This is a genomic window from Maribacter sp. 4U21, assembly GCF_002742365.1.
Taxonomy (GTDB): domain Bacteria; phylum Bacteroidota; class Bacteroidia; order Flavobacteriales; family Flavobacteriaceae; genus Maribacter.
In genome coordinates this window covers 1-57,671 of sequence record NZ_MDGN01000055.1, presented here as the reverse complement: position 1 = coordinate 57,671, position 57,671 = coordinate 1, and the positions used below count along the sequence as shown (strand labels likewise).

The window sequence follows — 57,671 nt, the reverse complement described above, 5'->3', positions numbered from 1 at the left end:
TACCATCGTGCTTATCAAAATAGCTTTCGTAGGTATCGTCTACCTTAAAAAACCAGCTGGCAACGCCGGTAGTTTCGCCATGACCCACAACATGATACACCGGTATGGAATCTATTTTGGCGTTCTTCACCTGTAATGTCGCGTAACTGGCATTCAAGAATCCATAATGCATTCTAAATTTTAGCCATTCACCGGAATCAAAAGCCGACTGTGTGTTCTGAGCGCTTAAACCATAAAAAGCTACCAAACAAATTATTAGAAAAGTTCTTTTCATAACAAGGGGTTTACAGGTTAAAATTACAAATTGAAATAGTACCTATACTATACTTAACAGTATCTAAAACAAATTTTATTCCAAAGTATTGTACAAAAAAACCCAGTTTTAAAACTGGGCTTTTCCTAAATAACCAACCAAACTTTAAATTATGAAAAACCAATACTTAAAGTTGTAAGGGAACCACCCCTTACGAGAGTAAAATTAATACAACAAACCGGTAGCCACGTAGGTTTTAACGTACTTTAACGCTTACCTTAACAGTAATTCACACTTGGCAGGTTTTATTGGGAAATTGTTAAGATGTTTTTGAGGGCATCTGCAGCTCTTAACTCTAGAACCAATATCCAAGACTGAAGAAGATATTGGAATTATCCCCTTCTGGCGACCAAGAATAAATGATCTGAACCGGGCCTAGGAAAGATTCCCAACCATAACCAACACCATAGCCCGAAAAGTCCGGGCTAGTAAACCATTCTCCTGTTCTGAATATATCATCTTCTACGTTCGCAAAATTTGCAGCGAACAAAAAATGATTTTTCTTGGCAAATTCATAGTCTAACCTTGCATACGCCTTTACAAAACTATTTCCTGGCAGACTTAAAAAGTCGTACCCATAAAAAGGAATAAAATTGTTGATTAGATTAGTGCCAAAACCACCAAGGACAAAATCGAACGAAGTAACACCAGAAGTCCCCAGCTTAAAGCCACCTTCTGTTTCTACATTAAGGGACAGGTTTTTAGCCAAGGGAAAAGCCATTCCCATTCTTGCCTTTGAAACAGAAAAATCTTTAAAATTTTCATTAAAATCCGACGATAACAGATAATAATGAAAGTCCCCGTCAAAAAACAATCCCTTTGTAGGGAAGTATTTATCGTCATAGGTGTCTAATCTCAAATTACCGTAGGTGCTGAAATAGTTGCTTTTTTCAAACATGGCCCGCTCCGAAGAACCTAGTGTAAGTGCGTTCTCTGCAGGTGCGTTAGAGAAGTCCGCTAAAGTTCTAGAACTGTATTTTAAAAATTTATGCTCAATCCCCAATTCAAAAGCAAACTCTTCTTTTAGCACGGTTTGTACATATATCTGATTGGTAAAATCCGTGACATCCAGATTTATAGTGTTAACATTGGTACCTATGGGAACATCAAAATTATTCCTTATGATATTGAAGTCTATTTCTTCTTCAAAATCATTGAATCTAGAATTTATCCCAAAACTCCAATAGCTCCCTTTGTCTATATAATATTCAAAATTATACCTCACATTGTCCCCCAAAATTAAATCAAATGAGACCACATCGTTTTTAAAGGCCAAATCTTTCTTGGTAAAATTAAGAATGGCAGCACTTTTGTATAAATCATCATAATGCGCGCCGATTCTCAGAAAAGTTTTGTTAGGAGATTCTTCAAGTCTTAAAATTAAATCTTCCCCAAGACCATTTGAAACCAATTTGTATCGGTTAGTGCTAAAATTACCTGTGGCGGAAAGATTGCTTATTCCTTGCTGTAATTTCTTAAATGTTACCTTCTCACCTAATTTAAACCTAAGTTTTCCCTTAACATATCCTCTGGTATGATTATCATCTCCGGTAATCATCAATCTATTTATCATGATAGAATCATTTAATCCTATAGCAGTGAACGGTTCTTTATCCTTTATCGAGTTTGAAGCGATTTTCTGCAATTGACTAAACTTTTGAACCGCAGCTGCCTCTCCGCTCTTTATTATTTCATTCGCCTTATTGAACTCTATGACCGAATAATTTTCAATTTGAGGTTTGATGTAAATATCCGTTTTGGCCTTTTTCTCGACCATATCCTCCACAGTTCTGTAATTATTGATCTGTAATAGGATTTCCGTGGCCGAAAGTAGCTCCTCTCTATTGGACAGTCCGTGCTGAACGTCAATACCGATAATTACATCAGCGCCCATTTCTATTACTTTGTCTATAGGATAGTTATTGACAACACCGCCATCTATTAAAACCTTATCGTCTATGGTAGAGGGCTCAAAAAGAGAAGGTAGTGTTCCGCTAGCCATGATTGCCTCTGGCAAATAACCCGAATTCAGAAGCACTTCTTTGCCCGTTTCAATATCAGTTGCCACACACGTAAACGGAATAGGTAACTGCGAAAAATCGTCTGTATCCTTAACATGGTACAGAAGACGTATAAGCTCGTTATAAATATTTTGACCCCCAGAATAAGCGGGAGGTACTGCAACTTTAAAACCATCAAAGGGCAATGTTAATGCGTAACGTTCGGAGTCTTCCTTCTCATAGAACGTTTTCGCATTTCTAGGTAGGTTATCCTGTATAAGACCATAGAAATCGGTATTTCTAAATAAGGAATCTAGTTCTGATGCAGAATATCCCGAGGCATATAAAGCCCCTACTATGGCACCCATGCTAGTACCTCCTATATAATCTATCTGCACGCCAGCTTCTTCAATTACCTTTAAAGCACCAATATGCGCTAGTCCCTTGGCCCCACCTCCACTTAAAACTAAACCAACCTTAATATCTTTTGAGTCATTGGATACCTGGGCGCTTAATGTTGAACCTAAGCAGAACATGGCCAACAGATAGACCATCCTTATCTCTATGACGCCAGTGACTATTTCCTTAATGAAAGGTCTCATAAACAATTTTGGCTTTGGCCGCTCCAATGACTTCCGTTATACTTGGCAATGATGCTTCTTTTATCCTTTTCACGGACTTAAAACTCTTCAGTAACTCTTTTGCCGTTTTTTCTCCTATTCCCTTAATGCCCTCAAGTTCGGAATTTATTGCGGCTTTACTTCTTTTATTTCTGTGAAAAGTAATCCCGAATCTGTGTGCCTCGTTACGCAATTGTTGAATTATTTTTAGGCTTTCAGATTTCTTATCCAAATAAAGCGGTATTGGGTCTTCAGGAAAGTAAATTTCTTCAAGCCTTTTGGCTATTCCAATTATCGCGATTTTACCCCTTAACCCTAAAACATCCAAGCTTTTCAAAGCCGAGGACAACTGCCCCTTTCCACCATCGATAACAATGAGCTGTGGCAAAGGCACTTCTTCCTCTAGTAGTCTTTTATACCTTCTGTAAACCACCTCTTCCATTGAAGCAAAATCATCCGGTCCTGTTACGGTTTTTATATTATAATGTCTATATTCTTTTTTAGATGGTTTCCCATTTCTAAATACCACGCAGGCCGCTACAGGATTACTCCCCTGTATATTACTATTATCAAAACATTCTATATGCCTAGGTTCCGAAGATAACCTTAAGTCTTTCTGCATTTGAGCCATAATTCTATTGGCATGCCGGTCCGGGTCGATAATCTTTATTTGATTAAATCGCTCTTGCCTAAAAAACTTCGCGTTTCGCTCGGAAAGCTCCAATATCCTTTTCTTATCACCCAACTTTGGAAGCGTAATTTTCAAATCCGTATCTAGTGTTACCTTAAAAGGAAGGTAAAGCTCCTTGGACTTGGAATTAAAACGCTGTCTAATCTCAACAATGGCCAATTGTAAAAGTTCTTCGTCTTTCTCGTCCAATTTTTTCTTTATTTCCATCGTATGTGATCGTACGATGGACCCGTGCGAAAGTTGAAGGAAATTCACATAGGCAAACGCATTGTCCGAAATAATGGAGAATACATCCACATTACTGATTTTAGGATTTACAATGGTAGATTTTACCTGATAATTTTCTAAGATATCTATCTTTTCCTTTATCTGCTGGGCCTCCTCAAAATGCATATCCGCAGCCAAAGTTTTCATTTGACCCTTGAAATATTGCAAGGAAGATTTAAAGTTCCCCTTTACAATCTCCCTGATATCGGCAATTTGCCTGTTATACTCCTCCTCTGTCTGAAGGTCTTCGCACGGGCCCTTACAATTTCCTAAATGGTATTCTAGACATACTTTGTACTTCCCCGCCTCTATTTTTTCACGGGAAAGATCATACTTACAGGTTCGTAAGGGATAGACACTCTTTATAAGATCTAATAGTGTGCGAACGGTTTTCATGCTTGTATATGGGCCAAAATATTCAGAACCGTCCTTTATCAATTTCCGGGTCGGAAACAGCCTCGGAAATCTTTCGTTCTTTAAACAGATCCAGGGATAGGACTTGTCATCCTTAAGCAGTACATTATAGCGTGGTCTATACTTCTTTATAAGATTATTTTCCAATAATAACGCATCCGATTCTGTAGGAACTACGATATGTTTAATGGTCTCTATTTTCTTGACCAATACCCTAGTCTTCCCATATTCATGATTTTTGGTAAAATAGGACGATACTCTTTTTTTTAAATTCTTAGCCTTGCCTACGTACAATATGGTACCCTCCAAATCATAAAATTGGTATACTCCCGGACTTGTAGGAAGTGAAGTTAATTGAACATCAATAGGGATTTTAGACATAAATAAAGAGGTAGAATCTAACTGTAGTGAATTTTAGTTCAAATTACTCAGTTTTGGCAAACTGGAAACAAATTTTCTGGCTTTTAACGAAATGTTCAATATCGTTTGTAATCAAGATCAATAGTTTAAATAGACTGTAAACATCCTTTTTTTATTAATTCATAATTTATTCGACTTCTATTGCTAATTATACTTTTTAACCCATATAAAATTACGTTTCACATAAAAAATTGTAAATCAATGTCTTATATTGATAATTTCTCTCGTTAGTTGATTCCTAAGTTAATTTTTTCAAAAAAACTGCTTTTAATCGATAAAAACATGCACTTCAAGGAAAATTCACAATTATTTTACCTACATTTAACGCAGAACAAAACCCCGGTTATATGGAAAGTTATATTATCACTTTAGGAACTTATTTGATTTTAATGTTGTTCTTCAAAGTGTTTTTTGCTGTTGCAGGAAAAGAATAAATAAATAGAGCATGAACATAATCATTTTTCAACCATGTTGAAGAAAGATTTAAGCATAAAATATTCTGAGCTTAGAAAATCGCTTACTCCTGCGCAATTAGCTTCTCAAAGCTTAAGAATTTCCAATAACGCACTTCAACTTCCTATTTGGTCATTTGACTACTACCATATCTTTCTCCCCATACAAGAGAAAATGGAAATCGATACGGTGAACATTATATCCATCTTACAAGGCAAGGACAAGAACATCGTCGTACCTAAAATTAGAGCTAAAACTTACTTAGAACATTATTTATTAACCGACAGTACGCTCTTTGTAACGAATAGTTGGGGAGTGCCCGAACCAGTGGACGGTATCCTTATAGACCCAAAAAAAATAGATGTCGTCTTCTTACCCTTACTTGCTTTTGACGAAATGGGCAACAGATTAGGTTACGGCAAGGGGTTTTACGATCAGTTTTTAAAAGAATGCAGGCCCGACGTACTTAAAATTGGGCTTTCCGTTTTTGAGGCAGAAATTAGTATTGACGATGTGAATAATGATGACGTTCCTTTAAATTTTTGTATTACACCAGAAAAGAATTATACTTTTAAAGCATCCTGAGCATCGCTTGTTTCGGAAGACTCCAAAACAGTCTCATTTTCTTCATCTTCTTTCTTAAAAGCCCTCTTATTAAAAACGAGCAGTATTCCAACACCTGTACTTATGGCCGTATCCGCTATATTAAAAACAGGCTCGAAGAATCTAAAATTCTCTCCCCCAAAGAACGGCACCCATTCAGGCCAAGTAGCATCGACCATTGGGAAATATAACATATCTACCACCTTGCCATAAAAGAGTTGTCCATAGGGTTCACTGGAAAATAAACTGGCCACCTCATTGTAACTATCATTAAAAACGACGCCGTAGAAAACCGAATCCAGAATGTTGCCCAAAGCACCGGCAAAAATCAAGGAAACCGCCACAATCAAGGTTCTAGAAGACTCCTTTTTAATAACATCGTAAAGCCAATAACCTATTCCGAAAATAGCGAACAACCTAAAAATAGTGAGAATCAATTTTCCTATACTATCCGATATGGGAAGTATATCACTCAACTTAGCGCCCCATGCGGCACCCTCGTTTTCAATAAAGAGTATCTTGAACCAATTAAATACATCTACCGATTCCCCTAGAACAAAATGTGTTTTGATATAGATTTTACTCCATTGGTCTATGATAAGAATCAATACTATTAGTAAAACCGATTTTTTAATGTTCATGGCGCATTTTTCAAAGGGCAAAAATAGAAATATTATTCGGTTTTATGTAGTTTGATATTTCCCGTAACCGTATTCAACTCATATTGGTGTGGACCAAAAGGAATAGGGTTATCGCTCACCTTACCATATTTACTTTCCGCCTTTATCCTTGCCGCTCTTTCATGGATTACAATATTACCACTGTGTGTTTTAACCTTAGTATGCTCGCCAATATTCCTAAGTTCACAAGATCCGTCTGAAAGTGTTATGACCAACTCTTTATAATTTCCATCAGCGATTACTCTTGCATGGGTTCCAAAAAGCCTTACGTCTTTAAATTCAGGTATAGAAATATCCAATGATATTGAGACTACTTTATGAGCACTAAGTTTATCGTTGGGATTCTTAAAGCCTGGTGGGAAACCGGCATTTACTGTTAAGGTATTGCCCTTCTCCACTAGTGTTAATTCTAAATCCTTGCTATACTCCCCATCCATTTGGGCTTCAACACTAATTTCCTTAGAAGCTACGGTGCTTAGACTAACTTTAAAACAAGCGTTGGCCGCTATCTGTATATGAGAAATAGTAGTATCTAGTATACTCTTTTCCACGCGCTTTTGAGCAAAACCTGAAAAACAATATGTAACTAAAAAAAATAATTGGAGAACTTTCAAAAGGAATTCAATTAAAAACGCCCTTTAAAAAGGGCGCTCCGTTTATTTTTGCATGTTCTTGGCTTCGATGCTCAGCGTAGCATGCGGAACCAATTTTAGGCGTTCTTTATTAATTAGTTTTCCGGTTACCCTACATATGCCGTAAGTCTTATTCTCTATGCGTAGGATTGCATTCTTTAAATCCCTTATAAACTTCTCCTGCCTTATCGCTAATTGGGTATTTGCCTCCTTACTCATCGTCTCGGAGCCCTCTTCAAAAGCTTTAAATGTAGGCGATGTATCGTCCGTGCCATTATTACCGTCGTTCATATAGGCGCTTTTTAGGAGCTCTAAATGACTTTTCGCTTTCTCTATCTTTTCTTCAATAAGCGATTTGAATTCCGCTAAATCCTTATCCGAGTATCTTACTTTTAAATCTTGTGCCATTTTTTAATGTTTTTCTATAAACAATTTAGTGTTCACCTCATCAAAGGCAATTTCAGTGCCCACCTCTAATTTTTCCTCTAAATCGAGTTCTGCCGTCAGCGTTTCTGTTTTAATGTATTCCATATTGCTGGAAACCGCCTGTTCTACAAAACCGTCCTTTAAAATCTTCACCGCTATTTTATCGGTAACTTCAAAACCAGATTCCTTCCTCAAGTTTTGAATTCTGTTCACTAATTCCCTAGCGATACCTTCTTTTCTAAGATTATCGGTAATGGTAATGTCCAGAGCAACTGTAATTTTACCTGAATTTGCCACTAACCAACCTTCAATATCCTGAGAGCTGATCTCTACATCCTGTAACTGTAAAATACTATTTTTATTTTCTAGTTGAATGGTTAATTCGCCCTGCTGTTCAATTTTTTGGATATCCTCCTGTGTAAAGTTGCTTACCAACTGGGCAACTTGCTTCATGTCCTTCCCGTATTTTGGACCTAAGGTCTTAAAATTAGGTTTAATACGCTTGACCAAAATCCCCGAAGCATCGTCCAAAAGTTCTATTTCCTTAACGTTCACTTCTGATTTTATCAAATCTGAAACGGCAAGAATATCTTTTTTATCGTTTTCATCAAGGACAGGAATCATTATTTTTTGTAACGGCTGTCTTACCTTTATTTTTTCCTTTTGACGTATAGATAGTACAAGGGACGAAATAGTCTGGGCCTTGCTCATCTTGGTTTCCAATCCTTTATCGATTAAACGGCTATCCGCCATCGGAAAATCTGCTAAATGAACGCTCTCCGCATTTTCAGAATTGGTTGCGCCCACTAAATCCCTATACAATTGGTCCATAAAAAATGGAGCCACAGGGGCAGATAGCTTAGAAATCGTCACCAAACAGGTGTAGAGCGTCTGATAAGCGGCAATTTTGTCTTTCTGGTAGTCCCCTTTCCAAAAACGTCTTCTACAGAGGCGAACATACCAATTACTTAGATGCTCTTGAACGAAATCCGATATGGCCCTTGTTGCCTTGGTAGGCTCATAATCGGAATAGGAGGCATCCACTAACTGTATCAACGAGTTCAGTTCCGATAAAATCCAACGGTCTATTTCAGGTCTTTCCGAAACCGGCATGTGCTCCTCGTCATAAGAAAATGCGTCTATATTCGCATACAATGCAAAGAAGGAATACGTATTGTATAAAGTTCCAAAGAACTTACGCTTTACCTCAACGATACCATCCGAATCGAATTTTAAATTATCCCATGGGTTGGCATTACTGATCATATACCAACGGGTGGCGTCCGCACCATGTTCGTCCATAGTCTCAAAAGGATCTACGGCATTACCTAGACGCTTGGACATCTTTTTGCCCTCTTTATCCAATACCAAACCATTGGAAACTACATTTTTATAGGCGACCGAATCAAAAACCATGGTGCCGATAGCGTGAAGCGTATAAAACCAGCCACGAGTTTGGTCTACTCCTTCTGCAATGAAATCTGCCGGAAAGGTTTCACCTTTATCAATCAAATCCTTATTCTCGAAAGGGTAGTGCCATTGCGCATAGGGCATGGAGCCACTATCGAACCACACATCTATCAAATCACTCTCTCGTCGCATGGGTTTTCCCGTGGCCGAGACCAATGTAATCTGATCTACAATATTCTTATGTAAATCTATTTTCTCATAGTTGTCCTCGGACATATCACCAATGATAAAATCCTCAAAAATATCTTTTTCCAATACTCCTGCAGAAATGGCTTTCTCCATTTCAGCCTTTAACTCTGCCACAGAGCCTATCATTAACTGCTCAGAACCATCTTCCGTACGCCATATCGGTAAAGGAATTCCCCAATAACGGGAGCGCGACAGGTTCCAGTCATTTGCATTGGCCAGCCAGTTTCCAAATCTGCCCTCTCCGGTGGCTTTTGGCTTCCAATTTATAGTCTGATTAAGAGCGAACATACGGTTTTTTATATCCGTCACCTTTATAAACCAAGAATCTAAAGGATAGTATAGAATCGGTTTATCGGTTCTCCAACAATTAGGATAACTGTGCACGTATTTTTCTACCTTAAAGGCTTTGTTCTCTTCCTTTAGTTTGATGGCAATTTCAACATCAATAGAACGCTCCGGTGCCTCACCATCCTCGTAGTATTCGTTTTTAACGTACTTGCCGCCAAATTCCTTTAATTCTGGTCTAAACTTACCTCGCAAATCCACTAAGGGTACCGTGTTCCCATTCTCATCCAATACCAATAAAGGTGGAATTTCAGGGACCGCTTGTTTCGCAACTAAAGCATCATCTGCACCAAAGGTAGGGGCCGTATGTACAATACCGGTACCATCCTCAGTGGTTACGAAATCCCCGGCGATGACACGAAAAGCGTTTTCGGCATTCTCATAAGGCAATACATAATCTATAAGTTGCTCATATCTGATTTCCAATAAATCTTTTCCTGTAAATTCCTTGACTATATAAAACGGAATTTTTTTGTCTCCTGACTTGTATTCCAAGAGTTGCGGCTTTTCTTTAACCTCGTAGAACTTACCCGAAAACTGCTTGTTCACCAAATTTTTTGCCAGTATCACATTTATAGGCTCAAAAGTATACTGATTGTACGTTTCAACTAAAACGTAATCAATCTTTGCTCCTACGGTCAAGGCCGTATTAGAGGGAAGCGTCCACGGTGTCGTAGTCCATGCTAAGAAATAAATATCCCCTTCGTTCTGTAAAAAATCCGGCAGCGTCTCCTCAACGGCTTTGAACTGGGCTGTTACCGTAGTATCAGTTACATCTTGATACGTGCCTGGCTGATTGAGCTCATGAGAACTAAGCCCGGTACCAGCCTTTGGCGAATAGGGTTGTATGGTATACCCTTTATATATTAGACCTTTATCGTAAATCTGTTTTAGCAACCACCATACCGATTCCATGTATTTGGACTTGTAGGTAATATAAGGGTCTTCCATATCTACCCAATAACCTACTTTTTCGGTCATGCTATTCCAAACATCGGTATAGCGCATCACGGCTTTTTTACAGGCAGCATTGTATTCTTCTACGGATATTTTAGTGCCTATATCTTCTTTGGTAATGCCCAATTCCTTTTCAACACCCAACTCAATGGGCAATCCATGGGTATCCCAGCCAGCCTTCCGCTTTACCTGAAATCCTTTCATGGTCTTATATCTAGGAAAGATATCTTTGATCGTACGTGCCATGACATGGTGTATTCCGGGCATTCCGTTAGCAGAAGGTGGTCCTTCAAAAAAAACATAGCGTTCTTTTCCTTCTCTAGAGGAAATACTTTTTTCAAAAATATCCTTCTCTTTCCAGTAGCTTAGAACTTCTTCTGCAACCTTTGGTAAATTTAATCCCTTATATTCTTCGAACTTCATACGAAATACTTATGGTACTGGGTTTTAAGGCTGCAAAATTATAAAATTTTGATTTAATGAGGCCCCTATTATCCCAATGAAATCGGCCACATCATGACGATAGCAGAAATAAAAAACATTAAAACGTCCAGAAAGCGATTTTAACCGTATATGTTTGCATAAATAAACACTAAAAATTAACACAATGAAAAAAGCAATTTTAGGTTCAGTATTAATGTTGGCTTTAAGTATCTCTTTCGTTTCTTGTAGAGAAACTGCGGATAAAGCCAAAGAGGCTGCCGAGCAGGCAGGTGAAGCTGTTGAAGAAGCAGGTGAAGATTTAAAAGAGGTCGGTGAAGATGCTATGGATGCTGCTGGTGAAGCAGTAGATAATGCAGTTGATGCAACTGGCGAAGCTTTAGATGGCGCTACAGAAGCTGCTGGTGAAGCTATGGACTCTGCAAAAGAGGCAGGTTCAGAAGCAATGGACAAGGCTAAGGAAGTTGGCAATGACGCCATGGACAAAGCCAAAGAAGTTGGAACAGACGTTGAGAACGCCGCCAAAGATGCTGCGGATAAAACTGCTGCAAAGGCTAAAGAAGTTAAAGACGCGGTTAAAAACTAACTAGCGTTTTAAATAATCAAAAAAAGGCCTGATAGTATCGGGCCTTTTTTCGTTTAGAAATGATACCCTATCCCAAGAATTAAGTTAGTTCCGGGTGCTGCAATCCCCGAAGAGTAGGTTCTATACCTTTGGTTCGTAATATTTTCCAAGTTCAGTGACGCTTTAAATCGACCGCTAAAGTCATATTGCGACCTAAAATTTAATGTGTACCATGATGGGGAATACGGGTTACCATCTTCATCAAGCTTGTAAATAAACTCCTTGGAACGTTCGGACACCGCTAAATCGTCAAAGGGAATTTCCCCATTGTAGTTCAGGAAAAAATCGGCCTTCAACTTTTGATTTTTCCAGATAACATGAAAATCTCCAAATGTGGGTGCTGCATGTCTCGCCGGACTATCCGTGCCGTCCGCTTCCTCTTCAATGCCTTCTGTGATGGTAAGATTTGAAGACAAAGACCATTGTTCCGTTAAGAAGGCATCTAACCCAAACTCAAATCCATATACATACGCTTTAGCCGCGTTCTGTATGGCCTGTACATTGCTTAGCTCTCCCGCATATTGTATTTCAGATAGCCCGTTAAAACTAAAATCCCTCCGGACTAAAGCATCTACCAGATAGGTGTAAAAGGTAGCCCCTTTGAAAACAATCTTATCCTTAAAGTTCTTTCGGATTCCCAGCTCCACATTATAGGCATATTCCGGTTCCAATTCTGGATTGGGGACCACCACGGAACCCGGTTCGGAGTCAAAAATTTTACCTACATCATCTATATTAGGAGCCCTAAAACCCGTAGACCCATTAAATGTCACCTGCAAATCCGCCTTTGGAAACCAGCTAAACCCTAAGCTACCCGTTAAGGCCCCTGTGCTTAGATTGGCGTCCTCAAAAGGAAATTGATAAAAGGTCTGGTCAAAAGCTGCATTTATCCATACGTGACTATATCGCAATCCGGATAGTAAGGTGAAATTGGGCTTTGTTTTATACTCTCCATTCGCGTAGCCCGCCAAACTTTTCCAAGTAGCACCATTTGGATATCTTGAGGGTGCGTTACTGGTTTCACTGGTTTCTATATTTACATCCGTGCCGTTGGAATAGACTTTGTTGAAAATAAATTCGCTGCCATAATACAGGCGAAAATTTCCCATTTTTCGATTTTCAAAATCAATGTTCATGTTAAGGGCATCTACTTTTTCCCTAGTCTTGTTTAAAATGATATCTTGAAAATTTCTGTTGTTCCGGCTTTCTTCAAAATGCTGGTAGGCCGTAGTTATTTTAAGTCCGTCGTAAAACTTACCGTTCCCTTTTCTGTTGATTTGAAGATTACCCATAAACCATTTTTGAGGACCGTAGAACCACTCCGCCGAGCGCAACCCATCTCCATCACTAGAAGGACGTAGTAAGCGATCATACCTGGAATAGCTCGAAGTTTCAGAAAAATACGCCCCTAAATTCAAATCCCAATTCGCATTGGGCTTAAACAAAATCTTCTGCATCAGATTTATTTGATCGTACCCTGTAGAGACTTGTTTTCTAGGATTTGGATTATCTACCAAAGTATCTTCCCCGTTTACCGTTCTTACAAATTGATTTCTTAGATAGGAATCCGGACCGTGAGTCCCCATGACCAAATCCTGAAAGTTGTTATAGGTAATGCTCGTAAGGGCCGCCCATTTTTTCTTTCCCAAACTCACATCGGCATGCATCGTATTTTCATTACTCGCCGATGCAAATCGATAGTTAACGTTCCCAGTGACGAGTAAACTTTCCTTTTGGTGCAACAAGGGCTTTTTGGTATAAAAATTCATAACCCCTCCTATGGCATCACTACCATAAATTACAGAGCCAGGTCCAAAAATAATCTCCGTATTTTTCACCGAAAAAGGATCTATGGATATGACGTTCTGCAGGTTTCCTCCCCTGAAGATGGCATTGTTCATCCGAACCCCATCCACAGAAAGTACAAGTCTATTAGTAGAAAAACCTCTGATCATTGGGCTGCCTCCACCCAACTGACTCTTTTGAACAAATACTTTTCCGCTATTTTGCAGGAGATCGGCAGCCGTTTGAGGGGCCCCAAAAGCAATGGACCTAGCATCTATTGAAACAATTTTATTGGGGATATCCTTTTTTTGTTGTTCCCATTTGGATACGGAAAGTACAACTTCATCTAGCTGCTCCGGTTTCATGATAAGAAAAACCTTGTTTCCCTGATTTTTTATGAGGGATTTTGAAGTTTTACGGAGTTCATAGCTCATATGTTTTAAGCTAATACGGTCTCTTACAGAAAATAATGAAAGGTCAAAATAACCATCAAAACCGGTCAAAGCTATTTTAGATTTATCGGAGTTAAAGACCGCTACGTTAGAAATTGGTTCCTTGGTATCCGCATCTAAAACAATAACCTGTTGGGCCCGTAATGAACATACAAAAAGCAGCAGACCAACGAGAACTATTCTATGCATACTAATTGAAGACTTCATTTAATATCGCAAGAGATTTAGGCTTTCTAAAACCTTGCAAATGTAATTCAAAATAGAGGACAAGGGATTTTAGCAATTCTTGCCGATTTGCCTTTCTCATCTTAACCGAATGTATTGCATCAAAATTTATGCCTAAGAACTCCTTGAAGTAGATTAAATTTTCCCCTTGAATTAATGGATTCAAAGACGGACTGACCATAAACTCCCCTTCTAGTAAATCAAAATAGGACGCCTCTATATTGTTCGTGTCGGGGTAGAATCCTAAATACTTCGTTAATACGATTAAAAAGTACAGATGAAAGTTGGCGATTTCTTCATGTATATCCAACCATTGTAGCGATGCCTCTAAAAAATGGAAAAGCGGGGTGTTTTGTTCTTCCTCATGTATGCTGTTACTCAACATTTCGGCCAGAAATAAGGTCAATGCATTTTTAGCGATATGGGTATGTAGTGTTTGGTAATGGTAGCTTACCTTGGCTTCCCGTATACTTTCCAAGGTGCCCTTGTTGCGGTGGTTAGCTACTAATTCCAATTGCGTCAATGGCTGAAATAGCGCTGCTCGCATTTTTCCTTTTTTAGCCGATAAAATTCCCTTTAGCAGATATGTCTTTAAACCATCGGAAAGGGTAAAGGCCTTTATGATAAGGCTTGTATCCCCATATTTCAAGGAAGTAAGTATTACGGCCTTGGTGGTCACTTGCATCTGCGCTGGTTGGTTTATACAAAGATAACTTGAAAAACTGCGAAATACGAGTCTATCAATAACCAGTTTACCCATAAAAAAACTGTAAGTACCATGTGGCACTTACAGTTCTTTATGCTTCTAATTATAAGTCTTTTATATCACTCCCTGCGCCAACATGGCATCCGCCACTTTAACAAAACCGGCAATGTTAGCTCCTTTTACGTAATTACAGTAGCCATCATCGTCTTTTCCATATTTTACGCAAGAATCGTGAATATCTTCCATAATATCCTTCAACCTTTGGTCTACTTCCTCTCTAGACCAACTGATACGAAGTGAGTTTTGAGACATTTCTAATCCCGAAGTGGCCACACCACCAGCATTGGAAGCCTTACCTGGTGCAAATAGAATTTTACCTTCATGAAATTCGTGAATAGCCTCAGGAGTAGAAGGCATATTCGCACCTTCCGCTACACAAACACAGCCATTCTTCACCAATGCTTTCGCGTCTTCGCCATCCAATTCATTTTGGGTGGCACATGGTAAAGCAATATCACATTTTACGGTCCAAGGGGTTTCTCCCTTATAAAATGTTGCAGCGCTATACTTGTCCGCATATTCAGAGATACGTCCTCTTTTGTTGTTCTTTAAATCCATCACATAGGCCAACTTCTCCTCATCTATACCATCCGTATCATGAATATACCCTTGGGAATCTGATAGGGTCAATATCTTCGCTCCTAAATGCAATGCTTTTTCCGCGGCATACTGCGCCACGTTACCAGAACCGGAAATCACAACATCTTTTCCTTTAAGGTCCATTCCGTTGGTCTGCATCATACTCTGTGCAAAATAGACCGTTCCGTAACCGGTAGCTTCCGGCCGTATTAAGGAACCACCCCATGAGCGACCTTTACCGGTAAGGACACCGGTAAATTCATTACGTATTTTCTTATACATTCCAAAAAGGAACCCTATTTCCCTTGCACCCACTCCAATGTCACCCGCAGGAACATCGGTGTTAGGTCCTATGTGTCTGTTGAGCTCTAACATAAAGGCATGGCAAAAACGCATCACCTCATCATCGGATTTTCCTTTTGGGTCAAAATCAGAGCCTCCCTTGCCACCTCCCATGGGAAGCGTAGTTAAACTATTCTTGAAAACCTGTTCAAAAGCCAAAAACTTCAGTATACTGGCATTTACTGTTGGATGAAAACGAAGACCTCCTTTATAAGGGCCTATAGCGGAGTTCATCTGAATCCGGTACCCTCGGTTTACATGAATCTCACCATCATCATCTACCCAGGCTACCCTGAAAGAAACTAACCTTTCTGGCTCTACCATCCGCAGTAAGATATTCTTACCGTTGTATATTTTGTGTTTTGCGATGTAAGGAATTACCGTTTCCGCTACCTCCTGTACCGCTTGGATAAACTCGGGCTCATGACCATTTCTGGTCTTTACCTCATCCATAAAGGCTTTTATTTTTGCTTCCATAGAATTAAATGATATCAGTTTATATTAGTGAATTCTAAATATATCGACAAAATTATGCTATTATTATAATTTGAAGTCCTAATTTTTTACAATTCACTAAAAATTATTGTTTTAATGGCATTAATTTAATTTCTCTACATAAAAGCTAAACTTTCCATAGGATTGGTGCGGAAAGTGCTTTATTATCCTATTGCCTGTTCTAAATCTGCAATTAGATCATCTACGTCCTCAATCCCTACACTTAAACGTATCAACGCATCTACGACACCACTTTTTTCTCGCTCCTCCTTCGGTATACTGGCATGGGTCATACTCGCAGGGTGACCTGCTAAACTTTCCACACCGCCCAAGGATTCCGCCAATGTAAATACTTTAAGTCTCTCTACGATTTTTACGGCGTCTTCGTAACTACTCCCCTTGGGTACAAAAGAAATCATACCCCCAAAATCGGTCATTTGGCTTTTTGCCACATCATGGTTGGGATGGTCCTCAAATCCGGGCCAATATACTTTTTCAATCTTAGGATTGTTGGTCAAGTATTCCGCAATGGCTTTCCCGTTTTCGCAATGCCTTTGCATGCGAACATGCAATGTCTTTATACCACGTAATACTAAAAAGCTATCCATAGGGCCGCATACGGCACCACTCGCATTCTGTATGAAATAAAGTTTGTCTGCGAGGTTCTTGTCTTTTACGACCAAAGCTCCTACCACCACATCACTGTGTCCTCCTAGGTATTTGGTAGCGGAATGCATCACAATATCCGCACCCAAATCCAACGGGGTCTGTAAGTAGGGTGTGGCAAAGGTATTGTCAACCGCCAAAAGAAGGTCGTACTTTTTTGCCAACTGCGCTGCGGCCTTAATATCTATAACGTTCATCATGGGATTCGTAGGTGTTTCTACCCATATCAACCTCGTTTTATCGTTAATAGAACCCTCTATTTTCTCGGCGTCTTGCATCCCAATGAAATGGAACCTAATGCCAAATTTTTCAAAAATCTGTTTAAACAATCGGTAACTACCACCATATATATCATTAATAGACACCACCTCGTCCCCGGGACTCAATAATTTAATGACGGCATCGATGGCCGCCAGACCGCTTCCGAACGCTAGGCCATAATTTCCATTTTCTATACTGGCCAAGGAATTCTCCAATGCCGTGCGTGTTGGGTTGGCACTTCTAGAATATGCATAACCCCTATGACCTCCTGGAGTGGATTGGGCGTAGGTAGAAGTTTGATAGATAGGCGGCATCACCGATCCATAGGCTTTATCGGGCTGTTGCCCACCATGAACGGTTTTACTGTTGAATTTTAATCTTTTTTCACCCATCGTCCTATATTATCCTTACAAATGTATCGTTATCTTTTGGAGAATACAATGAAGCTGTACTTTTGTCCTAAATGAGCTATGCCCCATGAAAACCCGAATCATTTGCCTTTCTGTACTATTACTTACCTTTGGTTGTAAAAAAGACCAAAGACTTACGTTAGAACCTACTTCCATTACAGGGAAGGAATGCTCGGATTGTCCCGTAATCCAGGTTTCCATTCCTACAGCTTTGGGCAAAACCAAAATTGATAATAGTGTTAATACCGCTTTGCGGGAAGAAGTGATCGCTATCTTAAATTTTGACGAGGAGACCGCGGCCTCAACCATAGAAAGTGCCATAAGCTCCTTTAGTGCTGCGTATTATGATTTGAAAGAAAAATATACCGATGAATCTACCACTTGGGAGGCCAAAATAGAAGGAAGCCTTACCTATGAAGGCGAAAATATCCTGACCATTAAGTTAGATTCCTATTTATTTACGGGTGGCGCCCATGGCTATAGCACAAGTCGCTTTTTGAATTTTGATAAAAAGAGGGGTCGAGAATTGGAACGGTCCGAACTCTTCAAAGACATGGATGCATTTCAAGATTTCGCCGAAGAAAAATTTAGATTACAGGAACAAATTCCAGAAACAGACCCCATAAACAGCACTGGATTCATGTTTGAAGGGGATTCCTTTTATTTACCTCAGAACATCGGGTATACCCAAAACGGATTACAACTCTTTTATGAACAGTATGAGGTGGCCTCCTATGCGGACGGGCCCATAACCCTTACCGTTCCCTATATCGAAATAGAAAAATTTATGCAGGTACCGGTAAAACAAGTGCGTTAAGCTTAGAGCATTTTTCTGATTGCGAAAATAGAACCAAGGTGAATACCTTCATGGAATAAATTAAAGTCGGCCGCATCCTGCACATTGCGTAACGTTACTTTTGCACTGGTAGTGTATTCATTGAAATTTTTGAAAAGTCCCGCTTCGTAATCTTCTTTGGTCCAGGTTATCGTTGAAAGTAAGAAATCTGCCACCATCTTCATTTCGGCATCGGTTGCGGTACCATCTGGCACAGTACCTTTTTTAAATTTGTCTACCAAAGCTTCTGGCACCCGCATCTGCAGTCCGCTTAACTTATACACTAAAATTTGCTGGGTCACCACCACGTGGGCTATGTTCCACCAGATATTATTACGAAATCCCTGGGGTATTTTCAGAAGGTCTTCATTAGGGGTCTGTTCTAAAATGGCGTGTAAATTTTTACGGTTTTGCAGGGTGATTTCCAATTGATTCTTCAAAGGGTTTGTTTTTTTAATGAGCCCTAAAAGTAGCACAAATCCTATTATTTGAGTTTCTTTGCAAGGTGAATTTTAAGCATCTCCCATGAAAAAAATATACCACTTAAGTTCTTGCAACACCTGCCAGCGCATTATAAAAGAGCTACAACCCCTGGACGGATTTACGCTTCAGGATATGAAAGCAGAACCTATAACAACGGCGCAGCTTGAAGAAATGCGTGCATTAACGGATAGTTATGAATCTCTTTTTAGCAGACGAGCGGTACTCTATAGGGAAAGAGGTCTGGGCAATAAAAATTTAAGTGAAGACGATTACAAAAATCTCATTTTGGAACAGTACACCTTGTTAAAGCGACCCGTACTAATCAATGGTGGGGAAATTTTTATAGGAAATAGTAAAAAAGTCGTTTCTGGGGCCAAAGAAGCCATTCACTCTTGAGTAAAAGGACACTAGCTTTTTTAGCAGCAATAGGAGCTACTACCATCTACGGCATTAACCATACTTTGGCCAAAGGCGTAATGCCCAATTATGTGACGCCTTTTGGTTTTATATTCCTCCGAGTGGTGGGGGCGGCCGTATTGTTTTGGGGCATCTCATTTTTTGCCCCTAAACAAAAAATATACAAAAAAGACTGGGGCAGAATATTGCTTGCGGCCGTACTTGGGATGGCCATAAACATGTTATCCTTTTTTAAGGGCCTACAACTCTCCACTCCTATAAATAGTGCTGTTTTAGTTACCATTAGTCCTATCGCCGTAGTGGTGCTATCCGCATTTTTACTCAAAGAACGCATTACCATAAACAAAGGTTTGGGTATTTTCCTAGGCTTTGTAGGAGCCGTTTCCCTTATCCTTTTTGGAGCAGAAATACGGCAAGATGCACCCAATATACCGCTGGGCAATATGCTGTTCATCTTAAATGCCGTAGCGTACGGCGCGTATCTGGTGGTTGCCAAAAAATTGGTCGCCAAATACCACCCCTTTACACTCATGAAATGGCTGTTCACGATTGCGGTTATCATTAATTTTCCCATCACTTTTGCGGATTTCTTAAAAATAGATTGGGTTACCATGCCCCTTTGGGCCTACGGTGTGGTCGCCTTTGTTATCATCGGTACAACATTTTGCACCTATCTATTCAACATCTTTGCAATGACGGAGCTAAAATCCAGTACCATCGGAGCTTTTATTTATGTGCAACCTATTGTGGGTATCATCTTTGCCTTGGTTACCGGAAAAGACTCGCTCACCCTTATCAAAGTTGGGGCTGCCGCCTTGGTCCTAATAGGGGTCTATTTGGCCAGCAAAAGAGTGAAACCCTAGTGCATTTCCCAAAATTCTTTTTCCTTAGATTACCGTTCATCGTGTTCACACACTAAATCGGCTGTATTCACCGTTTACCATTCAAAGAAATACTTTATCGGTGTAATAGTCTGATGAAGTTTCTAAAAATTAGCCCACTCTAATTTAACCTACGCCCTGATGTTATATTATTTTAGGATTACACTCCTAGTTGCCATTTCCCTATTTATGCTTACCAATGCAGCCGCCCAAAATCAAGATCCTATTTTAGTGAACAACGACGTATCGTCCTTGTTATCCTCATTAAAGAATTTGGCTACGTCCAAGAGCTTAGAAGACGCACCCGTCTTTAAACTATCGGATAAGAAAACATTTGTCTTAAATCTCAATGTGGAGAAGGTCGTCCAAAAGGAGCGTATTTTTATCGGTACCATAGGAACAACAAAAAACTCCTCCTTTACCCTATCTTTTGACGGTAAGGTCTTAAAGGGACATATCCTGGAGAAGAACGCTAATCGTGCTTATAACGTTTTCTCACTACCCAATAAGAAAGTCTATCTAGAGGAAACGAACATCAATACCATTCTATGTGTGGATTATGTTAAGAGTACCTCTACAACGCAAAATCGCCAAGTAGCCTAGTTGCTAAAATGGCGCCAACAACATTAGAAAGTAGACCAGGCGCCACTGCCGTCGTCTATTTAGATTTTGATGGGGAAACGGTTTCCGGTACGAGTTGGAGAAACGGGAACACGGTAAATACAGAACCTGCCGGTTTTTCAGATGCGGAAATTATTAGGACCAGGGAAATAATGGCAGAAGATTTTAGTCCATTTAACATGAACATTACCACCAATAGAGCGGTCTATGAACAAGCTCCCAACAACCAGAAAATGTTGTGTATTTTCACTCCTACGGATACTGCTACGCCTGGTTCCGGTGGTGTAGCCTTTATAAATTCTTTCTCCAGTAATGCCAATAATCCTTGTTGGGTCTATAATATAAGAAACGCCAAAGAGGCTGGTGATACAGGCTCCCATGAGGTGGGACATACTCTTGGCCTAAACCATGATGGCAAAGGAACCACGGAATACTATCGAGGCCACAACGACTGGGCCCCGATTGTGGGTTTTAGCCCGGGAAAACCTATTGCGCAGTGGAGTTTTGTAGAATACAGCAATGCATCTAATACAGAGGACGATATTGCCATCATTACCAACTCCCGTAATAATTTTGGCTTTATCCCGGATGATCACGGCGATGACATTGATAATGCCACGGAGTTGATCGCCAATGGTGCAGGGATTGTGGACGAAACGCAGAATCGCGGCATCTTGCACAATAGGCAGGATACCGATGTGTACAGCTTTCTGGCCTAATCCGGAGATGTATCCTTTCAAATTTCACCGGCCGAGAATGATCCTAATTTGGATATCAACGCAAGAATTTTAGATGCTTTGGGGGCAGAGGTCACTGTGAGCGACCCAAGTAATACTTTAGTGGCAAGTTTTAGTACCACACTGCCGGCCGGTCTTTACTACTTGGAAATTGATGGTGTAGGCAACAAAACCGTAGAAGACGGTTACTCCGATTATGCCTCTATAGGGCAATATGTTATTTCTAACCAATATACCGTTCAATCTCCGGAAATTGACCTTCGAATTATAGCTGTTAGCCCTGATGGGGACGATTTTATATGTGGTGATGTTAGCCCTGTTGTAACCGTTAGAAACAGCGGCTCCAATACCATTAACGGTTTTGATGTCAACTATGCGCTTAATGGCGATACCCCAAACACCTTTAGCACAAATACCGTACTTGCACAGGATGAAGAAGTAACGCTTACCCTTCCCGCGCTGCTCCTAGAAAATGCCCGCAATACCGAATTGAACATCAATGTTATCATTGAAAATGATGATATTTCCTCCAATAACGCTGCGACCACCGAATTCTTTGGTAACAAGGCAGCCGTGGCAGCCCAGGCAAATACTTTTGAAAATGACAGTGATGCACTCATTGCTTTTAGTACTGATGCTAATGATCCCGTGTGGGAAAGAGGTGTTGCTTCCGGCAGTGTTTTAAACCAGACCGCAACCAACGATACGTCTTACGTTACTAATTTAAATGGAGACTATCCAGATGGTAGAACCGCTTATCTCATTACCAATTGCTATGATTTGTCTACCATTGACACTCCTGTTTTAAAATTCGATATGGCGTTCGACCTAGAATCAAATTTCGATATTCTCTACGCAGACTATTCTACAGATGGAGACACTACTTGGAACATTTTGGGTACAAGCGGTAGTCGACCCGCATGGTATAATAGCAATAGGACCAATACCTCTTCTGGAAATGATAATGATTGCCAAAACTGCCCTGGAGCACAGTGGACCGGCACCAACGTGCCCTTAGCGAATTACGGTTATGATTTTACCGCCAATGCCGCCCTAGGAGAAATGGATCTTACACAGGAAAGCAATGTTCTTTTTCGGTTTGTATTTCAATCGGATAATTTTATTGCCAACGAAGGTGTGCTTAGCGATAATCTTATTATGGAAGGTTCGGAGCGCAAGAATGAAGATGATGATAACGATGGTATTTTAGATGTGGACGACAACTGCCCCTTGACTCCCAACCCCAATCAACTGGATAGTGACGGAGATGGTATCGGTAATCTATGTGACGATGATGACGATAACGATGGCATTCCTGATGTAGATGACAATTGTATACTGACCGCTAATGCTGATCAAGAAGATACGTATGGTGATGGTATAGGTAATGTTTGTGAGGACTTCAACTACGACGATGGTGATGGTGTAGCCAACGATATGGATAACTGCCCTTCCTCACCTAATGCGAATCAGGCCGATGGTGATAACGATGGTATTGGGGATGTATGTGATGCCGATTCGGATAATGATATGGTCCAAAATACCACAGATACCTGTAACCGAACACCGTTGGGCGCTAGGGTAGATGCCTCGGGCTGCCAAGTATTCTTTATTGCAAGGGAAAATTATAGCGTTGCTAGTACATATGAGCGTTGTAGGGACCTCAATGATGGTACTATTTCCATAGCCAGCAGTGAATCTTATACCCACACGGCGGTAATTACCGACGGTACTACTTCACAAACGCTAGATTTTACAACAAATGCACTGTTTGAAGGCTTAGAGACGGGCAACTATAGTGTCTGTATCACCATAGCCGAGGAGGCCAATTATCAAGAATGTTTTGAAATTACTATCGATGAGCCCGAAGTCTTTGAAGTAGTTCCAGTAATAAATCCTGTGGAAAATACTTTCTCCTCGGAAATTTCTGGAGTTGGAAACTATACCGTTGTCTACGGTGAGGAGACCATAACGGACAATTTAGGCTTTTTAAGTTTCCCCATTACCGATAGTAGAACGCAGCTCACGGTAACATCCGAGAGGGACTTTGAGGAAGTCTTTGAAGAATTGATTCTCCTACAAACGGACTATCTCGTATGCCCCAATCCAGTAAACAACGGCGAACTATTTATAACAAGTTCTGGTGTTCTAGAACCTAATATTTCGCTTCGTTTGTATAACATGGGTGGTGTGCTTCTAAGGCAAGTATTTATTGAAGACGCCACCAACGATCCGTTACGATTGGATGTCCTTGGTCTAGCTAGTGGTAATTATATTCTTAACATAGAAACGGCCACTGAAAACAAGGCCTATAAGATCATCATTAGGTATCGCTTAGTACGCTTTATTTGTCAAAATATGTTGCCGCTAAAATACTTGTAACCTGCTATCCGCAGTAAAAAGCGTCTTTTGATCGCTCAATATGTGCCGCCATAAGCTGTGCCGCTTTCTTCGCATCTCTTTGGTGAATGGCAGAAACAATGTTAAGGTGGTCCTGAATCACTTCTTGCTGGGGAATATCTATTAGCCCTATAAGTTCCATGGAGGACAAGAAGTTACCTTGCTGATAGAGCTCGTAGAGTTTTTGGTTACCGCAATTTTTCATGATCAAATAATGAAAGTACACATCTATCTTATGGAAAACCGTATGACTGCGTATCCCTTTTTCAAAGGGCACCAACAGATTTCTTAAATCGTCTATTCGTGCCTGTGGGGCCAAATGGGTAAATAACTCCGTGGCTTTTGTTTCCAGACCAATCCTGCAATCAAAAGTTTCCAGGATTTCTTGGGTACTTAATTCCCTGACCCGCATACGTCCAAAGGGAGAATGAACCAGAATGGACTCCGTAGCCAATTGCTCTAAGGCCTTGTTCAGAGGGTCTAAGCGTATCCCTAACATTTCAGACAAGCGTTCTTGAAAAATAGTTTGCCCAGGAGACAATTTCTTGGTCACTATCATTTTCTTAACCTGTGTGTAGGCTACCTCTGTGTGTTCTTCGCTAAATTGATGCATGTAAGAATAAAATTACAAATCTAATATACAATGACACGGCCTTTATATCCGAATACAGAGCTAATTATCCGTTTAAATCCTTCGGAGTTTTGGCAAATTTACGGGTATCCTCCTTCGTGAGCACCCGGAATCCGTCTGCTTTTTCGGCGGCACTGAAACGTTTTAGAAAATCATTGGTAAGCCCCGTCAGTTTTCTGGTCTTTAAATCCATCCAAGCCCCCATCATCTCACAATGGGCAAAACTTTCTCCCTTATGATTGTAGAAATTATGGTGAAATTCAAAAAACTGGGCATCCTCGCTCATTCCCATGATTTCCATGGAAACCTTTACAGGCCTTCCGGGGAAGGCTTCCTTAAAATAGTACATGTGCTCATAGAACACCACGGGACCTATTTCATGCTGCGCCAAAGTTTTTTGGTCAAACCCCAGCTCCATTAAATAGGCCATACGGGTATGGCTCATATAGTTTAAATAAGCGGAGTTGGCCAGATGCCTATTAGCGTCCACATCGCTCCATCTAATTTCAAATTCCTTTAAATACATTGTTATATTTTTTGCTATGCATGCATAATACCTGATAAAAATACCATAGTTTTGGAAGACAACGGAAAAATCCGTGTGATTTTTTTATTTAATTTTCCATCATTAATACGCTAAACGATGTCTACAAAACCCGCTTTTATCAAAGAACTTTCGCTACCGGCCATTGCCGCCCCCATGTTTTTAATCTCTGGTCCAAAACTGGTCATAGAATGTTGCAAGAACGGAATTGTAGGCACCTTCCCAGCGCTGAACCAGCGCACAAGTGAAGGCTTTGAAGAATGGTTGATAGAGATAAAAACTGCGCTTCAGGAATTTGAAGAGGAAACCGGCAAGAAGGCCGCACCGTTCGGTGTAAATCTTATTGTACACCCTACGAACCCTCGTTTGGAGGCAGATGTAAAACTTTGTGTAAAACATCAAGTTCCTGTCATTATAACCTCACTTGGTGCGGTTTCTATGGTCGTGGACGCCATACACAGTTATGGCGGGGTGGTTTTTCATGATATCATTAAAAAGAGACATGCTGAAAAGGCTGCCGAAGCGGGAGTGGATGGTTTAATCCTTGTTGCCGCCGGTGCAGGGGGCCATGCAGGTACCATTAACCCAATGACCCTGGTTGCGGAAATTAAAAAATTCTTTCATAAAACGATTATCCTCTCAGGTTGTATCAGTACCGGTAGGGACATTGCTTCGGCCCTTCAGATGGGAGCGGATTTGGCCTACATGGGTACGCGTTTCATCAATACCACAGAAAGTAAAGCTACGCCGGAATACCGTAAGATGATTATTGATGCTGGTGCCAGTGATGTGGTATACACCGCAGCGATTTCAGGCGTACACGCCAATTTCTTGGGCGCAAGTTTAAAAGCCGCAGGCATTACCGAGGAAGACCTTAAAAAGGATGTGAAAATAGATTTTGGTAAAGAATTGGATACCGAGGCCAAAGCTTGGAAAACCATTTGGTCCGCCGGTCAAGGTTCTGCCCTCATCGAGGACAATCCTTCCGTATCCGAACTTGTGGAGCACCTAAAAACCGAATTTACGGAGGCTATTCAGGAACAACTTAAGGTGCTGGAAACCTACCCGAAGTAATCATACCGTGTTTTAATTACTCTTCGCATTCAGCTCACCCAAGAACTGGTGCACTTGACTAATGGCCATAGAACCTTCTCCCACGGCAGAAGCAACTCTTTTTACGGAACCTTTTCGTACATCGCCCACGGCAAAGAACCCAGGGATACTAGTTTCTAGGGACTGCGGTTTTCGATTCCTATAAATCTCACAGGTATAAAGGTCTTCCTCCGCTATTCCCGGCCCGGTACAAATAAATCCTTTTTCATCGGTGGCCACCAAATCCTCTAACCATTCCGTACAGGGTTTCGCCCCTATGAACGTAAAGAGATTGGTTATCGCCTTTTCTGAATTGCCTTCACCCCTTTTAGTTAAGATGACCGATTCCAAATGGTGGTCTCCCCTAAGTTCAGTGACCTCGGTATATAATTGCACGTAAACATCCTCCGATGCTTCAATACGCTGCACCAGATAATCGCTCATTTTGGCACCCAGATCACCTCCGCGCAGAATCACGTGTACCTCCTTGGCATGGGCCGCCAGAAACAGTGCGGCTTGCCCGGCCGAGTTTCCACCACCTACTACACCAACTATCTCATCTTTACAGGAACTGGCGTTCATTCCCGTTGCGGAATAGTAAACACCACTGCCTTCGTACTGCTCAATATCCGTTAAGGGTAACTGGGAATAATTGGCCCCTGTCGCAGCCATTAAGGCTTTTGATTTTATGACCTTACCATTGGTGGCACATAGCATAAAGTGGTCCCCGGTGTGCTGAATCTTTTCCGCCTTATGGGGAATGGAAATATTACAGCCGAACTTCTGTGCCTGTACATAGGCTCTATTGGCAAGGTCGTTACCTGATATTCCCGTAGAGAAACCTAGGTAATTCTCAATTTTGGAACTCTTCCCCGCTTGTCCGCCCGGGGCATTGCTATCTATGGTCACCACACTAAGTCCTTCTGAAGCGGCATAAACGCTCGCCGCCAATCCGGACGGACCCGCACCTATGATCAGCAGATCAAATACCTTATCCTCAAAATCCATCAGTACGCCCGTATACCGTGCTAGTTGTTCTAAAGTGGGCTGCTTACAGACACTGGTCTCACCATTCATTAAAATGGGCAGTGCCTCCTCTTTTAGACTAAAGTGGGCCAGCAGTTCTTTCGCTTCTTGGGAAGTATCGATATCCAAAAAGGTATACCAGATGTGGTTTTTATCCATAAAATCCCTTATGGTATAGGTGGCTTTGGAATTTCCTGAGCCGACCAGTTTTATTCCGCCGGTGTAATTGGAAAGCACGGCCTCCTGTCTCAGTAAAAAGGCATTTAATAAAACATCACTGATATCGCTTTGTTTGGTGATCGCCTCCTTTAGGCGTGCCGGAGAAATACGTAATAAGGTTGTTCCCACTTTCGCTTTGGCTACAAATTGCGAGGCCCTATGACTTAACATACTGCTGTCACCGGAAAATTGATTCTTATGGTGTTCCACGATCACATCATCGGAATTTGCCCCCGCAATGGTCAAGGTTCCTCCCAGCACTACGAAAAAATCGTACTGGGTATCCCCTAGGGCGATGGTAACTGTTTCCGTATCAAAGGATTCCGTACTTCCGTATGCTTTTAGGGTGTTTATTTGTCTTTGGGTAAGCTCTGGAAAACGAGGGTCTTTCATATCTATAAGCGGTATTTGGCAAGGATTTCATGTTCGTAACACCAGGCCCATCTTTCCTTAGGCTCGGCAGAAATTATAATAGGATGACTACTTTGAGCAGCGTGTTTGCTAGCATGTTTATTGGTCGAGCTATCGCAGCAAAGCGTTACTCCACAAGACTGGCAAGTACGCAAATGTACCCACGAAGCTCCTATTTTAACACATTCCTCACAGGTATAGGATTCCGGTTTTCTTAGTTCCGTAATCGCTTTGAGATGTTCACAAACCGTTCCTCTAAATTCCATTTTTAAAGTTACGACAAAGTTTATATTTTTTTGTTCGATGATGAAATGGTTTCTTCTTTTGGCTGTTCTATAAAGCCCCGTTCATCTAAAAAAAGTGGAGCTTACAAATAATCAGTATATTTAGAAAGATCGAATACCCCTAAAACCGACCTGCAATGCCCCTTGTCAGCTCTAACTATGACCCGCCTCTTTTTTTTAAGAATGGCCACCTCGCTACCGTATACTCCGGACTCCTAAGAAAAGTGACCGGTATACCACAAGAACGGCAACGCATTAGCCTGCCCGATGGGGATTTTCTGGATTTGGACTGGAGCCTGCCTACCTCCCCGACAACAAAAGTAGTGGTGGTCCTCCACGGTCTGGAAGGCAATGCACAACGCCCCTACATCCAAGGCAGTGCAAAGGCGTTGGTCACCACAGGTTATGCGGTCTGTGCGGTTAATTTTAGGGGATGCAGCGGTGAACCCAACACCTTGTACCGGTCCTATCACTCTGGAGCTACGGAAGATTTAATAGCGGTGGTGGACTACATTCTCCACGCCAAAAAATATACACAAATCTATTTAAAAGGCTTTAGTCTGGGCGGTAACCTCCTCCTAAAATATTTGGGCGAGGGCACTAGCGTTCCGGCGGAAATCAAAGGCGCGGTTGCGGTCTCCGTTCCCTGTCAGTTAGCGGATTCGCTTTCGCAGCTCTTGTCCTTCAAGAATATCGCCTATTCAGCACGTTTTAAAAAGAACTTGGTGGAAAAACTAAAGGCCAAGCAACAGCTATTTCCTGAAAAAATATCGGATGCGGATATTAAAAACGTGGTGACGCTCAAGGATTTTGACGATATCTATACCAGCAAGGCCCACGGGTTTACCGATGCCATGGATTACTACACCCAATGTAGTTGCCTACAGTTCCTAAAAAATGTTCAAGTGCCATCGCTCCTTATCAATGCGCAGAACGATTCCTTTCTCGGGGAGGATTGCTATCCCATTGAAGAAGCCAAATACAGTAGCGCCGTTTTTCTAGAAATTCCCAAATATGGCGGACACGTAGGATTTCACGGTACTTCAAATTTTACGTATACGGAACGCAGGGCGGTGGAATTCTTTTCTAAACTGGGTTAAAGGTAACACAGCATGAAAAATTCACAAGAAAAAATCATTTTGTATCGTATCGCAAGCCGCTGCTACGGATAAAAATTCCTATCTTAGACCTTCTAATAACAACAACGCTTAAAAGACAAAGAAATGCGAAAACTACTCACCTTATTAGTGCTAAGTGCCTTAGTGATAAGCTGTGGCGAAAAGAAGGAAGAAAAGAAGGATGGTTTTGAAATGAACCGTGCCAAGAAAGAAGTGAAAGCTGCGGATACCTCCGAAGGTGTTCCCGTGGATATGGACAATAAAGGAGTAGGACCCATAAAATCGGTGAGTTTTGCGGATGATATCGATGCGGAAATGGCCGCTGCCGGTGAAGCTAAGTATCAAGCGATCTGTACGGCTTGTCATATGGCGGAACAACGAATGATAGGCCCAGCCTTAAAAGGTGTTTACGAGCGCAGAAGTCCGGAATGGGTCATGAACATGATTTTAAATCCTGATGGAATGCTCAAGGAAGACCCTATTGCAAAAGCCCTTTTAAAAGAATACAACAACGCTATTATGCTCAACCAAAACCTTACCGAGGAAGAAGCACGAAACGTTGCAGAATACTTAAGAACCTTATAGTTCTAAAACACAAGGTATTAAATGCCCTTATCCTTTACCGGATAAGGGCATTTTTTATGCACTTCCGGGACCTGTACCGTTTGTGATTGGACTGAAAAAGTAGTACTTTATTGGCTCTTAAATTCTTGTTATTATGAAAAAAGTTGCCGGTTATTTTCTTGTATTGTTCACCTGTAGTTTGGGCTATACCCAGTCCTTAGTTGGCGCCTGGGAAGCCACTATGGAAAAGGACGGTCGCACGCTAAGAAATGTGGTCATCTTTTCAGCATCGCACCAGGTAGCAACTTCCTATGACGCCAAGACGGGTGCTTTTGTAGGCACCAATGGTGGTTCGTGGTCCTTGGCGGATAATTCCCTTACCGAAACGGTGGAGTTCCATTTTGAAAAACCCGAGCGTGTAGGTACGACGAGTAGCTTTGAAATTGAGCTAACGGCAGACGAACTTAAACTGAAAGACTCGGATACCGTATGGAAACGAATTGATAACGGCACTCCCGGTGCCTTAGCCGGTGCCTGGTTGATTTCCGGGCGTATGCGTGACGGAGAAATCCAAAAACGAAATACGGACCGACCCAGAAAAACAATGAAAATACTCTCTGGCACACGCTTTCAATGGATAGCCTACAATACCGAAACCAAGGAATTTATGGGAACGGGTGGCGGCACGTACACCACAGTAGATGGCACGTATACCGAGCACATAGAATTTTTCTCCCGAGACAATGCACGCGTAGGCGCCAGCCTAGAATTTAACTACGAGCTTAAAGATGGGGACTGGCACCATTCCGGTCTTAGCAGCAAAGGAAAACCCATTTACGAGGTCTGGAGTCTGCGGTAGGATTGCTTTTTGTCTTTGGCCTCCTGCCCTGAGCTACTGCCTTCGACTCCGCTCAGGCCGCGCAGGCTCCGCAGGCAGCACCGGTAGCTCTTGCAACTGTTACTTAAAAATAAAATGGATGTCACTTCGAGTGAATTTTCGAGGCACAAGGAAATTAGTATCGAGAAGCTCATGTGAACTAAAGGGTACTCTCCCGAAGTCTCGGGAACAACGCCTCTTTCAGGGCGCCACTCGAACTGACAAAACGTATACCCTAAATCAAAAACCAATTGTCACTTCGAGTGTTTTCAAAGTAGCGATAGCGAAGTTGAAAATGCCTGTCCTGAGCGGAGTCGAAGGGTATCGAGAAGCTTTCGTGTTCCATTGCGTTCTCGATACTATTTGCTTGTCAGCAAATCACTCGAACTGACAGAAGAGAAAAACGAGATGTCACTTCGAGAGAATTTTGTGAGCGGTCACTGAGCGGAGTCGAAGTGAACGAACAAAATTAGTATCGAGAAGCTTTCGTGTTCCATTGCGTTCTCGATACTATTTGGTGTCTTCGACTCCGCTCAGCCAACAAATCACTCGAACTGACAACGCATATCCATTCAATACAATTTTGCTATTTTAACATCATGAAAATCTTTTACGTTTATCTTTTAAAATGTTCGGATGATAGCTATTACACTGGAATAACATCAGATTTAAGCGAACGAGTGGAATCACATCAAAACGGAAAGTATAAAGACAGTTACACCTCTTCTAGAAGACCAGTTCAATTGGTTTTCTATTGCGAATTTACCGAACCTGAACAAGCTATTGAGACCGAGAAACAAATCAAAAAATGGTCAAGAGCGAAAAAAGAAGCATTAATTCAAGGTGAGTTTGAACGTCTTCCCAATCTTGCAAAGAAAAAATTTAACCGATAAGAATTTTATTAAACCTGATTGTCACTTCGAGTGGTTTTTTCACCACAGGGAGCAATCCCCAAGCTTCGGTAGTATAGAAAAGCTTATTTGTTACTGAACTCTCTTCTAAAACCTATTGTCACTTCGAGTGAATTTTCGAGGCACGAGGAAATTAGTATCGAGAAGCTTTCGTGTTCCATTACGTTCTCGATACTATTTGCTTGTCAGCAAATCACTCGAACTGACAGAAAGAAAAACGAGATGTCACTTCGAGTGAATTTTGTGAGCGGTCACTGAGCGGAGTCGAAGTGAACGAACTAAATTAGTATCGAGAAGCTTTCGTGTTCCATTGCGTTCTCGATACTATTTGCTTGTCAGCAAATCACTCGAACTGACAGAAAGAAAAACGAGATGTCGTGAACGAACAAAATTAGTATCGAGAAGCTCATGTGAACTAAAGGGTTCTCCCCCGAAGTATCGGGAACAACGCCACTTCAAGGACGCCACTCGAACTGACATAACGTAAACTTTAAACTAAAACCTCTTTTTGTAAGGAAATCCTTAAAAATTACGGAAATGCCCTTTCTAATACCAAGTTGAAGCCTTATTTTGGTGGTACTATTAACTCACCCCTTTAAAATTTAGGTTTGATATATGGCCAAAGCTGACATAGACTTTGAAAAAGAACTTTGGGATGCCGCTAACGAACTTCGTGGGGCTGTCTCCGAAAATAACTATAAAAACTACATTTTACCACTTGTCTTTTTAAAACATCTTAGTGAACGTTTTGAGATAGTTAAGGATGAACTCAACAATGAATTAAAGGAACCTGATTCTAAGTATTACACTACTGATAAAGAGGAGAAAGAATACGTTCTTGCCGACCCCGACGAATACCGTTCACGGAATACCTTCATGATACCGCAAACTGCCTCTTGGCAATATTTGAAAGACAATGCCGAGCAGGACGATATTAAAGTAATCATTGATGATGCTTTCGATGTCATTCAAGAATTACTTACTGCGTATAACCCACAATTAAATAATCTACTCCCTAGAATATTTGTGAAGAGCGAACTTTCCGCTAAACAGTCTGGCGGAATCATCAACTTATTATCACACCCAAAATTCTCGGAAAAAGAAAACCCTGAAAGCGATATTTTGGGGCGAATTTATGAATACTACATTGGTCGTTTTGCCATGGCCGAAGGTTCTGGTGCCGGACAATTCTTTACACCTGGCAGTATAGTACGCTTATTGGTGGAACTATTGGAACCATACAAAGGAAGAATATTTGACCCTGCCTGTGGTAGCGGCGGCATGTTCGTGCAGAGTTTAAAATTCATCAAAGAACACGGCGGCGACAAAGGTGATATTTCTATCTACGGTCAAGAAATGACCGCGCAGACCTTACGTTTGTGTTTAATGAACCTATTATTGCGCGACCTTTCGTTTGATATAAAATTAGGAAACTCCCTGCTCGATGATAAGTTTCCAAACCTGAAAGCTGATTTTGTAATCGCCAATCCACCATTTAATGTGAGCAATTGGCATCCCGAGGATTTACCTGAAAACGACCCGAGATTATTTGGTCCTCGTGAAGAATTTACGACTGATGGCAGCGCTAACTATATGTGGATGCAAACGTTCTGGAACCATTTGAGCGATACCGGTACTGCAGGTATTGTAATGGCAAATGGAGCCATGACTTCTAATACCAAAGGCGAAAAGAATGTTCGGCAATATATGGTAGATGAGGGAATGATAGATTGCATTGTACGCATGCCGGACAAACTTTTCTTGACCACCGGTATACCTGCCTGTTTGTTCATTCTTAGTAAAAACCGTGATGGCAAGGACGGGGAACACCGGGAGCGTATGAACGAAATTTTGTTTTTAGATGCAGCCAAAATGGGTACGATGGCCAGCCGTAAACTACGCGTTTTTGAAGATGATGATATTGACAAAATTGCGGACACTTATCATGCGTGGCGCACCAAACCAAATTCTGTCACTTCGAGCCTTTCTCCTTCGCTCAAGACAGGCTCAATCGAGAAGCCCTACGAAGATGAACCTGGCTTCTGCAAAGCAGCTACTATAGAAGAAGTGCAAAAACAAGATTATAAATTAACACCGGGCATTTATGTTGGTACAGAAGCCGAAGAAGATGACGGCATCCCTTTTGAAGAAAAAATGGCGGATTTAAAGGCAACTTTAGTAACCCAATTTGAAAAAGGAGAAGAATTGAAAAAGCAAATTATAGAGAATTTTGATAAATTTTAAATATCCCTGTTCATTAAATAGGTATGTTCATGTTCCGTGAACAAGACGAAAAAATGAACAAGATTAATGAAATGAACTACCATGACATCATTTGAAGACAGCCAAATAGACTACAAGGGCTTAAAAAAGGTTACAGGTAAAACTGCTGACTTTTCAAGCCTTGCCGAAACTTGTGTGGCATTTGCAAATGCTCAAGGTGGGGAAATTATTATCGGCATTGAAGATAAAGAGGCTGTTCCTAATAAAACCCAAAAGATTGATGTAGCTGTAATGAATAAAACGATAGCTAGGTTAAGAGACATGACTGATGCTGTTGGCATTGTGAATCCAGAGATAGTTACACATCAAAATGGAGGTCAATATTTTAAGTTTTCCGTTTTTCCCACTACGAGAACGATTGCGACCACTTCGAGTGGAAAAGTTTTTGTTCGAGTAACGGACAATAGCGTTCCTGTTGCAGGAGAAGAACTGACAAACTTAGCTGCCGAAAAGAATGCCTTTCAATGGGAATTGGTTTCGATAGGCAGAATACCCTTAGACAAAGCCGACATCAATGAAGTAACCTATTTTGTAGAACAAATACAGCAATCAAAATTGGTTTCAGACTTTATAAAACAGAAAACGACTGAAGAAATTTTAGAACATTACCAGTTGATAAATGAAGAAGGGTTTCTTACCAATCTAGGAACAATCTGGTTGGGCAAAGCTTCGCAAAGGGCTAGATTAAGTTATCCGATAACTGTTCAGTATATTGTTTACAACGATTTAGAGGAGAAAATAAGAAAGAAAGACTGGCACTTTCATTTACACAACCCAAAGACCTTATTGTTAGAAATCGAAAAAGAGGCTGTCGAATTAAATTACTCTACCGAAATTTCAAGCGGGCTTTTTAGAAAACAAATACGAAACTACCCCACCGAGGTTATTAGAGAATTATTGATAAATGCCATTGCCCACAAAAGGTATACACTTTCGGGTGATATCTTCATTGAAGTGTACCCAAATAGAATGGTTATTTCCAATCCTGGCGGGTTGCCTCTTGGTGTAACTGCTGACAATATTCTTCATGAACGGCAAAGACGAAATCCGCATTTGATTCTTACACTTCAAGACTTGGGCTTGATGGAAGGGGAAGGGTCTGGTTATGATTTAATTTATGAAAAACTGGCACGTGAGATAAAACCATTACCCAGTATAGAAAGTAATTTCAATAAAACTTCCATCACCATTTATTCTGGAGTGGTCAATAAAGAAGCTCTTGAAATATTGGATTATCTAGCACAACACTTTCAATTAACTCAAAAAGAGTTTATTGTTCTAGGCATCATTGCTTCAGAAAAGAAAATCTTGTCAACCCAACTATCTCAAAAATTGCAACTGAACACTGAAGATAGGTTGAGTAGTTGGATTGGGAGTCTGCTTGAGAAAAATATCTTGACCTCTAGGGGTATTAAAAAAGGAACCGAGTACTTATTGAATCCTTCTTTGTTTTCACAATCTAAATTAAATATCAAGCCTTCTTTGAAGACAATTGACAAAGAGCAATTAAAGCATTTGATAATGGAATATCTAAAATATAATGGTGAACGTCGAAGGGTTCTCCCCCGAAGTGTCGGGAACAACGTCTCTTTCAGGACGCCACTCGAACTGACAATAGAAAAAACCAACAACTAAAAGCCATCAACCAACAACTAAACTAAATGCCCAAAAATTGGAAAACATATAAGCTTGGCCCATTAGTAAGTCATCAAAAAGGTTTTGCATTTAAATCTAAGATGTATCAAACCAAAGGAACCCATATTGTTAGAGTCTCGGATACAACAAACAATTCGATAGACTTAAGTTCATGTCATAGAATAGATTCTGAATTAGCATTGAACTATAATCAGGTTTCTTTAGAAGCAGGTGATGTTATAATTGCAACAGTAGGGTCATGGTTGCCAAATTATTCATCTGTGGTCGGCAAGGTGGTTAAAGTGCCGAAAGAAGCTGAAGGCGCCCTTTTGAATCAAAATGCAGTACGATTACGTACTAATGATTCAAGATTAATAGGGCAAAAGTTTTTGTATTACCTTCTTAAGAATAACGGTTTTCTATATTACATAGCGTTTACAGCGACAGGAAGTGCTAATCAAGCAAGCATAACCTTAAAAGATATTTTTAATTTTGAGTTTGAACTGCCAGATTTCCCAGAACAACAGGCCATCGCCAGCATCCTCTCTGCCATAGACGACAAAATAGAAAACAACCTTGCCATGAACAAAACCTTGGAAAACATGGCAATGGCGCTTTACAAACATTGGTTCGTAGATTTTGGTCCTTTTCAAGAGGGTGAGTTCATCGGCTCTGAATTAGGTGAAATTCCTGAGGGGTGGGAGGTTGTTAAATTGGAACAACTTGTTGAAATCAAGTACGGCAAAGACCATAAAAAACTAGGTTCTGGAAATATTCCAGTTTATGGCTCAGGCGGAATAATGAGATATGTTGACAGCTTTTTATATGACCAAGAATCAGTTTTAATTCCGAGAAAGGGTACTTTAAGTAATATCTTTTTAGTAAATGAACCTTTCTGGTCTGTTGATACGATGTTTTATACCAAAATGAAAAAAGAGAATATTTTAAAATACACTTTTCATCTTTTAAAAACTTTGAAATTAGCTGATATGGATGTAGGTTCTGCAGTTCCAAGTTTAACAACTAAATTATTAAATTTTTTAGATGTTATATTACCGAATCAGAATGTGTTAATAGAATTTGAGCAACAGGTAACGGAGTACTACGAACAAATTTGGGCGAACACAAATGAAAACCAAACCCTAACAAAACTTCGCGACACCCTACTCCCCAAACTCATTTCAGGAGAAGTCCGCCTAAAGGAATTTCAAAAAGAAATAACCACAACCCTATGAGCCAATTCAACGAACATACCGCCCAAAATGCGGCCATTGCTTGGTTACAGGAGTTAGGCTATACCCACATACCGGGCAATGCTTTAGAACGTGACCTTAAAAAAGTAGTGCTGGAAAATGAGCTAAAAACCTTTCTAAAAACCACCTACCCCAACGTACCGGAAACGGCACGTAACGAGGCCTTTGCCCAATTTACCCAACACGAGGGTATGGAGGTGGCCTACCGCAACCAAGATTTTCATAGAAAATTGACCCAAGGTATAGACATCGCCTGGAAAGATGCGCAAGGCAATGAGAAGGCAAAGCACCTCTACCCGATAGATTATAGCAATCCAGAAAACAATAGTTTTATAGTCGCGGATGAAGTAAAAATTATAGGTAAAAACAAACGTATCCCAGATGTAGTGATTTTTATAAACGGGCTGCCACTTGTGGTATTTGAGTTTAAAAACCCCTTTGATGCTAAGGTAAGCGTAGAAAATGCATATACGCAGCTACAAAATTATGTATTAGATATTCCGCAATTGTTCGATTACAATGCTATTTGTGTAGCCTCAGATGGTTTGGAGGCCTTGCATGGTATGTATTCATCAGCCTTAGAATGGTTTGCCCCTTGGAAAAGTTTAGCAGGTGATGATACCGAACAAAAAGCAGAATTGCAGTTAGAAACGCTTTTACACGGGCTGTTCCCGAAAAAGACACTTTTAGATTACCTACAGCATTTCATTTTTCATGAAGACCATAACGGTAAAATCATAAAAAAGGGTGCCAAGTACCACCAATATTGGGGCATCAGCAGGGCCGTAGCAAGTAGTTTGCAAAATATAAAACCCAATGGCGATGGCCGTTTGGGGGTTATTTGGCATACGCAAGGTTCGGGTAAGAGCATTAGTATGGCCATCTTAACGGGTATTTTGCGCCAACGGCCAGAATTGAAGAATCCCACCATTGTTATACAAGTAGACCGTTCCGACCTAGACCAGCAACTCTATGAAAACTTTGTACTCGCTAAAGATTTAGTAGGCGATGTACAGCATGCGGAAAGTACAGATGACTTAAGGCGTTTATTAAGTTCTGATGGTGGGGGTGTTATTTTTACGACCATAGAAAAATTCAGACTTAAAACGGACACTGAGCGGAGCCGAAGTGCCCGTAATGAAAGTCAACTTAAAGAGCATGTACATCCCATTTTGAGTGAGCGCTATAATTTGATTGTTATGGCAGATGAAGCGCACCGCACCCAATACGGTTTTGAAAGTGGTGGTTTTGCACAGAATATTCGCAGAGCATTACCAAATGCCTCTTTTATTGGTTTTACGGGCACCCCTGTTGATGGTAAAGATGCGGATACGGAGCAGGTTTTTGGCCCCACCATTCACACCTACGATATTAAACAGGCCGTAGCAGATGGTGCTACGGTACCCATTTACTACGAACCTAAAATAGTACCGCTGAACATAAAAGCGAAATACACAAAAGAACTAGAAGAAGTTGAAGAGCAGGCAGAAGATACCACGGTTGGTGTTTGGGCAGCAATTGAGGATGCCGCTGGTTCAGAAGACCGAGTAAAAACTGTAGCAAAAGATATTCTACAACACTTTCAGAAAAGAACCGAGACCCTAGATGGCAAAGCTATGGTGGTCTGTATGAGTCGTCGTAATTGTGTTAAAATGTACGATGCATTAACGGCTTTGAAAGATTGCCCAGAAATTGCCGTAATCATGACGAGCAACCCCGGCAAAGACCCTGTAAGGTGGAATCCGCACATGCGCACCAAAGATGCCATGGAGGCCGTGAAGTCTAGATTTAAAAATCCGGAAGACCCGCTTAAAATGGTCATTGTTCGTGATATGTGGCTTACTGGTTTTGATGCGCCATGCGCCCATACCATGTATGTGGACAAGATTATGAAAGGTCATAATTTGATGCAGGCCATTGCCCGAGTAAACCGCGTTTTTGAAGGAAAACCCAATGGACTGGTAGTTGATTTTATTGGTATTTCAGGCTTTTTAGCGGAAGCGACAAAAAAATATACAGGCAGCGGTGGCGCTGGGAAACCGACCTTGGATTTGGATGCTGCCGTAGAATTGTGTTTGGAACAATTAGCTGTTGTAAAAGAATTAATGGGCGGTTTTGAATTGGCCGTAATCAATGAAATGCCAGCCACAGAAAAAATGAAGTGGTCTTATGATGTGTTTAATAAGCTATTTAAAGATGATGCAACCACAGAGCGCTATCTAAAAGAAGAACGAAAGCTGAGTGAGTTGATGGCCATGACCAATTCCGATGAACGTATTTGGGATATTCAAGAAGAAGTAGCTATCCTTCAAAAATTCAGGGAACAATTACGAAAAATGAAATTCCCGCCAGGTGCACAACGTGAAAAGAACAACAGAATAAAGGACCTTATCAGCAAGTCGCTAGGATCACAAGCTATTGTGGACTTGGCCGCCATGTACAATTTAGATAAGATAGATATTTCCATCATAGATGATTCCTTCCAAGCCATCGTAAAAGAAAAAGGTGGCGAAAATATTAAAATTGAATTGCTACGTCGCATCATCAACGATGAGTTGAAAGTTCGCATGGCGAAGAACATCAGAAAAGGACGTAAACTAAAAGAGGAGCTTGAAAAAGTATTGGGTAAATACCATAAAAATAGTTTAGACTCCATCGCTGCTATCAAACACCTGTTGGATATTGCCGATGAAATGAAAGCCGACGACAAGCGTACCAAAGAATTGGGCCTAACCGAAGATGAACTTGCTTTTTACGATTTACTTTCCGCAAATGCAGCCATCCTAAATCAGGCCGGCCCTATTCAAGATTTGGTACATACCGTTGTCGCATCTGTAAAGAAAAACCTCCAATTAGATTGGACCAAAAAAGAAAATGCCAAAGCGGCCATTCGCTTGGCGGTCAAAAAAGAATTACGCGGCAAAGTACCTTTCTCCGAGTTGGATAAACTTTTAAAAGAGGTTATTGAACAGGCAGAAGGGCAGTATGGGGAATGGCCGTTGTTGGGCTAATAATTATCCGTTATAATACCAATAGTTTTATAAATAGAAATTAATCGAACATGCCTAAGAACAGCAGCTCCAAATCTTGGATCACCATTTTAATAGAACTGGTAGACGTATTTTTTAAGAGCTCGCGAGGGGGCAATAGGAAAAGAACTTGGCACCAACATGTAGTGCCTTATGAGGATGACTGGGCGGTACGGCGTGAGGGCAACAAAAGAATCACCTCCAAACACCGCAAACAAAGCACGGCCATTAACAAAGCCAAGACCATTGCCAGAAAACACCAGGCCGATGTTATTATCCACAGGGCAGACGGGACCATTCGTGACCGTATTCCCTTCGATTAAAATGGGCTGGGTATGTGCCGAAAAGTTATTATTGGAGGCTACACTCTACTTTGCTGGATGATCATAAAACTACGAAGCTAGCGGTATATCCATCACTTCTTCGATTCTATTATAAAGGTCTTCCGGGTCAAAAGGTTTAAAGATAAAGCCGTTCATGCCACTCTTCTCTATCTTACTCTTTACCTCAATAAACACCGATGCGGACAAGGCCAAAATTGGTAATTCCGTATTGAATTTTCTTATTTCCATCGAAGAGGTATACCCATCCATTACCGGCATTTGAATATCCATAAGCACGGCGCAGTAGTCTTTCTTTTTGACCATGTTTACCGCCATTAGGCCATCATAGGCCACATCTACCACCAAGTTGGCCTTTTCCAATATCTGCTTGCCGACCATGATGTTTATTTTGTTGTCTTCCACAAGCAGTATTCTTCTGCCGTTTAGATTGCGCTCTTTTTTTCCGCCACTGTGGTTTTGCGATTCTTTAGCGATCGCTTTTAGTTCTAAATCAAAGTAAAACCGACTGCCTTTATCTAATTCACTTTCAATTTGTACGGTAGATCCCATAGCTTCTACTACGGCTTTTACTATAGGAAGACCAAGTCCGGTACCACCATATAAACGATTTGTACTCACGGAGGCCTGGGTGAATGGTTGCCATATGTTCTCCTGTTGTTCTTTAGTAATCCCAATACCGGTATCTATAATTTCGGTACGCATACAAACATGTCCGTCACGGTCTTCTTGTTTTGAAATTCTTAGGGTGACACTTCCTGTCTTCGTGAACTTTATAGCATTGGTGACCAAGTTATTGATCACCTGATTGAAACGTACAATATCTAAATGCACCGTGGGAAGTTCTTCGTCTACCGCTAAGTTAAACGTGATTCCCTTACTTAAACAGCCCGGCTCATGAATCTTTTTTATCTGCTTTACCGCCGTCATAACATTCGTGGGAATGACGTCCAGTTGCACACCCCTAGTTTCCATCTTACTGTAATCCAGCACATTGTTCAGTAAATTCAAAAGTATTTTGCCAGAATAGTTTAATGCTTCTATATTTTCTACTTGGTCTGGTCTAGGATTGGTATCCCCGAGAATGTGGGAGAGTCCTATAATGGCATTCATGGGCGTTCGGATTTCATGACTCATCATACTCAAAAATTGGGACTTGGCATTGGAAGCTTCAATGGCATCTTCCCGTTGCTCTTGTATGTTGGAATAAAAACGGGCGTTGATCAAACAGAAAAATATCAATTGATAGGTGACTAGAACCGCAGTAGTGAAAAGGGATACGGGATAAATATACTTGTCCGCAAGTGAGGTATCCATCTTTGTGACGGTAAACAAATTAAAATCCGTAAGGTAAAGCAGGAACCAAAGTGTCATGGATAAGGCCGGGAAAATGACGATATAGCTTTTTTCACGTCTGAACGAGAAGAAGACAAAAGGCAAGGCCATGGCAAACATCAATATAAATTCAACACTACCCGCCTTTCCAATAAAAGAAGAAGTAATGGCAACGCTGATATTGAAAGCTATGAGATAAATAAAACGCGCTAGAGTGAGGTTTCCTACCTTCGAGATGATTGCAGCGGTTATAAAAAATGGTACGGTTGCCCCAATATATAGGCTCAACTCATTTAAATACAAGCTTTTAGCTAAAAAGAACCACAGCGCCGAGATGACCGTGGTTAAAAGGGAAAGTATAAATACGAGTCTTACCCGACGTTGAGAGAATTCATTCATAGCATAATTTTTTTTAGATGAAACGGTACTTTTTAGACCATTTCAAAAATGCATCATTTATAAGTAAATTCCTACAATATGTTGTCAATGGTAAATAATCGAGTGCAAAAACATCAATAAGTGAAGTGAGCGCTTTAGCCTAAGTGTTATTCTTGTAACAGACCGTCAAGGAGCTGCCGTACCCGTTTGCTGTTCCAGTCGGCCGCACCAGTTTCCTTGATGATGATTTTACCTTTTTGGTCCAACACATAATTCGTGGGAATACTGGTTTCATTTAAGGCTTCCGGGGTCTTCATTTGAGGGATAAAAACCGGTAAATCCAAAGCCTTCTTTTCCAAAAATCGTTGTACGGTCCCTGGCTTTTCATTGGTGAGTAATAAAAACGTGACCTCTTCCCCGTAATCGGGGTATAACTTCTGTATACTTGGCAATTCGGCTATGCAGGGTGGACACCACGTGGCCCAATAGCTGATAAAAGTGATTTTTCCATTGCCTACCGGAACGGATTGCCGCTCGCCGTTGAGCGTTAACACTTCATATTTAAACGGTTGTAATTGGGTGCGTTCTTCTCTATCCATCACACTAGGGGAAAATATGGCTACTCGCACTTTGTTCAAGGCTACCTCAATGGGCGTTCGGGTTTGTGGAAAAAGCAACAGCCCTATAAAGATTATAAATAGTGCGTCACTAAAAGTAAATTTCCGTTTTTTCATCAATAACAAAGGTAGTTATTGTGGCATGAACGTCCTGTGTAGGTGGTGTTTCGTTTTCTAATATTCTCACTACACCGATTGTCACTTCGAGTGTTTTGGAGCGTACGACAGAAAGCTGCAAAATATATCGAGAAGATTTCGTGTTCCGATGCGTTCTCGATACTATTTGCTTTTCAGCAAATCACTCGAACTGACAAAAAAGAAAAACGGGATGTCACTTCGAGTGTTTTGGAGCGTACGACAGAAAGCTGCAAAATGTATCGAGAAGATTTCGTGTTCCGATGCGTTCTCGATACTATTTGCTTTTCAGCAAATCACTCGAACTGACAAAAAAGAAAAACGGGATGTCACTTCGAGTGTTTTGGAGCGTACGACAGAAAGCTGCAAAATATATCGAGAAGATTTCGTGTTCCGATACGTTCTCGATACTATTTGCTTTTCAGCAAATCACTCGAACTGACAAAAAAGAAAAACGGGATGTCACTTCGAGTGAATTTTCGAGGTACGCAGAAAATTAGTATCGAGAAGCTTAGCGTGTTCCATTGCGTTCTCGATACAACGCCACTTCCAGGGCGCCACTCGAACTGACAAAAAAGAAAAACGGGATGTCACTTCGAGTGTTTTGGAGCGTACGACAGAAAGCTGCAAAATGTATCGAGAAGATTTCGTGTTCCGATGCGTTCTCGATACTATTTGCTTTTCAGCAAATCACTCGAACTGACAAAAAAGAAAAACGGGATGTCACTTCGAGTGTTTTGAAGCGTACGACAGAAAGCTGCAAAATGTATCGAGAAGCTTTCGTGTACCGATGCGTTCTCGATACAACGTCTCTTCCAGGGCGCCACTCGAACTGACAAAAAAGAAAAACGGGATGTCACTTCGAGTGTTTTGGAGCGTACGACAGAAAGCTGCAAAATATATCGAGAAGATTTCGTGTACCGATACGTTCTCGATACTATTTGCTTTTCAGCAAATCACTCGAACTGACAAAAAAAGAAAAAACGTGATAGCACTCGAAACCTAGGTATCACTTCGAGTGAATTTTCTGAGCGTTCACTGAGCGGAGTCGAAGTGAACAGACGAGCTGAAACCGGAAATCGAAATACCTTCGATTCCGCTCAGCCAACAAATTATTCAAATTGACAAATCGTAAACTCCAAGAAAAATTAGTCTTGTGTCAAGTCAAGTGGCTTACCTTGCATTTGTTCCATACCACCCTTTAAGTGCAAGGCCTTTAAAATAGTAGGTACCACTTGGTGGCTATACCACTGTTCGTCCACAGAAACTTCGCCTTTGGCAGCTACCCCTTTACCAAAAGCAATGAGCCAAACTTCGCCAGCACCGGTAACGAAAGTACCATGCCTTTTCCAAGTTTCCAGCGGTTGCGTGCCCCGCCCATGGTCCGTGGTAATCAAAAAGATCGTATTATCCTTGTAAAATGGGTCGGCCTGTGTGCCTTCCCATAATTCCGCCAACAAGCTATCGGTATTATATGCGGCTTTCAGGTAGGCGGCATAATCACCGTCATGTGCAAAATCATCGGTTTCACCATAGGCGATATACACCAATTCCGGATGGTTCTTTTTCATATATTCCATGGCATAATAATGCGTAAAAGCATCTAACCGAACCGTAGCCCAAGGGCTGGGCACTTTGGGTTGTAACTGATTCAGGAATTTTTCCCGTTCCGTGAGGTCATTATCCTCCGCCAAATCAAACCCCGCATTGACCGGCACCCCGGAACGCACCTCGTTTATGATATACGGAAACACGTCCCAACTGGCAAAAGCAGCAACTTTATCACGATACTTTGTAGTGCTGTTCGCAATCTCCAAAACCGTCTTGTTGGGATTGGGCGTTTTGTCATTACTGGTAATGCGCACATCATCCGCAGCTCCGGATAGGATTTCGTTATATCCCGGATAACTGAACCACAGTGTATTGCTCAGGTTCATTTTACTCCCTAATGTTCTATTGCCGTGTAGCTGTCCGGTTTTAGCGCCATGAGACCATAAAAAAGGGAAAAGAGCTTCCCTCCGTTCCCCCGCATCCTCTCGCCAAAATTGTTCTTTTAAATTTGTAGTATCGCTTACATAATCCGTATTTGTAACCAGAAGTGAATCGGCACCCCTAAAAAGCTCCTGCCAACGAAGTCCGTCTAAGGTAATCAACACCACTTTGGTATTTTCATCTTGTGCTATGAGCCCATGGGTCATTACAAGGAGTACGGTGAGCATGGTGAACACTTTTTTCATAACGCAATGCTTTTTAGACGATTTCCCTGAAAGTTAGGCATCCTTTCGACCAAAACAAAACCCTATACATGCGAACGAATTACCATGGTTTTCCCGCAGCATACTTGGCCCTCCCAAGCTAAGAAGCACTAAAAATTATCTTAACCGTATTTTTCTTGTTACTTTAAGACTATAGAAAATTGAAAATCGATTGGTCATGCAAATGCTTCAGAGTATTAAGGTAAAAACTGAAAAAATATATCACGTCATAGAGCCTAAAGTGAAGGCGGAGCGCATTATTGCCTGTATTTTGGTGCTTACCCCGTTCGTCCTTTGGCTCGCTGATGACGGCCCTAACCTTAGGGACAGTATTAGCAACTATGTGTATATGCGACATAGTTACTGGTACGGAAGTCTTCTGGCGCTAGCTGGTGCCATGTTCATCTTTAACGGAGCAATTCATTTACAGCCACAACATGCAACGCAACACACAATTAAAAAAGTAGGAAAAGGCTATAATATTATCTTAGGCATTTCCTTGTTCGGGGTGATTTATTTTCCACATCTGGACTATCCCATCTGGCACTATACCTTTGCTATCCTATTCTTTTTGGGCTCGGCAATAATTACTGCATTTGTATCCAATGATAAGAAGGAGTGGACACGTTATGTTCTGGCAGTAGCAGTGGTATCACCTGTAGTTCTAGCGCTAGATTTCATTGGGCTTTTTAGCCTGTTCTGGGGAGAGGCTATTTCCCTGTTCTTCATTGCGACCCATTATTTATTGGAATCTAAATAAGTAGGTTTGTATTTTGTAGTGCGAATACCCTAAATTAAACCTTAAAAAATTACTTGTCATGACAACAAGCTCAAGAATATTTTTATTCGCACTCCTTTTTATAGGACTGTGTTCCTGTAAGGAAAATGCAGCATCACAAAATAATGTAGCTGTAAAAGATAGTGTAGCCACAACGAAAACAGCTATTACAAAAAACTTTAAGGGTCAAAAGAGATATGTTATAGCACCGAACGGATTAAGTCTGCGTAAGGAGGCTTCCTTGGAAAGTGAAAAACTGGCGGATATGCCCCTAGGTAGTGAAGTAGTGCTCTTGGGAGAAGTTGGACCCGAAATTCTAGAAGTAGGACACATAAAAGGTAAGATGTTGAAACTTGGTTATGACGGGCTGGTAGGTTATGCCTTTAGTGGCTACCTCTCCCCTATACGGTTGCGCTCAGCTGACGAAAGTGCCGAGGCATACATCCTGAACCTGAAAGAAAAGTTCCCCGACATACACTTTGAAAGTAGACCTACGGACCCCGATTTTCATGAGGGTGCTATTAATACGTATACCCTGCCTGTTACTAATTGGCATGAAGCCTTTTATTTGGTAGCGGGTATCTATGAGCTACCCAAATCACTTGGCTTTCCCAATCCCAAAGGACCGGATAAAGAATTATTGGAAGAACCGAACAAACCAGAGGAGGTATGGTCCAGTGATATGGGCATCACCCGAACGAACAATACCCTGACCAAAATAGTATACAGCTATAGGGCAGAAGGTTTTGGATATTCTGTGGAAATTACAAGACCGGACAATACGGATTTTCGAATTGAATATTTGGTATTCGTAGATTAGGGCTACGTTGCCCTAAAATAAGTGGTGGTTCGGATACCCATGCCCGTAAGTTCTTATAATATGAACCGACGAATGCAACTTCATATAAAGACCCTATTGCTATGCAAGAAGAAAAGATAAAAATAGATATCGTATCCGATGTGGCCTGTCCTTGGTGTTATGTGGGTAAACGACGATTAGAAGCTGCGCTAAAGGAATGTAAAGGTGTTCCTGTTGAGATAGCATGGCATCCTTTCCAGTTAGACCCTACCATACCTGCCGAAGGTCTGGACAGAGTTAGCTATCTCACCAATAAATTCGGGGATTTGGAACGTGTACAAGGGATGACGGACCGCCTAACCGAGGTTGGTGCCGAAGAAGGCATTACCTTTAATTTTGGGGATAAATGGCTTACTGTAAATACCTTGCCTTTGTATCAATTATTATATGTAGCGGGAGAAGAGGGATTTAAGGATGCCCTTAAAGAGCTATTCTTAAAAGCTTATTTTGATGAAAACCTTCACCTTAACCAAGCTGAGATTTTAATAGAAATCATGAGCGAATTTGGTTGGGAAGCTGAAAAAACTACAAGTATTCTTTCCGATGATACCATTGCTTACACCGTAAAACAGGAAATTGCACATTTCCAGCAGCGGGGGGGGTAACTGGAGTGCCTTTCTTTATCATTAACGATAAATACGGCATCAGCGGTGCCCAACCCAAAAGTGTGTTCCTAGATGCTTTTGCCCAAGTTGCTCCGCTTGAAATTTTAAATGAGGGAGATAGTTGCGACCCTAGCACTGGAGCATGTTAAAGCGTAATCAACGTCCTAAACTGTAACATTTCTGTTGATTTATCTACCCATATATAAAGACAAGGATAATGGGAGGAGGAGGTTTTGCAACGCATGCAATGAAAACGGTGAAGGCCAATAGGGCTTTATTACATAAGCGCCGTAGTTTTAAAGAAATAAGGGAGTCGTACGCAGGTTATACGGAAGACACCCAACTTCACTTTAAGGAGTTGACCCCTTTTCAACAAAAGGTAATTAGAGATAAGATTATTGCAGCGGCCAAAAAAGAACGGCTTCATGAATTAGGCCGTTATGCTTTGGCTTTAGTGGGCGCTATAGGAATCCTTTGGTTATTGGTCCAGTTCTGGACGAGTTAAAGGATAATCTACAATCCCCAAAGTTTAAAGGGGTTATCCCCTTCATTGTCTTTTTTCTTGGCCACCTTATCTACCGCTACCTTATAAGTGGGGTCTTCCATGACGTTCACATCAATGATATCCTCTGCATCCGCCAAAAGCTGTATACAGTCCTTGCTCAAATGTCTTAGATGTACTTTTTTGCCGGCCTTTGCATAACGCTCCGTAATCTTGTTCAAGGCCTCGATGCCTGACATGTCCGCAACACGACTTTCTTTAAAATCGATAATTACCTCATCGGGATCATTTTGCACATCGAACTTCTCCGCAAATAAGGTCGTAGACCCAAAGAACAAAGGGCCATAAATTTCATAATGTTTTACGCCATTTTCATCCACACGCTTTCTAGCTCTAATGCGCTTGGCATTCTCCCAAGAATAGGCAAGGGCAGAAATAATTACTCCCAGTAATACCGCTACCGCTAAATTATGCGTAATTGCAGTAATCAAGGTTACCAAGACCATCACTACCACATCGGAGTTGGGCATTTTACGAAAGGTCTTAAAACTTGCCCATTCAAAAGTACCGATGGCCACCATGAACATAAGACCCACTAACGCTGCCATGGGCAAACGCTCTATAAGGCTAGAACCGAACATAATGAATACCAATAGCATTACAGCGGCCGTAATTCCTGAGAGTCTTGCCCGCGCACCAGATGACGTGTTGATCAAACTTTGTCCGATCATGGCGCAGCCACCCATTCCCGATAGAAATCCAGAAAGGATATTCGCGGTTCCCTGCGCTACACACTCTTTATTGCCGCTACCACGGGTCTCCGTAATTTCGTCGATAATATTAAGGGTTAACAAACTTTCTATTAGACCTACACCTGCTACAATGGCTGCATAAGGGATAATAATCTTAAATGTCTCTAGTGTAAATGGTAATTGTGGAATGGACAGTGGTGGAAAACCCCCTTTAATACTCTCTCCTTCGCGCATGGTATCGGCAACGGTTAAGGTGTCTACGCCAAAACCGATTACGATTGCAGATACCACGACGATAGCCACCAAGGAGGAGGGTACCGCTTTGGTCAATTTTGGAAGACCCCAAATAATCAACATGGTTACCAAGGTTAAGCCGAGCATAATGTACAGTGAACTACCGCTTAAAAGGGTTTCCGTCCCTTTTACATAAAAATTAGGGAACTGCGCCATAAAGATGATGATGGCCAGACCGTTTACAAAGCCGAACATTACCGGATGCGGAACCAAACGAATAAATTTCCCTAGTCGTAAAACTCCCGCCAAAATCTGCAGGATTCCCGCAATAATTACCGTTGCAAATACATAGTTTAGAATGATGTCCGGTTCAATTCCCGGAAAATTACGTTTTAATTCCAGTATCAATCCTACAAAGATTACCGCCACCGCTCCTGTTGCACCAGATATCATTCCTGGACGACCACCCAAAATAGAGGTGACCAAAGCCAATATAAATGCGGCATAAAGTCCAGTTAATGGAGAAAATCCAGGAATCAATGCAAAAGCGATAGCCTCTGGCACCAATGCCAAAGCAACGGTTAATCCGGAAAGAATTTCAGTCTTGTAATCTACTTTTTGCTTGAAATCGAATAAATTAAGATACTTACGCACGCTGCTTATTTTAAGGGCGCAAAAATAAGACTTATTGTTCTGCAAAAGAATGAATTACCGGAAAAAGCCTGCCGAAATCCCGTCCGTACCGATTCAAAACTTATTTCGCCCAATAATCTACCACAAATACCTTTCCTAGATGAGGTTGCAGGCTGGCTACAAATTCTTGGTGTTTGGGGTGCGGTGTATACACACTGTCCCTGTCCTTTTCTGAATGAAAAGTTATCATATAACAGTGCGTAAAGTCTTGATCGAAGCTCTCGGGGCTATCGTTTAACCCCCACTCAAAATCTTTGATGACCGGTATGTGGTTCGGCAAATCATTGAAACTATCGTTGAGCCTGGCAACAGCTTCCTCGCTAGCATCGTCCTTAAATTTAAAAATGACCATATGTCTTAATAGTTCTTTTTCTTCTTTTTTCATTTCTTCAGATGTTACTTCAGGTTCAACCACCGTGTTTCATTTTTTTTGTCTTTTGCCTCATTACAGGATGTCAATAAAAAACAGCTCATTAAAATAATAGCGAATACTTGTCGTGTTCTTGTTATAAATAATAAATTATATACTTGTTCAATTAATAATTTTGAATCATAAAATTCCGCCCATACTACCGCCATCTACCTTAATAGCGGCACCATTCGTTGCAGAAGAAAGGGGACTTGCCAAATAGGCAACGGTATTGGCCACCTCATCAAGCCCTGCAAAACGCTGTAATAAAGAAGATGTTCTTACTTCGGAGAAAAAAGCAGACGCTATTTCATCTTTTGTTTTACCTTCCTTACGCGCCGTATTTTCTAAGAATTGTTCCGCTCCATCGGATAAAGTGGACCCCGGTAAAACACTATTCACCGTTACCCCGGTACCTTTAGTGAGCTGTGCCAATCCCCTTGAAACGGCTAAAAGCGCAGTTTTGGTCATGCTATACGGAATTAAATCCCCGGGTACCAAAGTGGCACATTCGCTGGAAATGAATAAAATACGCCCCCAATTATTGGCCATCATTCTTGGCAGTATGGTTCTGGATAAACGTACACCGCTCATCACATTAATTTCAAATTGTTCTTGCCAATCATCATCCGTGGCTTCAAAAAATGAAGCTGATCTATAAATCCCAACATTATTCACCAAAATATCAATTTCCGGTAGTTTTTTCAGTAATCGCTCTACCTCTGACACCTTGCTAAAATCTGCGGGTAGTCCAAGTATGGTTTCCTTTGGGAACTCATCCTGTAGTTGCCGTACTGCCAACCCTAGTTTTTCCTGTGTCCTACCGTTTAAGATTACCGTTGCGCCCTCCCTTACCAATACTCTGGCCACGGCGTAACCTATACCAGTAGTTGACCCGGAAATAAAGGCCGTTCTATTCCTTAATTGTAAATCCATTCTATTTCTTTTTCAAGCTAATTTGCAATGCCCCAAGCACTGAACAACCACCATAAAAAAAGTACGAGCGCTATTAATATCACCGTTAAAGTAACATCCGTAGACCATTTAAAACTTGCCCGTTGAGAGCGCCTTTGAAAAGTTACCAACTCTAGTACCGCAGCAGGCTGTGGCGTACCTAGTTTACTTACGACCATCAATATCACGGCACAGAAAATAAACAAGAACAGGGCAAAATGTAAAAAGTTGATTCCTAGAAAAACACCTAATAGAGACCCTTCCGTAACCTGAATAGTGCCCTCATTGCCCAAAAATTCCGCCACCAGTCTAAAAACCCCTATTACAAAGCCTACCCATAAGGATACTATGGCCCCTTTGGCGTTGATCCATTTATAGAACAGACCAAAGAGGAAAACCGCAGCAATTGGAGGAGAGATATAAGCTTGCACACTCTGTAGGTAATGAAAAATACCCCCACCCATTAAAGCTTTCATAAACGGAATCCAGCCTAGGCTTACGATTACTAAAACAATAGTAGCTACACGGCCAAAACGCACCAAGTCTTTTTGCGTTGCACTTGGTCTATACTTCTGATAAAAATCGATAGTCAATAAGGTAGAACTAGAGTTGAATGCGGAGGAGAGCGAGCTCATCAGCGCGGCTAGGAGTCCGGCGATGGCCAAGCCTTTTAAGCCCGAGGGTAAAAACCCATTAATCATGGCGGGTAGTGCCTGGTCTGCATTCTCCATTGAAAAATCAATAGCACCTTCTTGCAACAGAGCATAGGCTATCACGCCTGGAATAAAAAATATGAATACCGGGAGTAGTTTTAAATATCCTGCGAACAAAGCCCCTTTTCTGGCATTGCTGACGTCTTTAGCAGAAAGTGTACGCTGCACGATGTATTGATCGGTACACCAGTACCAGACCCCCAGAATGGGTGCGCCAAAAAGCATTCCCGTCCAAGGATATTCTGTATCGGCCATAGGGCGCCACAAGTTGAAAAAATCTTCCTTTGGAGGATTCCCTTCCTGACCCGACGCAGTAACGAGAACGTCTATCATATGATTCCATCCGCCTAAGGCGTAAAGTCCAAAAGCGGTAACCGCTATAGTGCCAATCAAAAGGATAAAAGCCTGTACCATATCGGTATAGATCACAGCTTTTAGTCCGCCTAAAACCGTATAAAAACCTGTTGCAATGACGGTAATTATAGCTCCTGTCCAAAAGGGAATGCCAATCGTTTCGAAGACCAGCGCACCTGCAAAGATGATTAAGGAAATTTTGGTGATGACATAGGCCAAAATAGAAATGACAGAGAGGTAACTTCTACATGCTTTAGAATATCTTTTTTCTAGAAACTCTGGCATGGTATATACCCCTGTCCTCAAGTAAAAGGGTACAAATACCCATCCTAAAAGTATTAAGACCAGAGCGGCAATTATCTCAAAATTGGCCATAGGCATGTTTCCACGTGCACCTGCTCCCGAAACACCTAAAATGATTTCGGAACCAATATTCGATGCAAAGAGCGATGCTCCTATCACCAGCCACCCTGAGCTCTTCCCCGCCAAAAAATAATCAATAGCACTCCCGGAAGCCGTTTTACTTTTTGAGGCCCATTGGGCAATCCATAAAATAATACCGAAATAGGCAAGGATAATGGTAATATCCAGATAACTTAAACTTGATAGCATAAATACTCCGTGTTGTTTAATATAATTTCTACCATTGGTTTAACCCCAGTAGTTTCTTTCCTAAATCCGTAAGTGTTGCGGTATCGTATTTTGTTTGCTCCCAATTACGAGGATCTCCTGGGAAAGCATAGCCTTCTGGTGCAGTTCTATTCTTCCAAGAATTAACGCGCCAATCCTTTAGTGCTTGGTTATCTTCCTCTGCCGGCATCATTGAAATATATTGCGCAATACGCACCTTGTCCGCTGACTTGTTAGGTCTAATACCGTGAGGTTCGGTACTATTAAAAATGAGTAAGTCGCCCGCCTGCATTTTCACTTTTACGATTTTATCTTCCAAATCCGAAATGTCTGGCTGAAAGTGGTCCCTATCCTCTGGTTGGGTCAATTTCCAAGTATCATAATTTCTGTACAACCAAGGTATGCACTGAAAGCCACCCATATTTTCATCTTCTTGATCAGCTAGCGCCAAAACACCTTGAACGTTCTGCGGTCTTGTTTCCGGATCATAATCCCAATGAATGAAGCCTTTTTTGTCCACTCCCGGAGGTAAGGGAAAATTTAAGTTGGCCCGGTCAATGGTGACCCACAATTTCTCCGTTCCCCAGACATCTACAAAAGCATCGTACACCCGTTGGGTCTGTCTGTTGTTCCATAACAGTTGATGGTTATAAACCTCTACCATCCCCGTTCCTGTCAATTCTTTCATCTGCATTTCTGCCCTAGGTGGGGCATACCAAGTGGTTTTATCGTTGGGGTCCTTTTCATCAAATTCCCAAAGAAAATCCGCCGTCTCCTTGGCCTGTTCTACAGGCACCGCATTTTTTATTACGATATATCCGTTATGCTTCCAAAACTTCCAATCTTCCTCACTCAACACCCGTAACGGTTTTCCATTGGAACGGTCATTTAAGTGTTGCTTACTACTTGTTGCGGTAGACGGATTTCCCGGAATTTCTTTATGCGCCTTATTGGCCATTTCTACTTTAGTTTTTGTTCGTTCCATAACATTAATGATTTAAATACTACAAATTGATGATGTAAAACTATACCTATTCCTAACTGTAAACCACCTTGATATTGATACAAATTTGAACTATATTGATATATAATATCCAATATTCGTATTTTTTAGTCATTTTTGTTATACTTTATAGTATTCCTAGAAATATAGCCATACCGCGAACACCCCATGAAAATTCAATTAGAAACTATAGCGCCGGATTCTAAAAGTCCTTTTAAGTTGCTTCATGATCCCAAACTGAACCATCTTTTTTACTGGCATTTTCATCCGGAATTAGAGTTGGTCTATATTGAGGGTGCCTCCGCAAAACGACATGTAGGGAATCATATCTCAGAATTCCAGGGTTCTGATCTGGTGCTCATCGGTGCAAATATTCCCCACCTTAACTTTGATCATGGCGTTACCACCAGTTATAGAAAAGAAGTATTGCACATAAAACCAGCTTTTAAGGATAGTACGCTTGATGCCCTACCCGAACTAAAGCAAATAGATCGTTTGTTGGAACTCTCCAAATACGGCATTGCGTTTTACGGAGAAACTAAAAAGGAAATCGGAGCACTTCTAAAAACACTACACCTTTTAGAACCCTTTGCCTTCTTCATGAAAGTTATTACCATCCTTAAAAAACTTTCTGAGAGTGCAGAGTTTGAACTACTGCACACCAAACCCTTCGTAAATAAATACAATAAGAAAGAGCAAAAAAGATTGCGTAAAATTTATGCCCTAATAGATGAACGATATCACGAAAAGGTTACGCTAACCGAAGTAGCGGTAACTTGTAATTTAACAAAAGAGGCATTCTGTAGGTATTTTAAGAAAACCACCGGAAGTACTTTTATCTCCTTCTTAAACCAATACCGTATTAGCCAGGCAAAACGATTATTGCTCTCTGGAAAGAACGTGAGCGAAACTTGTTATGAGTGTGGTTTTGAAAGTCTGTCTTATTTTAATCGAAGCTTTAAAAAGGTAACGGGACAAAACCCGTCCGAATTTAAAAAAGTGTTCAAGAATGAGTAGCTGGTTTTTAATTTTAGTGGATATGTTACGAATTAATTTAAATGGGCTAATATCTATTCCCTAATATGATAGCTTCATGTGAATTTAACTATACAACCAATTATTGATACGAAAACCATGAAAATCTTTGAAACGATTTCCCTTACGACCATACTACAAATGCTATTAGCCGGAGTGCTTATTTATCTCTACTTACTTCTGGTTACCCGATTGGCCGGGAAGCGGACCTTTGCAAAAATGACCAGTCTGGATTTTGCCATAACCATTGCCATGGGCTCCATCCTGACCGATGCTGTTAATAAACCCGAAAGCAACTTTATCCCCGCGCTAGTTTCCGTTGCCATCCTAGCGATCTTACAACTAGTGTTCGCTAAACTTTTAAGTAGTTCCAAAAAGGTCGAAAAAGTAGTAACGAATACACCAATATTATTAATGGACGGGGCACGCATACTCGAAGCAAATATGCAAAAGGCCCTGGTAAGCAAATCTGATTTAATGGGAAAATTAAGGGAAGCCAATGTACTAAACCTTAAACAGGTAAAGGCCGTTGTATTTGAAACCACTGGGGATATTTCTGTACTTCACACAAACGAAAATGCACCTCTGGACACCATAATTATGGAAGGGGTACAGAGGTGACACCATAAAAACCGTTTCGGAACTTCTTCCAAAACGGTTATTACCATTGTTCTTACTATTATTTTCGTTTTCGCTTTACGTTCATCGTAGGATTGTCAGTTTTTATTCTTTTCTTGTCTACCGTACCTTTTCCCGATTTTAGATACTGCTGATAACCCCTACCCCTAAATTCATATACCGTTTCGCTATCCGGATGGTACAATTCTATGGTCGTATCGTTGATAACATAAAGCTCAAAATAATCATCGCCCATAAAATCATAATCCAAGGTCAAAGCTTTTAGCGAATTGTCGTTAGCAATATCATAAACTTGGTAGTCCCCTTCAAAATCCCACTTCAACTGACTTATGGGTGTTCCTGAAACATCTACCGAAGACCTAAAGAAGGTAGGTAAAAATTGCAGAAAGTTTTCGTCGTCGAAGTCATTGATAGCTCCTTCTTCACTCGTATAAACTTTCTCCCATACATCGTACTCCTGAATAAAGTAATTGATGTTGTCATAGAATACTTGATCATAGTCAAAATTATTGCGTTGAAATCCACGTAGAAAATAAGAAGTATCCGATCTTGGGTCATACAGTTCTATGGTATTACCATTAGCAGCGTATACTTCTAAAAACCAAGTGCCATCCACATCGTGCTCAATCTCTACCACCCCTCTTAGTGTGCTGTAAAAACCGACATCAATCCCTATTCCGTTTCCTGTTTTACCAATACCAACAATATTGTTGTTGGTATATACCACACCGCCATTAAAACTTATGGTGAAGGCCCGCTGTAAAAAAGGAACTTCCCCATTTCCCTGGGTTTCATTGATATCTACATACCACATGTCATAGGACTGTAGTACCTGATCCGTATTAAACGCCGATTCTTCAATAAAATCATCAGCCACGATAACATCTGCATAACAGGAAACCAATACTGTGACCATCAACACATATCCAAACAGTAGTTTTATCTTTTTCATCTCCTCTGGTTTTTTGATTCTATTATTAGAAAACAATCACCATGCCAATTTGTATAATCATTTGATTATCAGTACATAATTTGAAGTTTTTAATTTGGTAATTTTGAATAGATATTTATACGGATGATGAGAACGAAGAAATTTGCCGTACTTGGTGGCGGTAGTTGGGCAACTGCAATTGTAAAGATGTTAACGGAAAACCAACATCATGTGGGTTGGTACATGCGTAATGCTGATGCGGTAGAACATATTAAAACGCACCAGCATAATCCCAACTACCTTAGTTCGGTGGAGTTCCATACAGCCCTGCTCAATGTTACCACGGATATAAACCATACCATTACCAATGCGGATATCCTTATTTTCGCAATACCCTCGGCGTTTTTAGATAGCGAGTTGCAAAAGCTAGAGGTTCCTTTAACCGATAAAATCATTTTCTCCGCAATCAAGGGAATAGTGCCAGAGACCGGTTTAATCGTTGGCGAACATTTTCACGAACAATATAAAATTCCTTTTGAAAATATTGGAGTAATCACGGGACCGTGCCATGCGGAGGAGGTGGCCCTAGAACGACTTTCCTATTTAACCTTAGCCTGCGCAGATGCGGACAAAGCAAAAACGGTAGCCAATGCGTTAGCCAGCGATTACATCAAAACCAAAATATCCGATGATATTATAGGTACGGAATACGCTGCCATGCTCAAGAACATTTATGCCATTGCCGCAGGGATTGCCCGCGGCTTGGGATATGGAGATAACTTTCAGAGTGTTTTAATGAGTAACGCCATACGGGAGATGAAACGCTTTATTAATCGCGTGCACAAGATGAAACGGAACATTAACAATTCTGCCTATCTTGGCGATCTTTTGGTCACTGGGTATTCTACCTTTAGCCGCAACCGAATGTTCGGGAATATGATCGGTAAGGGATACACCGTAAAAAGCGCCCAAATGGAAATGAGTATGGTGGCAGAAGGATATTATGCCACCAAAAGTGCCTATCAATTAAACCAAAAGCATAAGAAAAAATCAAAGACCCCGATTATAGATACGGTCTACGAAATTCTATATAAGAATGGCAATGCTAAAAAGCTCTTTAAAAAATTGACGGATAAATTGGATTAAATACGCACCCCTAGTTCTCTCAATAGACCAATAGTATTTAGGTATCTTAACCCAAACGCATCACATACTTCAGGGGTCTTTATTTCTCTTTTTATATCCGGTGCACTAACCTCTTCTGTTACTATTATATACTTGTTATCCATCAGGCCAATAGATGTAAGCCAAGAATAAGCATAGTCCGTAGCTAAAAACTTTTCTAATGCTCTAGAAGTATATTGACGAGAACCCGAAGCGGCCCAGGCGGAAATTTTGGCGTATGCATCAATTGAAACGGACGAGTCGATAAAAAAATTATCAACCTGAGTTCGATTATTATTATTTCATTTTTAAGCATAAAAAAAGATAGATTTTTAGTAAATTAAAGTGTTGAATTTCAATTCGTTAATCTAAAAACCTATCCATGATAATCTACTTTAAAGTTACTGAAATTTTTTGTTTGGTCGATGAATTCTATAAGGAATACACCGAGGTGGTCCATAGTGCGCTTATCGGAAACAAGGCCAGACGCCCTCCCATAATGTCACAGAGCGAGATAATTACCATGGCGGTCATTTTCCAGTTGAGCGGTTTTAGGACATTCAAGCATTTTTATCTT

Annotated in this window: 51 protein-coding genes and 1 pseudogene (1 of these 52 running past the window's edge); 26 read left to right on the top strand and 26 right to left on the bottom strand. The window is 41.0% G+C overall.

Going from position 1 to position 57,671, the window contains the following annotated elements; translation table 11 throughout:
• From BFP77_RS12005 to uvrC, 3 genes are all read right to left on the bottom strand, one after another.
• Positions 1-274 carry the start of a DUF3108 domain-containing protein gene (locus tag BFP77_RS12005; RefSeq protein WP_099574272.1) on the bottom strand. 506 nt of this gene lie to the left of the window's left edge, so 274 of the gene's 780 nt are visible here — the first part of the coding sequence; its start codon is at positions 272-274; its stop codon lies beyond the left edge, outside the window.
• Positions 275-608: 334 nt separating this feature from the next.
• A complete protein-coding gene (locus BFP77_RS12000; RefSeq protein ID WP_373604833.1) occupies positions 609-2,915 on the bottom strand; it encodes a patatin-like phospholipase family protein in 2,307 nt (768 codons plus the stop codon).
• On the bottom strand, positions 2,899-4,686 hold the full coding sequence (gene uvrC / locus BFP77_RS11995; protein ID WP_099574271.1) for an excinuclease ABC subunit UvrC: 1,788 nt from the start codon (positions 4,684-4,686) through the stop codon (positions 2,899-2,901). Before uvrC ends, BFP77_RS12000 begins: the two co-directional genes overlap by 17 nt.
• 507 nt (positions 4,687-5,193) lie before the next feature.
• Between uvrC and BFP77_RS11990 the strand changes: the two genes are divergently transcribed.
• On the top strand, positions 5,194-5,763 hold the full coding sequence (locus BFP77_RS11990; protein WP_099574270.1) for a 5-formyltetrahydrofolate cyclo-ligase: 570 nt from the start codon (positions 5,194-5,196) through the stop codon (positions 5,761-5,763).
• Here BFP77_RS11990 and BFP77_RS11985 read toward each other — a convergent pair.
• From BFP77_RS11985 to ileS, 4 genes are all read right to left on the bottom strand, one after another.
• Positions 5,742-6,422: a lipoprotein signal peptidase gene (locus tag BFP77_RS11985; RefSeq protein ID WP_099574269.1), complete on the bottom strand. Its 681-nt coding sequence runs from the start codon at positions 6,420-6,422 to the stop codon at positions 5,742-5,744. The genes BFP77_RS11990 and BFP77_RS11985 overlap by 22 nt on opposite strands.
• 32 nt (positions 6,423-6,454) lie before the next feature.
• Positions 6,455-7,012, bottom strand: coding sequence for a hypothetical protein (locus BFP77_RS11980; RefSeq protein ID WP_143751901.1), 558 nt, complete (start codon positions 7,010-7,012; stop codon positions 6,455-6,457).
• A 105-nt stretch (positions 7,013-7,117) separates the two neighbouring features.
• Positions 7,118-7,501 (bottom strand): TraR/DksA family transcriptional regulator, encoded by a 384-nt coding sequence (locus BFP77_RS11975; RefSeq protein WP_099574267.1) that lies wholly within the window; start codon positions 7,499-7,501, stop codon positions 7,118-7,120.
• Between the two features lie 3 nt (positions 7,502-7,504).
• Positions 7,505-10,903, bottom strand: coding sequence for an isoleucine--tRNA ligase (gene ileS, locus BFP77_RS11970; protein ID WP_099574266.1), 3,399 nt, complete (start codon positions 10,901-10,903; stop codon positions 7,505-7,507).
• Positions 10,904-11,117: 214 nt separating this feature from the next.
• Between ileS and BFP77_RS11965 the strand changes: the two genes are divergently transcribed.
• On the top strand, positions 11,118-11,507 hold the full coding sequence (locus BFP77_RS11965; RefSeq protein ID WP_143751900.1) for a DUF4175 domain-containing protein: 390 nt from the start codon (positions 11,118-11,120) through the stop codon (positions 11,505-11,507).
• A gap of 53 nt (positions 11,508-11,560) precedes the next feature.
• Here the strand turns inward: BFP77_RS11965 and BFP77_RS11960 are convergent, their stop codons facing one another.
• From BFP77_RS11960 to BFP77_RS11945, 4 genes are all read right to left on the bottom strand, one after another.
• Complete coding sequence (locus BFP77_RS11960) at positions 11,561-13,972, bottom strand: TonB-dependent receptor (protein ID WP_257212956.1); 2,412 nt, start codon at positions 13,970-13,972, stop codon at positions 11,561-11,563.
• A 1-nt stretch (position 13,973) separates the two neighbouring features.
• Entirely contained in the window at positions 13,974-14,693 is a 720-nt protein-coding gene (gene recO / locus BFP77_RS11955; protein WP_099574263.1) for a DNA repair protein RecO, read from the bottom strand.
• A gap of 135 nt (positions 14,694-14,828) precedes the next feature.
• Positions 14,829-16,172: an NADP-specific glutamate dehydrogenase gene (gdhA, locus tag BFP77_RS11950; protein ID WP_099574262.1), complete on the bottom strand. Its 1,344-nt coding sequence runs from the start codon at positions 16,170-16,172 to the stop codon at positions 14,829-14,831.
• 182 nt (positions 16,173-16,354) lie between these two features.
• Entirely contained in the window at positions 16,355-17,509 is a 1,155-nt protein-coding gene (locus BFP77_RS11945) for a cystathionine gamma-synthase (RefSeq protein WP_099574261.1), read from the bottom strand.
• 85 nt (positions 17,510-17,594) lie between these two features.
• Between BFP77_RS11945 and BFP77_RS11940 the strand changes: the two genes are divergently transcribed.
• The gene (locus tag BFP77_RS11940) at positions 17,595-18,344 is read left to right on the top strand and encodes a DUF3298 and DUF4163 domain-containing protein (RefSeq protein ID WP_099574260.1); all 750 of its coding nucleotides are present in this window, start codon (positions 17,595-17,597) and stop codon (positions 18,342-18,344) included.
• A gap of 2 nt (positions 18,345-18,346) precedes the next feature.
• Here the strand turns inward: BFP77_RS11940 and BFP77_RS11935 are convergent, their stop codons facing one another.
• Complete coding sequence (locus BFP77_RS11935) at positions 18,347-18,802, bottom strand: DinB family protein (protein ID WP_099574307.1); 456 nt, start codon at positions 18,800-18,802, stop codon at positions 18,347-18,349.
• 85 nt (positions 18,803-18,887) lie between these two features.
• Here BFP77_RS11935 and BFP77_RS11930 point away from each other — a divergent pair, with 85 nt between their 5' ends.
• The 5 genes from BFP77_RS11930 to BFP77_RS11910 all read left to right on the top strand — a co-directional run bounded on the left by BFP77_RS11930 (position 18,888) and on the right by BFP77_RS11910 (position 23,883).
• Positions 18,888-19,241: an arsenate reductase family protein gene (locus BFP77_RS11930; protein ID WP_099574259.1), complete on the top strand. Its 354-nt coding sequence runs from the start codon at positions 18,888-18,890 to the stop codon at positions 19,239-19,241.
• Positions 19,238-20,125, top strand: coding sequence for a DMT family transporter (locus BFP77_RS11925; protein WP_099574258.1), 888 nt, complete (start codon positions 19,238-19,240; stop codon positions 20,123-20,125). The genes BFP77_RS11930 and BFP77_RS11925 overlap by 4 nt, the downstream gene beginning before the upstream one ends.
• Positions 20,126-20,284: 159 nt before the next feature.
• Positions 20,285-20,746, top strand: coding sequence for a hypothetical protein (locus tag BFP77_RS11920; RefSeq protein WP_143751899.1), 462 nt, complete (start codon positions 20,285-20,287; stop codon positions 20,744-20,746).
• Between the two features lie 8 nt (positions 20,747-20,754).
• Positions 20,755-21,483, top strand: coding sequence for a zinc-dependent metalloprotease family protein (locus BFP77_RS11915; RefSeq protein WP_099574256.1), 729 nt, complete (start codon positions 20,755-20,757; stop codon positions 21,481-21,483).
• Between the two features lie 48 nt (positions 21,484-21,531).
• Positions 21,532-23,883, top strand: a complete 2,352-nt coding sequence (locus BFP77_RS11910; protein WP_099574255.1) for a thrombospondin type 3 repeat-containing protein — start codon at positions 21,532-21,534, stop codon at positions 23,881-23,883.
• A gap of 4 nt (positions 23,884-23,887) precedes the next feature.
• Here the strand turns inward: BFP77_RS11910 and BFP77_RS11905 are convergent, their stop codons facing one another.
• Positions 23,888-24,514, bottom strand: coding sequence for a GntR family transcriptional regulator (locus BFP77_RS11905; RefSeq protein WP_099574254.1), 627 nt, complete (start codon positions 24,512-24,514; stop codon positions 23,888-23,890).
• 64 nt (positions 24,515-24,578) lie between these two features.
• Complete coding sequence (locus tag BFP77_RS11900) at positions 24,579-25,058, bottom strand: acyl-CoA thioesterase (protein ID WP_099574253.1); 480 nt, start codon at positions 25,056-25,058, stop codon at positions 24,579-24,581.
• Positions 25,059-25,175: 117 nt separating this feature from the next.
• Between BFP77_RS11900 and BFP77_RS11895 the strand changes: the two genes are divergently transcribed.
• A complete protein-coding gene (locus BFP77_RS11895) occupies positions 25,176-26,150 on the top strand; it encodes an NAD(P)H-dependent flavin oxidoreductase (protein ID WP_099574252.1) in 975 nt (324 codons plus the stop codon).
• A 12-nt stretch (positions 26,151-26,162) separates the two neighbouring features.
• Here the strand turns inward: BFP77_RS11895 and BFP77_RS11890 are convergent, their stop codons facing one another.
• Positions 26,163-27,806 (bottom strand): FAD-dependent oxidoreductase, encoded by a 1,644-nt coding sequence (locus BFP77_RS11890; RefSeq protein ID WP_099574251.1) that lies wholly within the window; start codon positions 27,804-27,806, stop codon positions 26,163-26,165.
• 2 nt (positions 27,807-27,808) lie between these two features.
• Positions 27,809-28,090: a UBP-type zinc finger domain-containing protein gene (locus BFP77_RS11885; RefSeq protein ID WP_099574250.1), complete on the bottom strand. Its 282-nt coding sequence runs from the start codon at positions 28,088-28,090 to the stop codon at positions 27,809-27,811.
• Positions 28,091-28,245: 155 nt separating this feature from the next.
• Here BFP77_RS11885 and BFP77_RS11880 point away from each other — a divergent pair, with 155 nt between their 5' ends.
• From BFP77_RS11880 to BFP77_RS11840, 9 genes are all read left to right on the top strand, one after another.
• On the top strand, positions 28,246-29,208 hold the full coding sequence (locus tag BFP77_RS11880; protein ID WP_099574249.1) for a YheT family hydrolase: 963 nt from the start codon (positions 28,246-28,248) through the stop codon (positions 29,206-29,208).
• Positions 29,209-29,331: 123 nt separating this feature from the next.
• Positions 29,332-29,811, top strand: coding sequence for a c-type cytochrome (locus BFP77_RS11875; RefSeq protein WP_099574248.1), 480 nt, complete (start codon positions 29,332-29,334; stop codon positions 29,809-29,811).
• A gap of 133 nt (positions 29,812-29,944) precedes the next feature.
• Entirely contained in the window at positions 29,945-30,649 is a 705-nt protein-coding gene (locus tag BFP77_RS11870; RefSeq protein WP_099574247.1) for a membrane or secreted protein, read from the top strand.
• 617 nt (positions 30,650-31,266) lie between these two features.
• Positions 31,267-31,560 (top strand): GIY-YIG nuclease family protein, encoded by a 294-nt coding sequence (locus tag BFP77_RS11865; protein WP_099574246.1) that lies wholly within the window; start codon positions 31,267-31,269, stop codon positions 31,558-31,560.
• Between the two features lie 633 nt (positions 31,561-32,193).
• Entirely contained in the window at positions 32,194-33,822 is a 1,629-nt protein-coding gene (locus BFP77_RS11860; RefSeq protein WP_099574245.1) for a type I restriction-modification system subunit M, read from the top strand.
• 81 nt (positions 33,823-33,903) lie between these two features.
• Positions 33,904-35,496: an ATP-binding protein gene (locus BFP77_RS11855; RefSeq protein WP_099574244.1), complete on the top strand. Its 1,593-nt coding sequence runs from the start codon at positions 33,904-33,906 to the stop codon at positions 35,494-35,496.
• A gap of 26 nt (positions 35,497-35,522) precedes the next feature.
• Entirely contained in the window at positions 35,523-36,731 is a 1,209-nt protein-coding gene (locus tag BFP77_RS11850; protein ID WP_099574243.1) for a restriction endonuclease subunit S, read from the top strand.
• On the top strand, positions 36,728-39,760 hold the full coding sequence (locus tag BFP77_RS11845) for a type I restriction endonuclease subunit R (RefSeq protein WP_099574242.1): 3,033 nt from the start codon (positions 36,728-36,730) through the stop codon (positions 39,758-39,760). The genes BFP77_RS11850 and BFP77_RS11845 overlap by 4 nt, the downstream gene beginning before the upstream one ends.
• Before the next feature lie 50 nt (positions 39,761-39,810).
• Entirely contained in the window at positions 39,811-40,101 is a 291-nt protein-coding gene (locus BFP77_RS11840; RefSeq protein WP_099574241.1) for a DUF2188 domain-containing protein, read from the top strand.
• 69 nt (positions 40,102-40,170) lie between these two features.
• Here the strand turns inward: BFP77_RS11840 and BFP77_RS11835 are convergent, their stop codons facing one another.
• The 3 genes from BFP77_RS11835 to BFP77_RS11825 form a co-directional block, all read right to left on the bottom strand.
• A complete protein-coding gene (locus BFP77_RS11835; protein ID WP_099574240.1) occupies positions 40,171-41,853 on the bottom strand; it encodes an ATP-binding protein in 1,683 nt (560 codons plus the stop codon).
• Between the two features lie 146 nt (positions 41,854-41,999).
• Entirely contained in the window at positions 42,000-42,566 is a 567-nt protein-coding gene (locus tag BFP77_RS11830) for a TlpA family protein disulfide reductase (protein ID WP_099574239.1), read from the bottom strand.
• A gap of 1,166 nt (positions 42,567-43,732) precedes the next feature.
• The gene (locus BFP77_RS11825; protein ID WP_099574238.1) at positions 43,733-44,821 is read right to left on the bottom strand and encodes a phosphoglyceromutase; all 1,089 of its coding nucleotides are present in this window, start codon (positions 44,819-44,821) and stop codon (positions 43,733-43,735) included.
• 196 nt (positions 44,822-45,017) lie between these two features.
• On the opposite strand from BFP77_RS11825, the gene BFP77_RS11820 reads away from it, so the two are divergent.
• The 4 genes from BFP77_RS11820 (at position 45,018) to BFP77_RS11805 (ending at position 47,586) form a co-directional block, all read left to right on the top strand.
• Positions 45,018-45,599 (top strand): DUF7103 family protein, encoded by a 582-nt coding sequence (locus BFP77_RS11820; RefSeq protein ID WP_099574237.1) that lies wholly within the window; start codon positions 45,018-45,020, stop codon positions 45,597-45,599.
• 58 nt (positions 45,600-45,657) lie between these two features.
• Positions 45,658-46,437 (top strand): SH3 domain-containing protein, encoded by a 780-nt coding sequence (locus tag BFP77_RS11815; RefSeq protein ID WP_099574236.1) that lies wholly within the window; start codon positions 45,658-45,660, stop codon positions 46,435-46,437.
• A 101-nt stretch (positions 46,438-46,538) separates the two neighbouring features.
• On the top strand, positions 46,539-47,081 hold the full coding sequence (locus tag BFP77_RS11810) for a DsbA family oxidoreductase (RefSeq protein WP_099574235.1): 543 nt from the start codon (positions 46,539-46,541) through the stop codon (positions 47,079-47,081).
• 217 nt (positions 47,082-47,298) lie between these two features.
• Positions 47,299-47,586: a hypothetical protein gene (locus BFP77_RS11805; protein ID WP_099574234.1), complete on the top strand. Its 288-nt coding sequence runs from the start codon at positions 47,299-47,301 to the stop codon at positions 47,584-47,586.
• Between the two features lie 8 nt (positions 47,587-47,594).
• On the opposite strand, the gene BFP77_RS11800 is transcribed toward BFP77_RS11805, so the two are convergent.
• The 5 genes from BFP77_RS11800 to BFP77_RS11780 form a co-directional block, all read right to left on the bottom strand.
• Positions 47,595-49,223 carry a SulP family inorganic anion transporter gene (locus BFP77_RS11800; RefSeq protein ID WP_099574233.1) on the bottom strand — a complete coding sequence of 543 codons (1,629 nt, stop codon included), beginning with the start codon at positions 49,221-49,223 and terminating at the stop codon, positions 47,595-47,597.
• Between the two features lie 100 nt (positions 49,224-49,323).
• Complete coding sequence (locus tag BFP77_RS11795; protein ID WP_099574232.1) at positions 49,324-49,647, bottom strand: Dabb family protein; 324 nt, start codon at positions 49,645-49,647, stop codon at positions 49,324-49,326.
• A 165-nt stretch (positions 49,648-49,812) separates the two neighbouring features.
• Positions 49,813-50,607, bottom strand: coding sequence for an SDR family NAD(P)-dependent oxidoreductase (locus BFP77_RS11790; RefSeq protein WP_099574231.1), 795 nt, complete (start codon positions 50,605-50,607; stop codon positions 49,813-49,815).
• A 17-nt stretch (positions 50,608-50,624) separates the two neighbouring features.
• Entirely contained in the window at positions 50,625-52,304 is a 1,680-nt protein-coding gene (locus BFP77_RS11785) for a sodium:solute symporter (RefSeq protein ID WP_099574230.1), read from the bottom strand.
• Positions 52,305-52,332: 28 nt separating this feature from the next.
• On the bottom strand, positions 52,333-53,307 hold the full coding sequence (locus tag BFP77_RS11780) for a phytanoyl-CoA dioxygenase family protein (RefSeq protein ID WP_099574229.1): 975 nt from the start codon (positions 53,305-53,307) through the stop codon (positions 52,333-52,335).
• 186 nt (positions 53,308-53,493) lie between these two features.
• Between BFP77_RS11780 and BFP77_RS11775 the strand changes: the two genes are divergently transcribed.
• Entirely contained in the window at positions 53,494-54,342 is an 849-nt protein-coding gene (locus BFP77_RS11775; protein WP_099574228.1) for an AraC family transcriptional regulator, read from the top strand.
• 117 nt (positions 54,343-54,459) lie between these two features.
• Complete coding sequence (locus tag BFP77_RS11770) at positions 54,460-54,981, top strand: DUF421 domain-containing protein (protein WP_099574227.1); 522 nt, start codon at positions 54,460-54,462, stop codon at positions 54,979-54,981.
• Positions 54,982-55,039: 58 nt separating this feature from the next.
• Here the strand turns inward: BFP77_RS11770 and BFP77_RS11765 are convergent, their stop codons facing one another.
• Positions 55,040-55,951: a nicotinic acid mononucleotide adenyltransferase gene (locus tag BFP77_RS11765; protein WP_099574226.1), complete on the bottom strand. Its 912-nt coding sequence runs from the start codon at positions 55,949-55,951 to the stop codon at positions 55,040-55,042.
• 123 nt (positions 55,952-56,074) lie between these two features.
• Here BFP77_RS11765 and BFP77_RS11760 point away from each other — a divergent pair, with 123 nt between their 5' ends.
• Entirely contained in the window at positions 56,075-57,076 is a 1,002-nt protein-coding gene (locus BFP77_RS11760; RefSeq protein ID WP_180272352.1) for an NAD(P)H-dependent glycerol-3-phosphate dehydrogenase, read from the top strand.
• Here BFP77_RS11760 and BFP77_RS11755 read toward each other — a convergent pair.
• Positions 57,073-57,360, bottom strand: coding sequence for a DUF4411 family protein (locus tag BFP77_RS11755; RefSeq protein WP_099574224.1), 288 nt, complete (start codon positions 57,358-57,360; stop codon positions 57,073-57,075). The two genes, BFP77_RS11760 and BFP77_RS11755, sit on opposite strands and share 4 nt — an antisense overlap.
• A 116-nt stretch (positions 57,361-57,476) precedes the next feature.
• Between BFP77_RS11755 and BFP77_RS11750 the strand changes: the two are divergent.
• Positions 57,477-57,671 (top strand): annotated as a pseudogene (locus BFP77_RS11750) (IS982 family transposase); the annotation flags it as partial.

Excerpts from the sequence above, each read along its gene's own strand:
- BFP77_RS12000 (WP_373604833.1), bottom strand. The coding sequence starts at position 2,915 with ATGAGACCTTTCATTAAGGAAATAGTCACTGGCGTCATAGAGATAAGG.
- uvrC (WP_099574271.1), bottom strand. The coding sequence starts at position 4,686 with ATGTCTAAAATCCCTATTGATGTTCAATTAACTTCACTTCCTACAAGT.
- BFP77_RS11990 (WP_099574270.1), top strand. The coding sequence starts at position 5,194 with ATGTTGAAGAAAGATTTAAGCATAAAATATTCTGAGCTTAGAAAATCG.
- BFP77_RS11985 (WP_099574269.1), bottom strand. The coding sequence starts at position 6,422 with ATGAACATTAAAAAATCGGTTTTACTAATAGTATTGATTCTTATCATA.
- BFP77_RS11975 (WP_099574267.1), bottom strand. The coding sequence starts at position 7,501 with ATGGCACAAGATTTAAAAGTAAGATACTCGGATAAGGATTTAGCGGAA.
- ileS (WP_099574266.1), bottom strand. The coding sequence starts at position 10,903 with ATGAAGTTCGAAGAATATAAGGGATTAAATTTACCAAAGGTTGCAGAA.
- BFP77_RS11965 (WP_143751900.1), top strand. The coding sequence starts at position 11,118 with ATGTTGGCTTTAAGTATCTCTTTCGTTTCTTGTAGAGAAACTGCGGAT.
- BFP77_RS11960 (WP_257212956.1), bottom strand. The coding sequence starts at position 13,972 with ATGCATAGAATAGTTCTCGTTGGTCTGCTGCTTTTTGTATGTTCATTA.
- recO (WP_099574263.1), bottom strand. The coding sequence starts at position 14,693 with ATGCAAGTGACCACCAAGGCCGTAATACTTACTTCCTTGAAATATGGG.
- gdhA (WP_099574262.1), bottom strand. The coding sequence starts at position 16,172 with ATGGAAGCAAAAATAAAAGCCTTTATGGATGAGGTAAAGACCAGAAAT.
- BFP77_RS11945 (WP_099574261.1), bottom strand. The coding sequence starts at position 17,509 with ATGGGTGAAAAAAGATTAAAATTCAACAGTAAAACCGTTCATGGTGGG.
- BFP77_RS11940 (WP_099574260.1), top strand. The coding sequence starts at position 17,595 with ATGAAAACCCGAATCATTTGCCTTTCTGTACTATTACTTACCTTTGGT.
- BFP77_RS11930 (WP_099574259.1), top strand. The coding sequence starts at position 18,888 with ATGAAAAAAATATACCACTTAAGTTCTTGCAACACCTGCCAGCGCATT.
- BFP77_RS11920 (WP_143751899.1), top strand. The coding sequence starts at position 20,285 with ATGTTATATTATTTTAGGATTACACTCCTAGTTGCCATTTCCCTATTT.
- BFP77_RS11915 (WP_099574256.1), top strand. The coding sequence starts at position 20,755 with ATGGCGCCAACAACATTAGAAAGTAGACCAGGCGCCACTGCCGTCGTC.
- BFP77_RS11905 (WP_099574254.1), bottom strand. The coding sequence starts at position 24,514 with ATGCATCAATTTAGCGAAGAACACACAGAGGTAGCCTACACACAGGTT.
- BFP77_RS11900 (WP_099574253.1), bottom strand. The coding sequence starts at position 25,058 with ATGTATTTAAAGGAATTTGAAATTAGATGGAGCGATGTGGACGCTAAT.
- BFP77_RS11895 (WP_099574252.1), top strand. The coding sequence starts at position 25,176 with ATGTCTACAAAACCCGCTTTTATCAAAGAACTTTCGCTACCGGCCATT.
- BFP77_RS11890 (WP_099574251.1), bottom strand. The coding sequence starts at position 27,806 with ATGAAAGACCCTCGTTTTCCAGAGCTTACCCAAAGACAAATAAACACC.
- BFP77_RS11885 (WP_099574250.1), bottom strand. The coding sequence starts at position 28,090 with ATGGAATTTAGAGGAACGGTTTGTGAACATCTCAAAGCGATTACGGAA.
- BFP77_RS11880 (WP_099574249.1), top strand. The coding sequence starts at position 28,246 with ATGCCCCTTGTCAGCTCTAACTATGACCCGCCTCTTTTTTTTAAGAAT.
- BFP77_RS11875 (WP_099574248.1), top strand. The coding sequence starts at position 29,332 with ATGCGAAAACTACTCACCTTATTAGTGCTAAGTGCCTTAGTGATAAGC.
- BFP77_RS11870 (WP_099574247.1), top strand. The coding sequence starts at position 29,945 with ATGAAAAAAGTTGCCGGTTATTTTCTTGTATTGTTCACCTGTAGTTTG.
- BFP77_RS11865 (WP_099574246.1), top strand. The coding sequence starts at position 31,267 with ATGAAAATCTTTTACGTTTATCTTTTAAAATGTTCGGATGATAGCTAT.
- BFP77_RS11860 (WP_099574245.1), top strand. The coding sequence starts at position 32,194 with ATGGCCAAAGCTGACATAGACTTTGAAAAAGAACTTTGGGATGCCGCT.
- BFP77_RS11855 (WP_099574244.1), top strand. The coding sequence starts at position 33,904 with ATGACATCATTTGAAGACAGCCAAATAGACTACAAGGGCTTAAAAAAG.
- BFP77_RS11850 (WP_099574243.1), top strand. The coding sequence starts at position 35,523 with ATGCCCAAAAATTGGAAAACATATAAGCTTGGCCCATTAGTAAGTCAT.
- BFP77_RS11845 (WP_099574242.1), top strand. The coding sequence starts at position 36,728 with ATGAGCCAATTCAACGAACATACCGCCCAAAATGCGGCCATTGCTTGG.
- BFP77_RS11840 (WP_099574241.1), top strand. The coding sequence starts at position 39,811 with ATGCCTAAGAACAGCAGCTCCAAATCTTGGATCACCATTTTAATAGAA.
- BFP77_RS11835 (WP_099574240.1), bottom strand. The coding sequence starts at position 41,853 with ATGAATGAATTCTCTCAACGTCGGGTAAGACTCGTATTTATACTTTCC.
- BFP77_RS11830 (WP_099574239.1), bottom strand. The coding sequence starts at position 42,566 with ATGAAAAAACGGAAATTTACTTTTAGTGACGCACTATTTATAATCTTT.
- BFP77_RS11825 (WP_099574238.1), bottom strand. The coding sequence starts at position 44,821 with ATGAAAAAAGTGTTCACCATGCTCACCGTACTCCTTGTAATGACCCAT.
- BFP77_RS11820 (WP_099574237.1), top strand. The coding sequence starts at position 45,018 with ATGCAAATGCTTCAGAGTATTAAGGTAAAAACTGAAAAAATATATCAC.
- BFP77_RS11815 (WP_099574236.1), top strand. The coding sequence starts at position 45,658 with ATGACAACAAGCTCAAGAATATTTTTATTCGCACTCCTTTTTATAGGA.
- BFP77_RS11810 (WP_099574235.1), top strand. The coding sequence starts at position 46,539 with ATGCAAGAAGAAAAGATAAAAATAGATATCGTATCCGATGTGGCCTGT.
- BFP77_RS11805 (WP_099574234.1), top strand. The coding sequence starts at position 47,299 with ATGGGAGGAGGAGGTTTTGCAACGCATGCAATGAAAACGGTGAAGGCC.
- BFP77_RS11795 (WP_099574232.1), bottom strand. The coding sequence starts at position 49,647 with ATGAAAAAAGAAGAAAAAGAACTATTAAGACATATGGTCATTTTTAAA.
- BFP77_RS11790 (WP_099574231.1), bottom strand. The coding sequence starts at position 50,607 with ATGGATTTACAATTAAGGAATAGAACGGCCTTTATTTCCGGGTCAACT.
- BFP77_RS11785 (WP_099574230.1), bottom strand. The coding sequence starts at position 52,304 with ATGCTATCAAGTTTAAGTTATCTGGATATTACCATTATCCTTGCCTAT.
- BFP77_RS11780 (WP_099574229.1), bottom strand. The coding sequence starts at position 53,307 with ATGGAACGAACAAAAACTAAAGTAGAAATGGCCAATAAGGCGCATAAA.
- BFP77_RS11775 (WP_099574228.1), top strand. The coding sequence starts at position 53,494 with ATGAAAATTCAATTAGAAACTATAGCGCCGGATTCTAAAAGTCCTTTT.
- BFP77_RS11770 (WP_099574227.1), top strand. The coding sequence starts at position 54,460 with ATGAAAATCTTTGAAACGATTTCCCTTACGACCATACTACAAATGCTA.
- BFP77_RS11765 (WP_099574226.1), bottom strand. The coding sequence starts at position 55,951 with ATGAAAAAGATAAAACTACTGTTTGGATATGTGTTGATGGTCACAGTA.
- BFP77_RS11760 (WP_180272352.1), top strand. The coding sequence starts at position 56,075 with ATGATGAGAACGAAGAAATTTGCCGTACTTGGTGGCGGTAGTTGGGCA.